Genomic DNA, 52,902 nt, shown 5'->3' with positions numbered 1-52,902 from the left:
CAGTTCGAGCGAGAGATGATGCTAGAGCGGCAGCGGGAAGGCATCGCCAAGGCCAAGGCTGAGGGGGTCTACAAAGGCCGGAAGCCCACCGCGAGAGCGAAGGCCGATGAGGTCCGCAAGATGCATGCCGAGGGCAAGACCCCTACGGAGATTGCAAAGGCCTTGGGGATAGGCAGGGGGAGCGTCTATAGGGCCATTGAGGCGGTGAGCCCGTAGGCCATCTCGTCTAGGTAGAGCCGTGGGGCCTCCTGGCTAGCGGGCTAGCGTAGCGTGATGGCTGCGGGTTGAGAGGAAACAGGGGCGTAGGGGCTTCTCGCACTACAGCGACAAGTCTATATGCTCAGTGGGAAGCACGGGGGTATTGCGAAATGGATGAGGAAGAACTCACACCGCGTCTGAAATGTGATGTTGAGCTGGAACTTGTGGGCCCGACAACATCTGTGTTGAACAAATGGGCCGCAAACGCACTGCGAGATTTGGCCGACCGAATCGAGAAAGACGAGTTCCAAGACGGTTTTCACGAGGTGGCGGATAAAGTGGGGAAGCGTGTTGGAACGATCTATGTTGATTATTCAGCGGGGACCTGAAGCCAGCGCATAGGCCACTGCCGTCTAGGTAGAAGCATGAGGACCCGTGGCGTGATGGCTGCGGGTCTTTCCATTTGGCGGATTAGCAACGGCCTTCGGGCTCAGCGTCTTCCAGCTCGATTTCCTTTCGGATGCCCACTAGGAGACGGAGGGTCTCGATGTCTTCCGCCGCTTCGAGCAATAGCGCCACCACCTCATCAATGGCCGTATCGTCAACCTCCGTCGCCACCATGCGGAGACGAGGAACGATATCGACAGCAGGGGGCGGGGGCTTAGCCATGGGGGCATTTTATCACGCCTCGGGCAGGCTCAAAAGGCGGGACCTCGGGGGCTGATTCGGGGAGCTGCCTGGGGCCGCAGAATGCCCTTAGAGTGCCCGCTAAGAGTCACTGACGGGCTTTCTCTTCGGCAGGACTCGGGAGTGCCTCGGGAGGAGGAGGGCGCCTAGGGAGTCTCTGCGGCTTCCTGCGCGGCAGTGGCTCCGTGACTTCCGCAGGTGTCGCCCTGGGCCTGCCCTTTCGCCACCACATTGACACGACCAGGGCCGCAAGAAGAGTCACGGCTACAACACCGAGCCAGCCGGAGGCGGAGGCCTCAAAGCCCACTAGGCCGATCTTCACGTTGATTGTGGGGTCCATCTCTGCCCGCAGCTCTCACCAAAAGAAAACATGCGATGCAGACAGGGAGTATGAGGGGGTGAAAGAGGACACTTGGAACTGGAGTAACCGGGAATAGCCGGGATCAGACGGGATGGGGTGGGAAAACGGCGGCGCCACAAGGGTTTAGAGCGGGATTGCGAAGTCTAAAAGCGATCGGCGGTTAGACACTTGAAATTGGAATGCAGGGCGGCAACAGACAGCCGGAACTGGAGTGCCCAACGATAGAACTCCTGGCTTTGAAGATCCTTCGAAAAGGCTTCAAAGCCTTGATAAATCGGGCACAAACCAAAAAGCAAGCGAGCCGCAGCGCCTTTGGGCAAGCATCGGGCAAACCGCAAGGGGAGCCAAAACCAGCGTCGTCGCCGGCAGATCCGCCGGAAAAATGCAAAAGCGGAAACAAAACAACGGGTTGGGCGGCAATTCCGTCTGGCGCGCCGTGCGGTGGACCTTAGCTTTTTGCAAGCGTAACTCCGGCAGTATGCGCCGGCATCTGAAGCCTGGAGCCCTTGTACCGCCTCTCGCCTTCTGGCAGCCTATAGCCGGGCTTGGGAGGAAAGTATGAAGTCGTTATTCATCGCGGTGTTGTTGATGTCCGCCGCCGGCGCAGCAACCGCGCAGACCGTTATGGATGGTTCCGAGCAGAGAATTGGTGAAAAGGGGCTTGCCGAGGTCAATGCGCTGATGGGACGAGCGCTTAAGGATCCTTACTCTGCCCAGCTGAAGCTGCTGTCGCTGCATCGATCAAAGGACGATGTCGACAGTTATTGTGGCGCTGTGAACGCCAAGAACGAAATGGGCGGCTATGTCGGCTTTCGGCTGTTTGTCGCGATCGACAAACAACGCCTGTTGATATCCCCCCGGCCGAACGAACCTGATTTTGCAGACATAGCGTCGGAGATCGGGAAACACTGCATCAACTAAGCGGCACTCACTGCCTGGCAGCGCTCTCCACTTCGCTGCCGGCTTGGCCGTGCCCCTTCCTGCCACGCTACCCAAGACTTGTGTCAAGGTGGGCCAGGATGCTGTCCAGAAGCCCTCGAATATCGTCTCTGTGCCCCGACGACGGCGCCACCTGATTGACCACGATAACTGAGTTCTGAATAACGGTTCCCCGGCCCTGGGCGACCGCGCTGCGTCGCCGCGTCCTATCTTTGTTCCTCTTAGCAATTTCGGCGGGTTTGTCTTTGCCGCCACTTCCACCGTTTAGAAGTTTCCTTCTAACCTTTTCGAACCTGTCTTGGTTCAAATCGTCGTCGTCTCTCAAAATCGATCCCCTAACAAGGCACACTCAACCCGCAAGTCGCAGGATCCTATTGATCTGCTGGGGCAAGGGCGTGTTGCCCTGATCGTTTTCGAGCAGCAATGTATAAATTTCCGTGACTATTTTGGCTTTGTGTTTGGACTCGACGTCTTTGTTTGCGTCACGAAGCCAGCCGTCCACGATTTCAATCGCAGTTGCCAATGCCTGCGGATCGAGACGAGTATTCACATAAGGTATTACTGCACCGCTCGGGCGCATCTCGCCAATGCCGAGGACGAGCCACGTAACGTCGACGCCAAGCGCAATCGCAATTCTGCAAGCGGCATCGGCGGCCGGCATGAGGCCTTTCTTCCGATAGTTCGACAGCGTCGACGCGGGAATGCCCGTCTGCTCGTGCAGCCAGAGGGCCGTGCGCGTGCCAAGAGCCAGCGAAAACCGCTCTGCAAACTTGACATTCGATGAGTCGAATTCTAGCATTCGATAAATCGAATTATTCGGTTAGTTGGATTCGACATGGACCGTCACGATATCCTTGCTGCAGTGAGGCGCACGGGTCAGACGCTCCGCACGGTTGCGACCGCTGCGGGGCTCTCCCCAGGGGCGTGCTCAAAGGCGCTTTCAACGCCATTTCCTGCGGCCGAACGCGCCATCGCTGAGTGCATCGGCAAACCTCTCCACCTCCTTTTTCCCGAGCGGTACCGCCGTGGGCCGGCTGGCACGTCAATTCGACTTGTCGAACGCAGCGAACCTAGCACGGCCCAGCTGCGCAGGAACAGTCCAAACCGCAAAGCCGCTTAGACCGCGCCTAGTCCCTCGCCCTGAACCACCTAGAAAGCCCCGGAATGCCTGAAACTGTCGTCCAGAAGATCCCGCTCAAACTGATCGACGCGAGCGACCGCCTGCGCCCTATCGACGAAAGCTGGGCGCTCGCCATCTCGGAATCGATGGCTGAACGTGGCCTGCTCGAACCCGTCATCCTCCGGACGGATGGAGCCTCCTACATCTTGATCGCCGGAGGGCATCGCTATCGTGCCGCCGAGCTGCTCGGCTGGGACACTATTGACGCGATCGTGGTGGAGATGAGCCCAAACGAGGCGCGTCTGGCCGAGATCGACGAGAACCTGATGCGCCGAGAGCTGGATCCCCTCGACAAGGCCATGTTCCTGGCCGAGCGCAAGGAGATCTACCTGAAGCTGCACCCGGAAACCGGCCACGGCAAGAAAAAAGACAAGTTAAATCAGCACTCTAGTAAAGTGGCAGAATCTGCCACTTTCCTTCCCTTCACCGAGGAGGTTGCAGAAAAGGTCGGGATGTCCCCGCGCAATGTGCGTCTCTACTGCCAGATCGCCGCCGGCCTCTCCCCCGACATCGTTGCCCTCATTCGCAACACGCCCTTGGCGACCAACCTGGGCATGCTGAAGACCTTTTCAGCGTATCCACAGGCGCAGCAAATTGCTGCGGCTTCACGGTTCGCCACAGGCGAGGTCAGGACGCTGGCCGGCGCCAATGGCCGCACCGAGCGCACCGACTGGGAGAAGACCCTCCAGCAATGGACGGACACCTGGTCGAACCGCATGCCGCCCGACATCAGGCGCCGCTTCCTGGCCTTTGTCGGCGTGTCTCCGGACGAAGTTGAGCTGATCGTCAATCCGCGTGGCGCCAAGGCAAAGGCTGCCTGACCATGGCGCGCGGGGCGAAGAAATACAGCGACGATCGGCAGGGAGATCTGTTCTCCCAGGCCGAGCAGCTGTTTCCAGTGCGGCGCCCCGCAGGCGTGCGCGGCCTCGACATTTCTCTGCGCATCAAGAGCGCCCTGGGCGTCGCCATGAAGGAATCCGAGAAGAGCGCCGCTGTCATCGCTGCCGAGATCTCCGAAATGACCGGCCGCGACCTCACGACAGACGCCCTCTACGCCTACACCGCCGCGTCCAAACCCGAGCATGAGATCGGCCTCACTCGTTTTGTCGCCTTCGTGGAGGCGACCGGGGCGAACTGGCTGATCGACGTCCTGGCCGAGCCCTTCGGCCTCACCGTCATGGAGGGGCGGGAAGCGCATTTCGCGCAGCTCGGCCTCATGAAGCAGCAGCACCAAAAAATGTCTGAGAAGATCAAGGATATGGAGCGTTTGCTCCGCGTCGATCCCGTGCAGCCTTCGACGAGGAGGCGCCGTTGACCGAGTTCTTCCGCCCTTCGGACTTCGTTGCCGCCTCGGCCGGTGAACTCCCCACCGACGTCCCGTCCTTCTCCCGGTATGCCTTAAAGAATGGCTGGCGAGCCGATCGTCGCCGCGCCCGGATCGCTGTCGATCAACATGGGGGCGGTTGGGTCTATCACTATTCGCTCGCCCCGATCGAGGTGCAGAACCGGCTGCTGGCGCTGAGCCAGCCAGAAGCCGCGCCGACGCCCGCCAAACCCGTCGACGCCCCTTCAAAGCCTCTTTGGCAGCTCTTCGAAGGCCTGCCGGACAAAGCCAAGGCCGAGGCCACTCGCCGCCTTGCCGCCGTCGACCGCATCGAGACCCTGTCCCGTGCCAGCATCCTCGGCGCAGCTGTCGCCATCGTCTCGCAGGAGACCGATGTCTCGCCCTCGACACTGTACAATTGGCTTGCTGCCGCCAGGGGCGTGCCACGCGCTGATCGGCTTGCTGCCCTCGCGCCTCGGCGCCAGGGCCGCACATCGACTGCCGAGTGCGATCCGCGTGCCTGGGATTTCATCGTGGCGGATTATCTCCGGGCGGAAAAGACAGCCTTCGAACCCTGCTACCGCCGCATGCAGGAAGTCGCCAAGCGCGAAGGCTGGTCGCCGATCCCTCATCCCAAAACCCTGAAACGTCGCCTGGAGAAGGAGATCCCGGTTTCGGCCCGGATCGCCGTTCGCCAAGGCCCCGAGGCATTGAAGCGCATGTATCCCGCCCAGAAACGCGACCGCACCCATTTCGGACCGCTCCAGTCGGTGAACATCGACGGGCACAAGCTCGATGTCTTCGTCAAGCTGCCGAATGCGGACACTCCCGTGCGCGTCATCCTGGTCGCGATTCAGGATCTCGGCACCGGCCTCTATGTCGGCTGGAACTTGGACCTGGCCGAAACCTTCGAGTCGGTCCGGCTGGCCGTCGCCGACATGGTCGAGAACTACGGGATCCCCGAGTCCATTTACCTCGACAACGGCAAGGCCTTTGCCTCCAAGCTGATCTCTGGCCAGCAAAAGACCCGCTTCCGCTTCCGCATCAAGGAAGATGAGCCGCTCGGCGTGCTCACGCAGCTCGGCATCGAGACACATTGGACAACGCCCTATAGCGGCCAGTCCAAGCCGATCGAGCGGTCTTTCCGCGACCTCTGCGAAGAGATTGCCAAGCACCCCCTCTGCGCCGGCGCCTACACGGGCAACAGCCCGACCAACAAGCCGCACAACTACGGCAAGGCCGCGATCCCGCTGGCCGACCTGGAAGCGCTGGTCGAGCACGAGATCGACCGACACAACGCCCGTGAAGGGCGCCGAGGCTTCGGCATGAACGGGCGTTCCTTCCTCCAGGTGTGGAACGACAAGATCGCGGCCGGCGCCATGGTCAGGCGCGGCACGGAAGAGCAGCGCCGCATGCTGCTGCTGGCGTCGAAGGACGTCATGGTTCGTCGGGATCAGCCGGCCATCCACTTCTATGAAAACCGGTACTGGGCCGAGGAACTGATCCAGTACGCCGGCAAGAAGGTGATGGTGAAGTTCGATCCGCGCCAGCTCTGGGCGCCGCTCGCCGTCTACAGCCTGGATGGGCGTTTCGTCTGCTCGGCCGATTGCATCGAAATGACCGGCTTCGACGACACGGATGCGGCCCGCTCCCACACGAAGCTCCGCACCGGCTGGATGAAGGCCCAGAAGCGTGCCGCCGAGCTGCAGCAGCGTCTTTCCCTGCGCGAGCTGCAGGCCCTGGTCACTCCGTCCAAGCCCTCCTCGATCGAGCCCGACCAGCCCAAGGTGGTCCGCCTGGTCGCGGCCGCCGGCGGCATGCGCGGGCCGATTCCAGAGATGACCGATTTCGATGCCGCCTTCTCGGCCGGCGTGGCCGCGCTCGATCGCGACGCGGACGTCCTGCCATTCCGGCGGGACGGAAACGAATGAAGGCGTTCCGGTTGCCCCCGGAACGCCCTCGTAAGCGGGCCGCAAGGCCCATAGCAAGCAAGGAGACTGTCTCATGTCAGAGACAAACGGGCAAGAGCCCGGCAACGAAGTCGAAAAGATCAGGCAGCGCGTCGTCGAGGAGATGAACCGGCAGGGCCTCAACCGCGCCGATGTCGCCAGGGCCGCTGACGTTGCCTCTTCCACCACTTCGTTGTGGCTGGATGGCAAATACGCCGGCAAGAACGAGAACGTTGCCGAGAAGTTCAAGCGCTGGCTGCAGGTTTGTGACGACACCCGCGCGGCAGCCGTCGCACAGGCCGAGTCCGTTCCGAAGTTCGTGGAAACGCCGACTTCGACCCTGATCATCCAGACTCTGGCCTATGCCCAATCCACCCCGGAAATGGTGGTCGTCACGGCGGCTGCCGGCCTCGGCAAGACGACCTCCATCAAATACTTCGTGTCGACCCGCCGCAATGTCTATCGCGCCACCATGCGCCCACGGACCAGCGGAATGTGGTCCATGCTGCAGGATCTGGCCATCACGGTCGGCGCGCCGGACCTTTCCGGCAAGGCGCTCGATCGGGCGATCGGAGAGAAACTGCGCCGTAATGGCCGCCACACTCTCTTGATCATCGACGAGGCGCAGGAACTGTCCGACCAGGCCGTCAATCAACTGCGCCATTTCCTTGACGAATATGAGTGCGGCATCGCCCTGGTCGGCAATGACGAGGTCTATAAGCGGTTTGGCGCCACCGAGCCCAAAGAGGGATATGGCCAGCTTCATCGACGCATCGGCCTCAAGCGGCGGATTCTCCAGCCGCAGCCGGGCGACATCGACGCCATGCTTGACGCCTGGAAAATCGAGGACCCCAAACAGCGCGAGCTGTTGACCTATATCGGCCGCAAGCCGGGCACTCTTGGCCAGATCGACAAGACGATGCGCTTGGCCACGATCCTTGCTGCCGGGCAGAGCCGTCCCGTCGATATCGCCGACATCCGGGCCGCCTGGATCAACCGCAGCGGCGAGGTGCGCTCATGAGCACCCTCCAACACCTGGCCGACCTCGAAACCTTGTTTGCGCATCCGGCCCCCGAAGGCGTCCACCTCAATGCGGAACTTTGCACGGAGCTGGCCGAGGATATCGCCAGGATCCGATTCAGCTATGTGAGTGCCCTCAACCTCCTGGCTGCCGAAGTCGCCAAGAACCGCGTTTTCCTCCTCGAACAGGCGGACGCGTCATCGCCTGGCCGCGTCGTCGCCTTTCCCGAGCGGCGGGAATATTTCCGGGTGCAAGGGGAAACCATCCCGCTGCCACCGCGCACGGAGATCCTCGCACCCGGTCCGGCTGGAGGCGCGGCATGAGCATCCAGCCCACCATGTCGCAGATCATCGCCACCGTTGCCACTGGGGTCGGCGTCACGAGCACTGACCTCAAATATGGCCGGTATCTGGGGGGCTTCACGCTCGCCGGCGAGATCGCCGCCTATCTGGCGTTCACGCTGACCGATTTGCCTGCGTCCGAAGTCGCCGCCGCCCTTGGCGCCTGCGAGGAAGCCGACGTCCTCAAGGCCCACGACGATGTGCAGAAGCGTTGCCCTGCAGATCGGTCGTTCTTCGAGCTTCTCAAAAACCTCAGCATCACAGCACTGGCGGAAGCAAAGGCGCTCCACGCTCTAGGCATCCCGCCACTGCGCGAGTTCGACCCCGTCGCCCTTGCCGTCGAGGTCAGCGCCGGCCGCATGCGTCCGACAGATCTTTCCACCCGCGAAATCCTCGCCATCGCCTCCGGCCTCGCCAGCCTGAGCCGTGATGCCATGCACCACAAAGGAGCTTCAAATGAGCGTTGAGACCATTTCAAACCCGGCGGCGGCCTTGCCGGAAGGCGCGACCATGATTGGCGACAAGCCGTTTATGCGCGATGCCCGAGGGGCATGGGTTCCGCTCGACCTGGTGAAGCCCGTCGACATGCTGATGGATGACACCGTGCGCAAGATGTTCGGCCATGCCGAGCCGTTGAACGCGCAGATCGCCCGTTTCAAGGCCCACTGCTTCGATGATTTTGGAGCCTTCCAGGCCCTCATCGCGGAGAAATACGGCGCGAAGGTTGGCGGTGAAAAGGGCAACACCACGCTCACCACGATCGATGGGACACTCAAGGTCACAATCCAGGTCGCCGATCGGATCGAGTTTGGTCCGGAGCTGCAGGCAGCAAAAACCCTTATCGACGAATGCCTGACCGAATGGAGCGAGGGATCACGGGACGAACTGCGCGCCATCGTCAACCGTGCTTTCCAGGTCGACAAGGAGGGTCAGATCAATCGGGCAGAGCTGTTCATGCTCATGCGCACCGACATCCGCGACGAACGCTGGCTTCGCGCCATGGAGGCGATCCGCGACAGCATCCGCATCATCGGTTCGAAGACGTATATCCGCTTTCACCGGCGCGATAGCGCCAAGGGGAAGTGGCAGCCCGTCACCATCGATATCGCGGCCGTGGATTGAGGGGCGGACATGGCCAAGATCGAACGATTCGACGGGGCCGCCGCCTGGCGCGGCCTCAGCACCGAGGAGAGGGACGATATCGGCGCCCTTACGCTCGAACTGTTCTGCGCGTGGTTCGCCTCTGAGCGTGTCGAGGAACAGCCACTCTTTGAGTGCGTCACCCCGACCGAGCGCGCGGCCCTCGTGGCAACCAACATCTTGTTGCCGCGTCTGCAGGTGGCGGTCGTCGACGCCCTGCCGCGTCATCTCCTACAGGCCGATGACGGAACGCCACGAATTCCTTCGCAGATGGGTCCGGTCTGCGACGATTGCGGTTGCAGCGATCGAGACGGCTGTTTTCCGCCTTGCGCCTGGGTTCGTCCGGACCTTTGCACGGCCTGCGCGGCAAAGAAGGAGGTGGCTTAGATGGTCGCCTATTCCTTCCACAAGCGTTTCGCCCCGGCGATCGAGCGCGGTACCAAGGACGGCACAATCCGGGCCGACCGCAAGCGCCATGCTCGCCCCGGTGAGGCCATGCAGCTCTTTACCAGCATGCGGACTCGGTACTGCCGCCTGCTCGGAGCGCCACGCTGTGTCTCCGTCAATCCTATCAGGCTCGACTTTCCGAATGGTCGGATCGAGATCGGCGATGCCGCATTGCCCGGCTGGTACCAGAATCCCTCCTACCAGCTCGACAGTTTCGCCCAGCGCGATGGCTTCGACGATTGGGCCGATATGCGCGCCTTTTGGGCCGAGCACCACCCGGCCACGCCGATTTTCAGCGGCTTCCAGATCCGTTGGGATGCCGATCATTTCCTTCGGAGGGCGGCGGTATGAAAAAATTCAGGGTCGAAGTCAGCCAGACCGTCGAGGTGGAGCTGGATGAGTCGAAGTTCACGGACGCCTTTATGGAAGAGTTCCGGCGGAGCTTTTTCCCGTTCTTCGAGATCGGGGAGCATGCTGAGCACATAGCGCAAATGGTTGCGCGTGGCGTGATCGACGTTTCGCCCTCCTACTTCATTGAGGGCTACGGACCGGCCAGGGATATGGGGATTAAGGCCGAAATCACGGGCACCGAGATCGATGGGTGGCCGGCATGAGCGCGATTGCCCAGCTTTCACTCGACCTCCCGCCGACGGCGCTCCAATGGACCACGCCGAAAGGCAGGGGGAAATGCAGCCGCGATCCGGCCGCCGGCCCCGGCACGTGCTGGCTCTGGTGGGAAGGGTGCCCGAAGGCAGAGAAGCGCGATTGCTTTCTCTTGGCTAAGCAGCGCGCCGCAGCAAAAGCGAAGATCGGGTCGGAGCAACAGTCATGAGCGCTATCGCCCGCATCCACATGCTGAAATCCCGCGCCGGCCTGGACGATGCCGCCTATCGGGATCTCCTCCAGGCCGCGACCGGCCAGCGCTCTTCCAAGGGCCTCAGCCCTGACCAGGAGCTGCGCGTCATCGCGCAGCTCGAAGGCCTTTCGAAGGGAGCGCCAGCCCGGTCGGGGAGCGCGCAGCGCGCGACCGGCGATTATGCTCCCAAGCTCCAGGCGCTCTGGATGGCCTTGCACGATCTCGGCATGGTCGAGAACCGCACCGACAAGGCGATGATGGCCTTTGTCGAGCGTCAGACGGGCCTCAGCCACACCCGGTTCCTCACAGACCCGGTCGACTCCAGGAAGGCGATCGAGGCGCTGAAGAAGATGGCGCAGCGCGCCGGCGCCGAGTGGAAGCCGGAACGCGTCGCCAAGGATATGGGCCTGACCCAGCTCCAGGCCGACCGGTGGGCAATCCTGATCGCCCAGGCGAAGATCCTCCGCGATCGCGGCGCGGACGCCACCGTCCAGCGCATCGCCTTCGCCGACATCAACAAACCCCTGTCGCCGGAGCAGTTGCTGGAGCGCCAGATCCTGCTCGGCCGTCATATCCGAGAACTGATCGGGGGGGAGGCATGAGGAAGATTTCACTCCATGCCCAGCGTCAGGCGCTCGGCCGCGCCATCGACATCCAGAACCGCATTGCGAATGGACAGGCGGTGCGGGCGGGCATGACCAGGTCGCATGAAGGTCTGCAGCTCGAGCATCTCAAGCACATCGACAGCACGCTCGCCTGGCTCGAGGAAAATCGCGAGGCTCTCATTGCCTTACAGGCTGCCCAGAACAAGGGAGGCCCGGTGCGATGAGCTTCTGTTTTGCCCCGCTGCTTCGGGAGCACTATGGAGTGATCCATATCGACCCGCCCTGGCCCTACGACATGCGCAGCGAGGCCGGCTACGCCAAGTCGCCGGAGAGCTACTACGACACGATGCCCGTGGATCGCATCGCGGCCCTGCCGGTCGGCGAGTTGGCGGGGCCGAATTGCCTGCTGGTGATGTGGTCGACCTGGCCGCACCTAGCCTACGCCATGGAGATCATGCGCGTTTGGGGCTTCACCTACAAAACAGGCGGCGCCTGGCACAAAAAAACCCGAAACGGAAAGAGCGGCTTTGGCACCGGCTTCATCGTTCGATCGGCGACGGAACCCTATCTGATCGGCACCATCGGGAAACCGCGGATTGTCTCCAAGTCCGTGCGCAACGTCATCGAGACCGTCGAGGACGTCGACGATGTCGAGGATTTTCCGTCCGCCATCGAAGCCACCCTCCGCGAATATTCCCGCAAGCCAGGGGAAATGCGGGAGATGCTGGAACGCCTCTGCCCCTGGGCTCGCATGGTCGACGTTTTCGCCCGCGAGCCATGGGCCGGTCACACCGTCTGGGGCAAGGAAGCCCACCTTTTCGGAGGGGCGTGATGGCCGGGAAAATCACGAAAATCGTGCGGGATGCTGTCGCCCAGGGCCTGACAAACGGGGAAATCATCGCCGCCCATCCCGAGCTGAACCCATCCTCGATCCGAGCCCTGGCGGCTCGGGTGCGGAACAGGCCAGAGAGCTTCCGCGTCATCCATGTTCGGTCCGGGCCGGGTGTGAAGCTTCCTGTCCATCTCGCCCAGGCCCTGGACGTCGAAGCGTCGGGGCGGCCGGATTGCCGTGGTGGCAATGACCTTCTGCGAAAACTGGTCGACGTGATCGTTCGTGATGACCTCTTCGACGCCGTGTTGGGGGAGCAATAAGCCGTGGCGGAAAACACCAAGATCGAGTGGGCGGACCACACCTTCAATCCCTGGCTGGGATGCACGGCCCTCAGCCCGGCTTGCGACCATTGCTATGCCGAGGGGTGGGCGAGGCGCGCCGGCAAGCCCGAGCTTTGGGAAGGCGAGCGGCGCCGGACTTCGGCGAGCAACTGGCAACAGCCGCTGAAATGGAACCGGCAGGCCGAAGCCGAGGGCCGACGCTTCCGGGTGTTTTGCGCGTCCCTTGCCGATGTCTTCGACAACCAGGTGCCCAGCCGGTGGCGGGACGATCTCTGGCACTGGATCGAGATGACACCGCACCTTGATTGGCTTCTCCTGACCAAGCGCCCTCAGAACATCGCCAAGATGCTGCCCACGGCGGATATCGGCTGCCGGCCCTGGGGCGATGGCTGGTCGAATGTTTGGCTTGGCACCACGGCCGAGGACGGCGAGCGCTACCGGCGCAACTGGCCGGCACTGGCCAAGGTGCCGGCGCGGACCCGTTTCGTCAGCTATGAACCGGCGCTCGGCCCACTCGGGCAGCTCTGCATCGACGGCCAGGTACCCGATTGGATCATCTGCGGCGGAGAAAGCGGCCCCAATGCGAGGCCGATGCATCCGGATTGGGCGCGCAGGGTCCGCGACGACTGCGAGATCATGGGCATTCCCTTCCTGTTCAAACAGTGGGGCGAATTTTTGCCGCAGGACATGCGGGACGCCACCGGCTTCGAATGGGTGCTGGGGCACAGTGATCCGCGCGTCCATGACTGGCCGGACGGTACCGGCAGTCTACGCCTGGGCAAAAAGCGCGCTGGCCGGTCGCTCGATGGCATCCAGCACGATGGATTTCCGGTGGCGGCATGAAACACGCTTCCTCGCTCGCTCCCGCTCCGCTTTTCATCTGGCCTGAAGCCAGCGAAGCCGCGCGCCTGGAGCTAGCGAGGAAGGCACTTGTTGGCCGCATCCAGGCGCTGCCCGTCTGCAGCCATCGCCGCATCATCCTGCAGCATCAGCTGACCATGCTCACCGCCCAGCTCCTGGAGCTGGAAACACGTTTGAAGAGCCAGCTATGACAAAGAGGATTCCAGCCCCGCATTTTGTCGAGACCTATATCGATGCGATCGGCGTCGAGCCGACCATTCAGTTTCTTTTGAAGTTCGGCGGAGGCACCATCCATCTGCATAGCGATCCCGGCCCAGAGGGAGCGCTCGCCCAGGCCATTGGGCTGGAGAACGCGCGCGCCCTGGGCCAGCATCTGCGGCGCGGCCATATCAAGGTTCCAGTTGCAAAGCAGTGGATTGCGCGTCAATTGTTCGCCTACGGGTGGAAGAAATCCAAGATCGCCCGCCGGTTGCACGTGACTGACGAAACTGTCAGGCTGTATCTCAAGGGCTTCGAGCAAGGCTCGGCCGAGCCAATTACTTCCCGCCAGCTCGATCTTTTCCGCTAAACCCCAGGCCTGGGGAACTCCCGCGACGCGCGCGCGGTGGCATTGCTGGCCCCATGGCACAGCTTGTTTCCGCGATCGCCGCCAATGCGGCCCTGAAAACCTCGACCCGTGGCAAGGGTGCGATTGCCTCGTTTGAAGGCGTCGTGCTGAAGGCCTATCCGGATCCCGGCACGGGCGGAAAACCGTGGACCATCGGCATCGGCCATACCGCGCTCGCGGGGCCGCCCACCGTTGTGCCCGGCATGGTCATCACGCGAGAGCGGGCTTTCGCCATCCTGGCCGATGACCTGGTCATCTTCGAAAACGCCGTCAAAGCCGCTGTAAAGGTGCCTGTTTCGCAGGGCGAGTTCGACGCCCTGGTCAGCTTGTGCCTCAATATTGGCGGCAAGAATTTCGCAGGATCGAGCGTCGTTCGGCGCTTGAATGCCGGGGACCGGGCCGGAGCTGCCGACGCCTTCCTCATGTGGGTCAAGGCAAATGGCCATGTCCTGGGCGGCCTCGTTACCAGGCGCAAGGCCGAACGCGAAACCTTCCTGGCCAACGCCTACGTCACCGGCTCCGCCACGGCCCACGCGAACGACAACGCGGCGGTCGCGATCGGTGTACTGCTCAAGCGTGGCTGTGCCTTCCCGGATGCCGTCCGCTCGCTGCAGACCGATTTGGCCGCCCTCGGCTACCGGATCGGCGTGGACGGCGACTTCGGCAGCGAAACGGAAAAGGCCGTGCTCGCCTTCCAGGGCAGCCATGCTCTGACCGCCGACGGCAAAGTCGGCCCTGCGACCAGGTCGGCGATCGCCGCTGCCCTCAAGGCCATCGGCAAAGGCCCCGTCATCGCCCTTCACCCGCTCCCTGGCGACGCCATCACGGCGATCGCCGCTTGAACCGAGGATCCACCATGCGTGCGAAAATGATCGGCCTCGTAGGCCACTACCTGCTGGGTCGCTATTTGATGCCGGTCTACACGGCGTTGATGATCGTTGCCCTGGCCGTCGCCGGCGTCTTTCTGACGGCCAGCGATCCCGGCCAGGCCATCTTCGCCTTCTTCGATCAGCCCCTCGCGATCGTGTTGGCGAGCGCGGTCGTGCTCTTTCTCCAGTACAAGCCCATCCAGGAGAAACTCCGCGATCTCTGGCTATCCGGGCTTGTCACGGTGCCTATCGCTTTGCTCGCCCTGTGCAGCCCCGCCTTAGCCCAGACCGCTACGGCGCCGGCGGCCTCGGGGTTTACCGAGATCCTGACCTCGGCGTTCACCGCCGCCGCGATGTCCCTCATCGGCTGGATCGCCTTCGTCTTCCAGAAGCGAACCGGCCTCCAGGTCGAAGCCTCCATCCGCTCGATCGAGATGGGGCACCGCGACGCGATCGAGAAAGCTGCAGGTACTGCCGCAACCCTGGTCATGAACGCGGTCGCCAAGGGCGTCGCCAAATCGGAGGCGCTCGCCAAGGCCGCCAGTTACGTTGAGGCCGTGGTGCCCGATGCCTTGAACTATTTCGGCCTGGCCGGCGATGCCCTCGAAGTCAAGATCGACGCCAAGCTTGCCGAACTGTTCGGCATCCAGCCGCTGAATCCCGCCAACCAGGTGCCGGCCGCCCCGGCGCCGGCCAACACCCAGTAAGGCGCGTCATGTCCTGGTCCGCCCTGTTCAGCTCCTTCCTCGCCGCGCTCGGCAACATGTTCCTCGCGGCCTGGAAGGATGACAGGGCGGACCAGGACATCAAACAGGGGGCGGTCGACAAGGCCGCCGCCGACACAAGCCAGGACATTGCGGAGACGGCCGATGCTCAGGCGGCGAACAATGCTCTCGATCGCGGTGGTGCTCGCGATGTCGCTGCAAGGTTGCGCAAGCGACTTGGCGACCAGACCAGTGGTCAGGGCGACGGCAGCGCAGGCCGCTGAAGCCAAGGCTCAGCGCCGGGCCGCCATGGCGCCGATCTGCCCGACGCCCACCAGCGACGGCAATGCAAGGCGGATCGCCGGCTATCTCGAATCCGCGCCGCCGGCCGCTGGCCTCGACGTGCTCGCAACCGAATGGGAGCGCCTGGACGATGGCGCCCGCATCTGCCGTGGAAAGGCGAATTGATGGATCTGGCTTCGACCCAGAGCGCAATCAGCATCGTCCTGGGCATCCTCACGATCATATCGCTGATCTACACTTGGGTGACTTCGCGTTCGCGGGCCTCAGCGGCCGAGATCGGTAAGATCCATGACCGCGTGGACCTGCTGGAAGTCCGCCTCACCAAGATCGAAACCGAGATGCTGCACCTCCCGAGTGCCTCCGGTTTCCACCGCATGGAACTGGCCATGACCCGCCTGCAAGGCGACATGGAAGTTCTAACAGAGCGCTTGAAGCCGATCGGTGCGGTGGGTGATCGGCTTCAGGAATTCCTCCTTGACCAGGCAAACAAACGATGAGCTTCGAGAAAAAACTCCAGGAAGAGGCGCGCCTTATTATCCTGCGTTCCCTGGCCGAGCAGATCGATGGGCATTTGAACTCATCCCTGCTCCACGATGAGCTCAAGACCTATGGCATCCCGCGCCGGCCGCGTGAGTGGGTGCACGATCAGCTGTCGTTCCTTGCCGCCATGGGCGCTGTGATCGTGAGGGAGGCGGGGTCGGTCCAGATCGCAACTTTGACCAAGAAGGGGCAAAGGCACGTAGATCGGGAAGAGATCATAGCCGGGGTCAAGGCACCTTCACGCGTGGAGCCTTGATATGGCCGGCCGGGGACGCCTGGGCTCGATTGACCTCCTGCCAGAAGAGGCAGAGGAAGACGTCATCTGGGTTTGCCAGCAGCTCGCCGAGCGCAAGCGCACCCAGGGCGAGATCCTGGAGGAATTCAACGGCAGGCTCGCTGACAAGGGCCTGCCCCTCATTTCCAAGTCGGCCTTCAATCGCAGGGCGATCTTCCTGGCGCGGACGCAAAGCCGCGTCCAGGAGGCGCGTGCCATGTTCAAGGGGCTCGCCACCCAGTTCGATGCAGAGGACGTCGACGAGAACAACATCATCCTGGGCGAGTTTTTGAAGACGCTGATCATCGAGCTGCTGCAAGACACCGGCGGAGATCGCACCCCAAAGCAGGCCATGGAACTGGCCCGCGCCTTCGCCTCGACCGTGTCGGCCCAGAAGGTTTCCAGCGAGCGGCGCCAGAAACTCAAACAGGAGTTCGATGCCAAGGCCAGCAAGGCGATCGCCATGGTGGCCAAGAAGCAGGGCCTGTCCCGTGAAACCGTCGACCGGCTGCGCCATGAGTTCCTCGGCATCGAGACATCGCCCAAGGGTGCGAAGGAATGAGCGCGCTTCCGGACGGAGAACTGTTCAAAGTCGGCCGGGCGGTGACGGCGGCGGAATGGGCCGAGCTGCGCCGAACCTCTCTCTTTGGCCTGCCGGACGCCTTGGCTGGGCTCGACCCCGATAGCATTCTTCTGGCTTATCAGAAGCGCGCCATCCGGGCGCGACTGCTCCACACTGTCACCTTCATCGAGAAATCCCGCCGCACTGGCCTGACCTGGGCCTTTGCATCCGACGCTGTACTTGTCTCGGCTTCCGAACATGCCGCCGGCGGAATGGATAGCTGGTACATCGGCTACAATCTCGAAATGGCCCGCGAGTTCATCGACGTCTGTGGGATGTGGGCCAAGCTGTTCGGCAAGGCCGCCAGCGAAATCGACGACGAGTATATCTTCGAGGACTTCGATCCGGAAACCGGCGAAACGCGGGAAATCAAGGCCTTCCGCATCACATTCGCATCGGGCTTTGCCATCGTTGCCCTACCGTCATCGCCTCGCTCCCTGCGCGGAAAGCAGGGCTATGTGCTTATCGACGAAGCGGCTTTCCACGACAATCTGGAAGCGCTTCTGAAGGCAGCTATGGCGTTGACGATTTGGGGCGGGATGATCGTCGTGATCTCCACCCATGACGGTGAACAGAACGCCTTCAACCAGAAGATCAAGGAGATCCGCAGCGGCCAGAAACGCTATGGCCTCGTCCGGATCGACTTTGATGAAGCCTTGCGAGAGGGCCTCTATCAGCGGATCTGCCTGCGCAAGGGGGCCGAATGGTCGCCCGAGGCCGAGGCGGAATGGCGCCAGGGCGTGATCGACGACTACGGCGACGGCGCCGACGAAGAGCTTTTCTGCATCCCGGCTGAGGGCTCCGGCGCCTGGATCCTTCCGGCGGTGATCGAGAAGTGCATGTCGAAAGACATTCCCGTGTTCCGCTGGGAGATGCCGGCCTCGTTCGCAGCTGCCTCCGAATTCGATCGAACCCTTGCAGCCAGGATGTGGTGCGAGACCAATCTGGTCGAGGCGATCGAGACGCTGGACAAGGAGCTACTAAGCTATGTCGGCGAAGACTTTGGCCGCGTCGCGGACCTGACGGTGTTGTGGCCACTTCAAATCACCAAGACTTTGTTCCGGCGCACGCCCTTCATCGTCGAGATGCGCAACATCCCGTTCCAGCAACAGGAGCAAGTCGTCTTCTGGGTCTGCGATCGCCTGCCACGCTTTCAGGGCGGTGTGTTCGACGCCGGCGGCAATGGCGCCGCCCTGGCCGAGGCCGTGGCACAGAAATACGGCATGGAGCGGATCCTCCAGCTCAAGTTCTCGGCCGACTGGTACCGGGACAACATGCCGAAGTTCAAGGCAACGCTGGAAGCTGAGGGCATGTCGTTGCCCAGGCATGCCGATATCGCCGGCGACTTCCAGCTGATCAAGATGATTGACGGCATCGCCCGTCCCAGCTCGATCCGCAGCACCGAAAAGGGCGAAGCGGCAGCGGATGGCAAGAAGAAGAAGCGCCACGCCGACGCCGCGATCGCGGCGGCCCTCGCTCATTTCGCCAGCTTCCAGCCCATCAAGCTTTACGAGTACCGATCGGCCGCGCCCACACAAATGGGGCACAACGGCGGCCCCCCGCTCGATGACAACAAACGCAATCCGTATCGGCAACCGCTCGGCGTCCGGATTCGCGGCTCCATGTTCTAGGAGGCACCATGGCTCCCGTTTCGAAGATCCTCGGCCCGGATGGTCAGCCGCTCCGGCGCGAGGTCCTGACGGCCGATATCGCTGGCCCTTCACTTGCAGGCGTGCGCTCGGTGCAGACCGGCCATCCCGCAGATGGCCTTGATCCTTACCGCCTTGCAAATATTCTGCGCGAGGCCGAAGCCGGCGATCCGATGCGTTACTTGGAGCTGGCCGAACAGATCGAGGAGCGCGATCTCCACTATGTCGGCGTGCTCGGCACCCGCCGTCGCTCGGTCTCCCAGCTCGCCATCAATGTCGACGCCGCCTCGGATTCCGCGAAGGATCTCGAAATCGCCGACATGGTGAAGACCTGGCTGTTGCGTGACGAGCTGCAGGACGAGCTGTTCGATATCCTTGACGCGATCGGCAAGGGCGTCAGCTTTACGGAGATCATCTGGGACACGTCCGAAGGGCAGTGGCAGCCGGCGCGGCTGGAATGGCGCGACCCGAGGTGGTTTCAGTTCGATCGCGTCGACGGGCGCACGCCGCTCCTGCGGACCGAGCAAGGCTGGACACCGCTGCCGGCGGCCAAGTTCATCCAGGCGTCGATCAAGGCCAAATCCGGCCTGCCGATCCGCTCCGGCATCGCGCGCATTGCGGCCTGGTGCTGGATGTTCAAAGCGTTCACCGTCCGCGACTGGACGATCTTCACCCAGACCTATGGCCAACCGATCCGCATAGGTAAATACGACGCCAGCGCCACCGACGATCAAAAGGATGTCCTTTGGCGGGCAGTGGCGAATATCGCCGGCGATTGCGCCGCCATCGTTCCCGAGTCGATGGGGATCGAGCTGATCTCGGCACCGGCCGGCCAGAGCAGCGCACTCTACAAGGAGCGGGCGGACTGGATGGACCAGCAGATCTCCAAGGGCGTGCTGGGCCAGACGGCAACCACGGATGCGATCGCCGGCGGTCACGCGGTCGGTCAGGAGCACCGCCAGGTGCAGGAGGATATCGAGGCGGCCGACGCCAAGGCTCTCTCGGCTATCATCAATCGCGACCTGATCCGCATCTGGGTCGATCTCGAATATGGGCCGCAGAAGGCTTATCCGCGTGCCCGCATCGGCGACGAAGAGGCCGAGGACCTCAATGCCATGGCAACGCGGCTCTCGCAGCTCGTGCCGATCGGCCTCAAGGTCCAGATGAGCGAGGTCCGCGACAGGCTGGGTTTCAGCGAGCCGGAGAAGGACGCCGAGCTGCTCGGCGCTCCAGCATTGCCGGCGCCGGCGGCATCGGGGGCTCAATCGATCGCTACCCAGGCAGCGCAGACGCCGATCAGTGCGACACATGGGCAGGACGCGGTCGATAGCTCGATCGAGGAAACCCTTGCCGACATGGGTTGGGAGCCGTTGGTGGCGCCGATGATCGAAGGGCTGGCCGAGCAGCTCGCCGATGCGACGTCGCTGGAGGATGCCCAGTTGATCCTGGCCCGGCACCTTGCCGGCATGAATGTCGACGCCATGGCCGAAAAGCTGGCGCGGAGCATCTTTGCGGCACGGCTCGCTGGCGAGGGCAACCAGTCCCTGATCCCGCCGGCGGCGAGCTGACATGGCGGAGGCCGATCTCACCCCATTGCCGCCACGCGAGGCGATCGCCGCTTTCAAGGCACGCGGCGGCCAACTCGCGCCGACCTTCTCCTGGGAGGATGCTTGGCAGGAAGATCACGCACGCTCTTTCACCGTCGCGAAATCGGCCGGCTTCGACATTTTGAACGATATTTATTCGTCGCTCGAAGAGGCATTGAAGGAGGGAAAAACCTTCCGCGACTTCGCCAAGGATCTGACGCCGGTGCTCCAGGCCAAGGGATGGTGGGGCAAGAAGGCGGTCGCCGATCCACTCACAGGCGCGATCGATGAAGTCCAGCTTGGTTCCACCAGGCGCCTTCAGACGATCTTCGACGCGAACATGCGCGTCTCCTATGCCGCCGGCCATTGGGCACAGTTCGAGCGCAATAAGGCCCTGCGCCCCTATCTTCGCTATGTCGCCATCATGGACGGCAGGACCCGGCCGGCTCATGCGGCCAGGCACAATGTCTGCCTTCCGATCGATCATCCGTTCTGGAACTATTGGGCACCGCCCTGCGGCTGGCGCTGCCGCTGCACGCTGCAAAGTCTCTCCGAACGCGATGTGCAACGCCTTCGCGGCCAGCTCAAGCTGGAGCCGCCAACCCTGGATATGCGACCGTATGTGAACAAGAGAACCGGCGAGATCCTATATGTGCCGGAAGGGATTGATCCTGGTTGGGGCTATAATCCTGGCAAAGTCGGCTGGCAGGCCTCGCCTGTTGCTGACGCGCTGGCGGGGGCGCCGGCACAACTGACCGCGCAACGGGTCGCCGACAAGGTCTGGCCGGTTCGTGCCCTCGCTACCGAGTTCAGCCAGTGGTTCGACCAGGCCGCCGCCGGCGCGCCCCTGTCGCGCTCGATGTGGACGGTCGGCGCCATCGACCAGGCCACGCTCGACGGGCTCACCGCGCGCGGCGTTGCCCCGAGGACAGGCGCCATCACGATCCAGATGCAGGTTGTCCAGCACATGATGCGCGCGGCCAAGGCGGCGGCGGGGAAGACTGTCCCCACAGATTTCCTGCGCGAGCTGCCCCTGACGCTCAGCCAGGCAAAGGCGGTGCTCCTCGACAAGCAGGATCCGGCGCTCGTCTATGTGTTCGACGTGCCGGGCGATCCCCGCCTCGGCAAGCTGGTGGTGCGCGTGAATTTCCAGAGCGGCTCGCGCGACGGCGCCGGCATCAAGCGCCAGGTGGTTTCCAACGAAGTGCGGACGGCCGGCATGGTGCAACAGGCGGATCTCGCCAATCCGGGCGCTTACGAAGTTCTATCGGGAAGCTTGTGATTGTGGCCGCCGGGGGGTACGCCATCTTCCCCGTAGCAGACGATCGCTTCGGACGATCCTCCAAACCGGACCGGCGATTTCCCGGTTGTCGCGGCGGCCACGAAGGGCATTATGCGCCTCACCGCCAATGACCGCAAGCGGGCGCGCAGGAGGCCTCTGGACGGCCGGGGGCGCGTCAGTGTAGCGTCGGAGCGGTCGAGGGGCTTTTAGAGGCTTTGAGGAGCCTTTAAAATCGATCCTGCCGGGCAGGCCTCCCCTCCGATCCGCGCCTCGCGCGAACTCCAGCACATTTCCCGCTTTCTACCCAGGCCTGGGGAACTCCCAAGGGTTTTGCGCTCAGCCATGGTGCGGTCATGTCCAAGACCGCCGCCTCCTCCACAATCGCCCTATGCGCCGCCTCCCCATCATTGGCGGCCGGCAGCATCGCCATGTGCGGCGCCCTGCCTCTGCCGGCAGGCGACGGCGATGTGCCGGAGTGGATCCACCTGCTGCCGGCCGGCGAGATCGAGACGAACGATGGCCGTGGGCCTTATCGCGTCCCGAACCCCGCTCGCCTGATCGCGCTCAGCATGAGCGACGACGCCCGACTGCCAGTAGATGAAAACCATTCCATCGATCTTGCCGCGCCCAATGGCGAGGCATCGCCGGCCCGTGGCTGGATCGTCGAGATGCAGCCTCGCAGCGACGGCATCTGGGGCAAGGTCGAGTGGAACGGCTCGGGCAAAGCGCTCCTCTCCGACAAGGCGTACCGGAACATCTCGCCGGTCATCGTCCATGACGCCAAGGGCAACATTCTCGGCGTGCTGCGAGCTTCGCTCGTCAATCGCCCCAACCTGCGCGGGCTGACCGCGCTTCACCAGGAAAGAAGCATGGATTTCCTCGCTCAGCTCCGGAAGCTCTTGGGCTTGCCGGAAACCGCTGACGAGGCGGCTGTGGTCGCCTCCGTCACGGAACTTCACGCCGCCAAGGACACGGTGTCGCCCGCGGCCTTGCAGGCTGCGCTGGCGCCGATCGCCAAGGCCGCCGGCGCTGCGGATGGCGCCGACAGCGCCGCCATCGTCACGGCGATCCAGGCGATGGGGGACACCACCAACATGGTGCCGAAGGCCACCGTGACGGCGCTTCAGGCCGAACTCACGGCGGTGAGCAAGGATCTGAAGGAGCTTCGGGAGACCGGCGCGCGTGACCGCGCAACCGCCTTCGTCGACGGCGCCATCAAGGCCCAGAAGGTCGGCGTGAAGCCGCTGCGCGACCATTACATCGCCCGCCACATGGTGGATCCGGCAGCCGTCGAGAAGGAAATCGGTGCGTTTCCGGCTCTCCACGCCAGCGGCGCGACCATCGTCCCGCCGGGCGACGTTCGGCCAGGCGAGCTTGCACCGGACGAGGCTGCAGTGGTCGCGATGATGGGCATCGATCCCGAGGCCTTCAAAAAGACGAAGGCCGCCCAGGCAGCTAAGCAGGAGGCGCTCTGATGCCGCTCACCTCAGAACTGAATACGCCCGAGCGGGCAGCGAAAGCCCGCTCGATCGGAGTCTTCGCCGGCGTCAAGATATTCAAGGGCGCCATGGTCATCAACGCCGGCGGCTTCGCCGCTCCTGTGGGCACCGGCGGAGCCCAGGCGATCAACTATCGCTGTCTGGGGCGCGCCGCCGAGACCGTTGATGCGACGGCCTCCACCGTCAATGGCGAACTGAAGATCACCGTCGAGGCCGGCGTGTTCCGTTATGCCAACAAGGCGGACGATGCTCTGACCCAAGCCGACATCAATGGGCTGGCGTACGCCAAGGATGACGCAACCGTTGGCAAGAGTCAGGGGGCCGACGGCTCGATGGCTGGCCTGGTCTTCGACGTCGACGAAAGCGGGGCTTGGATCCGCTTCGACTAACTCACGCCTGGCGCCCGCCGGCGCCGGTCCCCCCGATCCTCAATTCAGGGCCTTCCCCGTGATCATCAACTCCGCCAATCTCCGTACCCTGTACACCGGGTTCAGCACCGCCTTTCAGGGCGGCTTCACCGGTGTGACGCCGCAGTACACCCAGATCAGCCAGACCGTGCCTTCGACCACCAAATCGCAGGAATATGGCTGGCTGGGTGAGATGCCGAAGATCCGCGAATGGATCGGCGATCGTGTCGTCAACAACATCCAGACGCACGGCTACACCATCAGGAACCGTAAATTCGAGTCGACGATCGGCGTCGAGGTCGACGACATCGAAGATGACAACCTGGGCATGTACGGCACGATGTTCACCGAGTTCGGTCGCAGCGCCGCGACCTTCCCGGATGAACTGGTCTGGCCCTTCCTGCTCGATGGCTGGAATGGCAAGGGCTACGACAACGTGCCCTTCTTCTCCGACCAGCATCCGGTTATCGACAAGAAGGGCAAGACCGTACTGCAGTCCAATGACCAGGGCGGCAACAAGACGGCCTGGTTCCTGATCGACGCGACCAGGGCGATCAAGCCGATCATTTGGCAGACCCGCAAACCTTTCGACATGGTGCGCATGGACGCCGCCAATGACGAGGTCGTGTTCAACACCGACAAGTATCGGTACGGCACCAAGGGCCGCTGCAATGTCGGCTATGGCTTCTGGCAGCTGGCCTATGGCTCGAAACAGGACTTGACGCCGGAGAACTACGCGGCCGCCCGCGCCGCCATGCGCAGCCGCACCGGTGACAACGGCCGCCCGCTCGGCGTCAAACCCACTCTGCTCGTGGTTCCGCCGACGCTGGAAGGCGCAGCCCGCAAGATCGTCGCCAGCCAGCTCGTCAATGGCGGCGAAACCAACGAATGGGCCGGCACGGCTACGGTGCTCGATACCGAATGGCTTGCCGCCGCGTGATGCCCGCGCGCTGATTTCAGCGCCCTCGGCTGCTCGTCGGACACGAGCAGCGACAGCGCCGGCCGCTCCTCCCAGGACCCGGCGCATACTCGGGGCGGCTTCGATGCCGCCCCACCTTTCTTTCCCTCGGGTGCGTCATGAGCTACGCGACACAACAGGATCTTGTCGATCGGTTCGGCGCCACCGAGATCATCCAGCGCACCGATCGCCTTCACCGTCCGCCAACCACCATCGATCCCGTTGTTGTGGAACGCGCGCTCGATGACGCTGCGGCTTTGATCGACGGCTACCTCAAGGCGCTCTATGCCCTGCCGCTCTCGGCGGTGCCGCCGGTACTGGTAAAGGTCAGCGCCGATATCGCCCGTTACAATCTGTGGGGCGAGGCCGTGAATAAGGACGGCCCCGTTGCCCTTGCCTATCGCGACGCCTTGGCCTGGCTGCGGGATGTGGCTGCCGGCAGGGTACAGCTCGATGCCGACGGGATATCGCCCGCCGCTTCTCCCACCGGCGCCCGGATGAGCGCCTCCAAGCCGGACTTCACCCGCCAGAACCTCAAGGGGTTCATCTGATGGCCGGCACCAGCATCACGATCGACGTCGATAGCAAGCCTGTTCGCGACGGGCTCAAGGCGGCCGCCGATACCGGCCGCGATCTCTCACCGCTGATGGACGCGATCGGTCAGGCTATGCTGACCTCGACGCAAATGCGCTTCGAGGCCCAGGCCGGACCGGGACGCGCGAAGTGGGCTCCGTTTGCGGCTTCCACCTTGAAGCGCATGCCCAAGCGCCGCACGCCGGCGCAGCTCCTGCGCGATAGCGGCCGGCTCTATTCCTCGCTCACTTTCGAGGCCGGAACCGACCAGGTCGTTGTCGGCACCAATGTGGTTTATGCCGGCATCCACCAGCTGGGCGGCGATGTCGTGAAGCCGGAGCGCGAAGGTAGCGCCACCTTCATCTATGCCAAGGAGGGCGCCGGCAGGACGAAGGACGGGAAGCGCGTCGGCTCGAAGCTGCGCTTTGCCAAGGCCAGCACCCGCGCCAAGTCCAAGCACACCCGCGATTTCACGGTGCCCGAGCACACCATCCACATTCCGGCCAGGCCCTATCTCGGCGTCGACAAGGATGACGAGCTGGAGATCCTCGGCACCATCACGGACTTCCTCAAAGGGAAGGCGGGCTTTGAGGGCACGCCATGATCGTTGACGAATTCATCGAGCAGCTCCTGGCTCTTGATCCGCCGGTCTTCTCGCTCGTCGAGGGCATCGCCGAACTGGCGTCTCTCCAGGACGCGCCGGCCGCAACACCCGCCGGCTATGTCTTCATCAAGGAGGAGGCCGGCGGCGAGAACAGGCGCCTCACTGGGCTGCTGCAGCGCGTCGAGGCCGATATCGGCGTTGTCATCGTCATGCAGAACGTTTCCGACAACGCCGGCGGCGCCGCCATGGCCGACATCGAGGCGATCAAGCTGAAGGCGATCAGCGCGATCGCCGGCACCCAGCCGGCCAGCGCGGCCGACACGGTCGAGTATGCCGGCGGCCAGCTCGTGCGCGCCCGCAATGGCTACGTCTGGTGGGAGCTGACCTTTTCTGCCCCTTACTACCTGGAGAGCAAGCCATGAACCGCACCGGCGGCCGCTACTACGAGGACCCGAAAACCGGCGTCGTCACCCGCGCCGAGCCCCAGACAGATGCGCCGGCGCCGGCCGAGCCCGCGCCGCCCGTGTCCGAACCTTCCACCGATCCCGAAACCGTCGCCTCCAAGGCCGGCAAGAAAGGCTGATCCATGGCAACGAACACTCGCTTTTACCGCAAGCTCGCCGTCCTCGCTAAGCTGGAGACGGTTTATGGCACCGATCCAACCCCGACCGGCGCGCTCAACGCCCTGATGCTCTCCAATGTCACGCAGACGCCACTCGATGGCGAGAAGGTCTCGCGTGATGTGATCCTCCCGTTCTTCGGAGACCAGGGTTTCGTGCTGGCGGGCGTCAGCACCAAGCTCGAATTCGAAGTGGAGATCGCCGGCGCCGGCGCTGCCGGAGACATCCCGGCTTATGGCGTGCTCTTGCGTGCCTGCTCGATGACGGAAACCGTCGTCGCCACCACGTCCGTCAAGTACCAGCCGGTGACCGATCAGCCGGAAAGCGTCTGCCTCTATGCCAACATGGATGGCGTCAACCACATCATGGTGGGGGCGCGCGGCACCTTCACCGTGGATCTGGCGATCAAGAAGATCCCGAAGTTCAAATTCACGATGACGGGGCTGTTGGGTCCGGTGGCGGATCTGGCGCGCCCGGTGATCGACGTCAGCAAGTGGCAGAGCCCCGTCGTTCCTTCCAAGCTGAACACGCCGATCTTCTCGCTGCATGGCACCACCGCAGCAGACGTGCCGGCGGAGAGCCTGGCGCTCGATTTCGGCGGCCAGGTGGAAGGCCGCTTCCTGATCGGCGCAGAGAGCGTCGAAGTCACGGACCGCAAGATCTCGGGCACGGCAGTCCTCGAAGCCCGGTCGCTGGCGACCAAGAATTGGTTCGACATCGCCAAGAACAACGTGAAGGGGCCGCTTCACGTTCAGCACGGCACCGTTGCCGGCAACATCGTCGAGTTCGAGGCACCGAAGGTTCAGATCGGCTCTCCAGCGCAAGGCAACAGCCAGGGCGTGCTGACCTATTCGCTGCCACTGACCCTGACGCCGGACGTCGCCGACGACGAACTGGTGATCACGGTTCGCTGATCTCCTCGAGGAGCGGCGCCGGCCGCCCTCGAAGCTTTCTCTCGAGACAACTTTGAAGGGGCGTCGAAGGCGCCTCAAGGATGGAGGATTCCATGTTCGTGGTGACGAAGGAGCACACTTTCTGGTGGCCGGTGAAAGTTCGCCAACCGGATCCGGACAAGGCAGGAGCGATCCGGGAGGAGACCTTCAAGATGCGGTTCAAGGCCCTGCCCAAGGATAGGGGCGATGAGGTCAACACCATCCTGGCCGAACTGCCCGCCGTGGATCAGGCGATCGGTTTCATCACCGAGGTTGCCCTCGACTGGGGCGATGTCGTCGACAGCGACAAGAACGCCGTTGCCTTCTCCAAGGAGGCCCTGACCGACGCGCTGCTCTATCCCTGGGTGCGTCAGGGCATTCTGGACGCCTACACCGCCGCGATCTCTGGGCAGGCGGCACGCCTGGGAAACTGAAGGAGGCGGCCGAGGCGCTCGCCTATCGGTGGACCGGCCGAGCCGATCCGCGCCAGGCCGGCAAACTGGACGCCGAAACGATCGAGCAATTCAAGGCCTTGGGCGACGTCGTCGGCCTGCCTGACCAAGCGGTGGCTGATGGCTCGTTCGAGATCTGGGATGTGAACTGGCAGGTGTTCCAGCTCTTCCAGCGCCTCGGCACACAGTTCCGCGTCGTCGTTGTCCCCCACGGCCTCTTTCACCTGGGGCTCGACTACCAGGCCGCCGACATCGTGTTGCGGCACCTGGCGCCAAAGGAAGCGGATCCGGCGACCCTGTTTGCGGACCTGCAGGAGATGGAAGCGGCGGCAGTGCCGATCTTGAACGAGGCGATGACATGACTTTGCAGCTCGGCGTCAAGGTCGCGGTAGACGCGAAGGAACTGGTCAACCTCGGCGCCGCCGGCGACGCCGCCATGGACAGGATCGACGCTTCCGCCAAGAAGGCCGAGCAGAGCGTCAACAATGTCGCCAACGCGGCGCAGAATGCGGCAGCCTCGCCGGCGCCGGCGCCGGCAACGCCCCCGGCTTCTCCGCAACCTCCCGTCCGCCCAACGCCGGCGAACAACAATCGTCCGGTGCCCACCAGCCAGGGGGAGGCCGCCGGCGTCAGCCGACTTCAGATGATGATGTTCGGCAGTGCTGCCCAGAACACCCTCAGCTCCCTGTCGGCCGGCGCATCCCCGATGCAGGTGCTGGTACAGCAAGGGTCCGAAGTTGCGCAGGCCTTCACCATGGGAACGGCCAGCCCTCTCCAGGTGCTGAAATCTCTAGGGTCGACGGTGGCCGGCCTGGTGAGCCCGACCGTGTTGGCAGTAGCAGGATTGGGCGGCTTGACTGCGGCGCTCGTTCTCGCCGGCACCACCTTCGCCGGCCAGCAAAAGCAGATCAATGACCTGATCTCTCGCGGCGTCGGACGCGGTTCGGGCGCCAGGCTCAGCCAGATCAACGCCGTCGCAGACGAGGCAACCATCCCTGGTTTCTCGCGCAGCTCCGCGCGGGATATTGCGGCCGGGCTTGCTGGAACTGGCAGGATCTCCGGCGGCATGATCAGCAGCATAACCGGTCTCGCGCCAGGGCTGGCATCGCTGATGGGGGGCGATCTCGAAGCGGCAGGTCAGCGCCTGGCGCAAGCCTTCGCCGATCCCACCAAGGGCGCCGAGGATCTTGAAAAGGCTCTCGGCCCGCTCGATGACAAGACGAAGCAGGCCGTCCGATCGCTGCAGGCCATGGGCGACGTCGCAGGCGCACAGCGGGCCTTGCTCGAAGGAATTCGGGACGGCGTCCAGCAGGCCGCCGAGCAGACCGGCATCTGGGCGCGCATCGTCACGAATCTCAGCAATGCCTGGGACGATCTTGGCAACAAGGTCAACCGCACCGTCACCGGCGGCACTCTGGAAGAGCAGCTCGGCGATGCTCAGATGAAATACATCGAGCTGGAAAAGCAGCTTTCGGATTCGCGCCAGGGTACCGATCCGAACAGTCCACTCGCCGGCATCCTGGGGCAGCTCGACAGCGGCCTGCAAAAGCAGGTCCAGGACGCCTTGGTGGAGGTCAATCGTCTCCAGACGTTGGTCGACCAGGCCCGAGCCACAGCCGCCGCGAACAGGAAAACGGCCGAGGACAAGGCAGCTGCCTCCCAGGCGGGCGAGTATGTCCGGTCCGTTCAGCCTGATATCCAGAAGCTCCAGACGTTGCGGGACATGCTCGCGAGCATGAGCAATGCGGCAGCCTCGCCCGATATCATGGGACGCATGGGCGTGTCGGGCGAGCAGACGCGCCAAGCCATCGATGCGGTCACTGGCGCCCTGCAGAGCTACATGTCGGCCGACGAAAAGGCCCGCGCCAGCGAGCAGCTCACCATAGCCGCCATCAACGCGCGTACTGTTGCCGAGAAGGCCAACATCGCATCCCAGCGCGAACGCCTGGCGCTGGCCGGCCAGAGCGTCTCGGTTGCCGAACAGCAGCGCCGGGCCGAGGCGGCAGCTGCCGCCGTCATGGCGCAGGCCAATCGCGATTCCGTCGACAAGCTGAAGGCAGCCAACGACAATGCGGCCCTGACCGGCCTATCCGACTACCAGCGCCAGCTCGCTTCGATCGACCAGAAGTATCGGGACCTCCTGACGGAAAACCAGGGCGCCAGCCCCGACACGCTCGCCAATATCCAGAATGCGCGGTCAGCGGAGATCTCCACCGCCCAGCAAACAGCGATCGGCGGCCCGCTGCGCGACGCGAACCGGAGCCTGCAAGAGCAGGTAGCCGCCCTGAAACTCCAGCAAGAAGCCTTCGGAAAGAGTGCCGGCGAAGCGGCCAAGCTGGCGGCGGCCCAGGAGATGATCAACCGCTACAACGCCGCCGGCGTCCCGATCACCGACGGCCTGCGCGCGGCGATCGACGCCTATGCGGCCTCGGCGGGCAAGGTGGCGCAAGCCTCCCATGATCTCACTCAGAAGCAGAACCAGGTCATTGCCTCCCTCGACCAGGTGCGCGACACGAGCCGCAATGTCTTGGGCGGCCTGTTCTCCGATCTCATGCACGGAACGTCGGCGGCCGATGCCCTGGCGAATGCCGCTGGCAAGATCGGTGATCAGCTCATCAGCAACGCCACGAACAACATCGTGGACAGCCTTCTCGGCAAGAACGGCCAGATAGGTGGCGGCCTGTTCGGCGACTTCCTGGGAGGCCTGTTTGGCAAACAGGTGGGCTTGTCGACAGCGGACATCACGGCCGGCATCGTCAACGTCAATGGCGGCTTCGGCGGCGACATCACCCGCCTTCTGGGCGGCGCGCTTCCCACTGCCGCCGCAAACTCCAATGTCGCAGGTGCGGGGCTCGCGCCGCTCAAGGGCCTCGGTCCGACCGCGTCCATTACATCTTCGCCCTTGCCATCGGTTGGCAGCGCAGTGGCGGCTCTCGCTGGGCTCACGCCGGGCGGCGGGACGTTCTCGACGGTCGGCAATTACCGCAGCGGCGTGAACGCCCAGCTCACCGACATTCTGCGCACGGCCGCCGAACGCTCCGGGTTGCAGGTGCAGGCTATCTCCGGCCTGCGGCCCGGCGATCCGCGGTTTCATGGCCAGGGCCTGGCCACGGACGTCAGCATCATCGACCCGGCGACTGGGAGGGCGCTGCCGAACTATCAGAATGGCGCGGCCTTCCGGCAATACGAGTCGTTCGCTCAAGTCGCCCGCCAAGTGCAGATGGAGCGCTATCCCGAGCTGTCGGATCAGTTCCGCTGGGGCGGGTATTTCTCGGGTGGCAAAGGCAAGTACGGCGCTGCCGATCTCATGCATTTTGACCTGGGCGGGCGCCGTGTTGGGATGGGCGGTGGATCTTGGGCCAACGGCTTGACGCCCGCCCAGCGCGCCTTGTTCCCGGATGCGACGTCGATCGGCATGGGTAGCGGCCAGGGCCAACTGCCCGGTCTCCAGCAGCTGCAGAGCAGTCTCAGCCAGCTGGGCACTGCCGCACAAAGTGCCACGCCCAGCCTGAGCAATGTGATTTCCGGCATGAGCGGCTTGCCTTCGCCGCTCGCCATGGTCGCGACGAATGCCAACCAGGCCGGGTCAGCAATCGGCCAGGGCGGCGGCGGCCTGGTGGGCGCCCTGCAATCGCTCCTCAGCAGCCTGTTCAGTGGCATGGGTATCGGCGCACACGCCGATGGCACGTCCGAGCCGATCGGCACCGGCAGGATCTCGGGGCCTGGTACCAGCCGTTCCGACTCCATCCTGGCGCGCGTCAGCAATGGCGAATTCATCGTCAACGCTGCGGCAACCCGTCGAAACCTGCCGCTCCTGCAGGCGATCAATACGAACCGGTTGCCTGCTTTCGCGGATGGCGGGGCCGTTGCTTCGGGCAGCCCGGCCAGCGCCGGCGCGTGGCGGCACTTGAACGACAACGCCGTGAGCGGCCAGCAGCCGGGCATCACGATGAATCTCTACAACCAGGCCGGCGTTGAGATCGAACAGAAGTCCAGCACCGACGCCAAGGGCCGGCGCCAGCTCGATGTCTATATCGGCAAGAAGACGGCCGACCAGGTCAAGAAGCCCGGAAGCGACACGAGCCGTGCCATGCAGGCCCAGTTCGGTCTCACACGCCAGGTGACCCGCCGATGATCCCGTCATGGCCTGCAACGCTCCCCCAGCTCTTCAATCGCCAGGGCTTTGCCTACGCCGAGGGCGACGGCCGGCTGATGTCCGACACGGATACCGGCCCGGGCAAGGTCCGCCGGCGTACCACCGCCGCCGTCGACATCATGAAGGGGCAGATGACGGTCACCCTCGACCAGCTCCAGACCATGCGCGACTTCATCCGCAACGACCTGGTCGGTGGATCTCTGCCTTTCCAGATCGCCGATCCGCTGGGCGGCGCGGCACCATTGCTGGTGCGCTTTTCCAAAGACGGCATGCCGCAATATCAAAACATCGCCGGGGCTTTGTGGACGGCGGCCTTCCAGGTCGATGTGCTGCCATGAGGACGCTCTCCGCTCGCTTCCGCGCCGCCCTCTATCGGGAGAACATGGAAGAGGTACCGGCGATGCTGATCACTATCACGCATCCGGACCTCACCACGCCGCTCCACTTTTCTTCTGACCCGACCGAACGCATTTCCACGGAGCCCTTGCTCTACGGGACGGTTTCGCGCGGCACGCAATACAACTTCGTGCCGTTCCAGGTGACTTTGCCAGCCGACCAGGACGATGCGCCGCCGACGATCGACATCACCTTGTCAGTGGTCGGCCGCGAGGCGGTACCGCTCCTGCGCTCGGCGATAGAGCCCCCCTCGGTCACCCTTGAGATCATCCTGGCGCAGTATCCCGACGATGTCGAAGCCGTGTTTCCGGACTTCGACCTGGTCAGCGCCAGCTATGGCGGCGACAGCGCCACGATATCGCTGGCGATCGACAGCATGGCCTCCGAACCGTTCCCGGCCGGCAGCTTCACGCCCTCCTATTTCCCTGGAATGTTCTGATGGCGAACCTGTTTGACCGCTATGTGGGATTGCCTTTCCGCGATCGGGGCCGGGATGAGCGCGGCTATGATTGCTGGGGGCTGGCGCAGCTCATCTATCGCGAGCAGCTGGGGATCGAGCTTCCCTCCTATGTCGAAGAGTACACTTCAACGGCCGATCGAACGGCCCTCAATGCCCTGATAAAGGGCGAGCGGGCGCCCTGGTCGCCCGTCACCCAGGAAAAGGCGCGCACGTTCGACCTTGTGCTGCTGCGCGAGCGGCCCTGGCATATCGGGATCGTGGTCGGCTCGGGCCTGATGATCCATATGCCGCTCTACCAGACGTCGACGGTGGAGCCCTATCGGACCGGCCGCAACTTCATTCGCTTGGAAGGGCTCTACCGTCATGAGGACCGGCAATGACACTGCCTGTCATCCTGCCGGCGCAGCCGCTCGAAGGCGAGATCCTCAGCGCCGAGGACAGCGTCACCGTCATCGTCGCGCCAAACCCGCTCCGCCAGGAAAGGCACATCCTGCAGTTGCCTGCCGGCACCAGCGTGACGGAGATCCTGCGCCTGGTCGAAACCTCGATCGAGAAGGCGAGCCGGATCCGGGCGAGCTGGCATGTCTCGATCGAGGGCGAACCGGTACCGGCCCAATGGCACAGCCGGGTGCGGATCAAACCCGGCAAGATCGTGGTGCTGCGGGCGCGCGCCGCCGGCGGCGGCAACCTCCTCAAATCGCTGCTGATGCTGGTCGTGGCGGTGATCACCGCCTTTATCGCTCCCTACCTTGCCCCGATCTTCGGCACGCTTGGCGCCAGCTTGATCACCGCCGCCATAACGATCGGCGCCAGCCTGCTGATCAACGCCCTGTTCCCTGTCTCCCTCAAGGACGAAAAGGGCGGCCAAGTCTATTCGATCTCCGGCAACCAGAACCTCGCCGCCAAATACGAGCCCGTTCCCGTCATCCTCGGCCGGATGCGCGTCTTTCCGCGCTATGGGGCCTCGGCCTATACCGAGTTCGAAGGCAACGACCAGGTGCTGCGCCTGCTCTATGTCTGGGGCTATGGCCCGCTCGATATCACCGACCTGAAGATCGCCGACACGCCATTGGCGGGATACAAGGGCGTTGAGATCGAGCACGGCTATGGCTATCCGGGAGACGGCCAGCCGACGATCTATCCCGGCGAAGTCATCCAGCAAGACTTCTCGATCGACGTGAAGAAGATCGACGGCTGGATTGTTCGCACCACCTCGGAGGATATCACCGAGTGGGCGATCGACATCGTCGCGCCGGCGGGCCTCAACCGATCGGACAACAGCAAGGGCAAGGTCCAGGCCGCCTCCTTCGCCGTCCAGATCCAGTATTCCGAGGCCTATGCCGAGAACTGGATCTCGTTGCCGAACCTGGTCGTCTCCGGTCGTACGAGCGACCCGGTGCGCAAGACCGTTCGCCAGACCGTTCCGCTCGGACAATATGACATCCGGATTCAGCGGCTCACGCCAGACGACAATGGCGCCGTGAAAGTCCACACGTCGTCGAGTTGGACGGCGCTTCGCTCCTACCGACCAGGCGCGCCGCTACAGTTTCCGTTCCCCGTCGCCTGGACGGCCCTGAAAATCCGGGCAACCGCTCAGCTCAATGGCGTGGTCGACAACTTCAACGGCGTCGTCACCAGCCGCGTGAAGGCATGGGATGGGGCGAGCTGGGCGCCAGACACGCCGAGCCAAAACCCGGCTGACCTCTTGCCCTACGTCCTGCAGTGCAATGCCAATGCCCGGCCTCTGGCAAATTCGCGTATCGATTGGCCGACCTTCCAGGCCTGGCACGCCTACAATGTGGCCCAGGGCTGGAAGTTCAACGCGCCCTTCGATCAGTCCGGCAAGAGCGTCTATGAGACCGCCAAATCGATCGCCTCGGCCGGCCGTGCTGCCGTGGTATTTCGGGATGGTCTCTGGAGCGTGGTGTGGGACGATCCGGACGCGCCGATCACGCAGCATTACACGCCGCGAAATTCGTCGGGATTCCAGGGCAAGCGCGACTATCGCCGGCTTCCGCATGGTCTGCGCGTACAGTTCAAGAACGAGGGCCGGCGCTGGCAGGATGACGAGATCCTGGTGTTCCGCGACGGCTACGACAAGACGAACGCCACGCTGTTCGAGCAGTTTCCGCTGGTCGGCATCACCGATCACATACTCGGCTGGCGCATGGGGCGCTATCACCTGGCCCAGCTGGAGCTGCGGCCGGAAACCTACACCCTCAATGTCGACATCGAGAGCTTCATCAACACCAGAGGCGACCGTGTCCGCGTCTCCTATGACGCGCCGATGTTCGGCATCAGTGCAGGGCGCGTGAAGGCGGTCGAGGCAAATCTTGTCACCCTGGACGAGGAGATGCTCCTGGAAGCCGGCAAGAACTATGCCGTCCGTTTCCGCACCTCCGATGGCGGCTCGCTCTACCGCACCGTGGCGCCCGCGATCGGGCCGACCTATACGCTTGCCCTTTCCGGCACCGGCGGCATGCCGGCGGTCGGCGATCTCGCCATGTTCGGCGAGGCCGGCACCGAAACCGTGGTGCTGCGCGTCTTCGAGATCCGCGCCGGCGACGACATGACGGCCGAGATCGACTTTGTGGATGACGCGCCCGCCATCCTGCAGGCCGACCAGGGCGAGATCCCGCCTTTCGACAGCCAGATTACGGATCCGCCCGACCCCGCGACCCTGCAGCCGCTCAACCTGTCCTTGATCGAGGGCTATGCCGACGCCAGCCAAAATTATGCCCCGACCGCCACGCTCATGTGGCAGACAAACCCTGGCAATGCCGCCGTCAGTTTCGAGATCATCGGCACGCCGCCTGGGGATCTGGCAAACACGCTTACCGCCAGCGTCGACGGGTCGACCAGGTCGATCACCTGGCAGAACCTTGATTCCGGAACTTGGATTTTTGAGGTGCGGGCGATCTTTCGGGATGGCAGCACGTCGCAGTGGTCGAGCCTGACGCAGAACGTCATGGGGGCCTCGCAGCCGCCGCCGGATGTCGCCGACTTCGCCGTCAATGTCCTCGATACCAGTGCCACCTTCTCCTGGGCACCGTCGCAGTCTCCCGTCGCCTACGCCGAGATCCGCTATTCTCCGGCCCTTGTCGATGCGAACTGGGCAGCGGCCACCGTTCTCGTCCAGCGCACGAATGGTCTGTCGGCAACCGTGCCCTATGCATCGGGCTCCTACCTCATCAAATGGGTGACCTATAACGGCATCTACAGCGCCAATGCGGCTCTGATCGTCGCGGAAGGGGCTGCCATCACCGCACTGAACGTGGTGGAAGAAATCTTCGACATGTCGCCCTTCACCGGGACGATGACGGACGTGGTCGAGGACAATGGCGTGCTGCGCCTGGCCGTGGCCACGCCCGGCATCGAGGGACGGTATGAGCTGCCGCAAACCCTGGATCTGGGCGCCGTCTACACGAGCCGCGTCTCCGGCGAGGTTGTGGCGGCCGGCATCAACCTCGACAGCGACTTCTTCGCTTCAACCGACTTCTTCGGCCCGCCCGACTTCTTCGGCGTCACCACCGACGACTGGCGGGTGCTCTTCTACTATCGAGCGACCAACGATGATCCCAGCGCCGGGACCTGGGGGCCTTGGACGCCCTTCGTCATCGGCGATTACACGTTCCGTGCGGCCCAGTTCGCGCTCGGCCTCAGCACGGAAGTCGAGGGCATCACCGCAGCCGTGTCCCTTGCCCACATCAGCGTCGACATGCCCGATCGCGATGAAGTCGGGCGTGACGTGCCCGTGCTGACATCCGGCCTGAGGGTCAACTTCACGCCGCCGTACCGGGTGCTCAAGGGCATTGCCGTGACGGGCCAGGGCATGGCCACCGGCGACTATCTCGAAATCTCCAATAAGGCCGAGAGCGGCTTTGACGTGGTCATCAAGAACGCGGCGGGCAATCCCGTGGCGCGGACCATCGACTACATCGCCAAAGGATATGGAAAGGCGTCATGAGCCAGCCCGAAAGCATCACAATTCCAGAGGCCGGACCGAAACAGCCGACCGCGATGGCGCAGGCCATCAATTCCAGCATCAAGGCGCTGCTCAACTCGCATTTCGGTGCGACTGCGCCGGCCTATGCGGAGTCCGGCACATTCTTCGTGAAGAACGATGCCACCCCCTGGGGCTGGTGGTTCTATGACGGCAGCCAGTGGATCAAAATTGGCGATATCGACCCGACCAAGCATAGTTTCCAGGTCGCGTTGCGAGGTGTGGAGCCCTCGATCAACATCGCGTCCTCTGCGACAACCGATCTGGGCAGCACCGCCGTCACGTCAGCGAGCGTTGCCATCCAGGGCACCACCCAGATTTCGTCATTCGGCTTTGGCGCAAATCTGGTCAGGTTCATCCAGTTCGCCGGCAGCCTGACGCTCAAGAACAGTGCCAATCTCCTGCTTCCGGGTAGTGCGGACATCGTCACGCAGGCGGGCGACACGGCGCTTGCCCTCAGCGATCGGGCCGGCAAGTGGCGGGTCTACCACTACCAGCGGGCGGACGGCCGGGCCCTGGTCTCCGGCCCCAAGATCATGAAGATATCGGCGGACAAGGCGCTGGCCATCGCCGACAGCGGCACGATCGTGCGCTTTGACGGCGCGTCGCCGGCGACGTTGACGATGCCCGACAACTCCACCGCGAAGCAGCCCCTGGAATTCTCGATCGTCAAAGCCACGGATGCGGATCTGCGCGTGAAAGTGGCGGCCAACAACTTCCTGTACACGGCTGACGGCACGATCAGTTCGACCGGCGAGTTCGTGATGCGGGGCAAATCGAGTGTCGTCGTCATGGCCGCCGATTCGGATTTCTACATCCTCGGCGACATGGAGACCAACAGCGGCAATGCTCCGCGCACCCTCGCCATCAACGCCAACACGACGCTGAAGCCGAGCGATCGGGGCACTTTCCTCCAGTTCACCGGCTCCGCCTCGATCGCGGCCCAGCTGCCTTCACCTGCGGGCCTGCGCGGGATCTTCTACGTGTGGAACAACACCAGCGTGTCGCAGACGCTGGGCATCAATGGAGCCGGTACGTTCTATTGGCCCAATGGCAGCGGAACGACCTATCAGTTGCGCCCTGGCGAGCGGTTCTTGGTCCTTTCCGACACATACAACTACATCGTCGTGACTACTGGCGGTGCTCAAAACGTCGCGCGCACGGTCTACACGGCATCGGCCACCTGGACGAACCCGACAGCCAATGGTGCCAGCCCCGATGCCGAAGCGACCATCGTTGGTTGGGGCGGCGGCGGTGGCGGCGGTGGCGTTGGCGCGACCTGGGGTGGTGGCGGCGGTGGTGGTGGCTGCTCGGATCCTCTTATCATCCGCCTGGGCGATCTTCCGGCCTCTGTGCCCATTGTCATCGGGGCTGGCGGAGATCCAGGAAACCCCGGCGGCGACACGACCTTCGGCGACTACCTGACAGCCAAAGGGGGCAGCACCGGCAATTCAGGAGCGCTCAATTCCGGCGCGGCTGGCGGTGCAGGTGGGGGATCCGGGCGCTACGCCACGGATGGCGGTGCCGGCGCGACCACAAGCCTTTCAGGCAGAAACTCCGAACGGGGCGGCGGCGGTGGCGGTGGCGGCGGCAACAACTTCAATAACAACGGCGGCAATTCAGTCTGGGGCGGCGGCGGCGGCGCCGGCGTGAACACCAGCACGGGGGGCGTTGCAGGAACTTCCACATTCGGCGGCGCCGGGGGAACGGCTGGCGCGTCGCCGACAGCGGGTGCGGCACGTGGAGGGGGCGGCGCTGGCCATTATGGCTCGGGCGTGCCGACGGCGGGCGGCCGCGGCGAGTTGTGGATCACAATCAAGGGGGCATGACCATGCATTTGCTCGTGCGGGACGGCTACGTCGTCAATGTAATTGAGCCGCCGGAAAGCTCGGATTGGGCGCCGCCGGCGGGCTGCATTCTCGTGGAAGCCAATGGCGCGATCGGCGACCACTGGAATGGGTCGGCCTGCACGCCGCCCAGCCAGGTGCCCATCTCAGCTCCGGAGCTGCTCGCCTATGCCGCCGATCGCCGCTTTGCCATCGAGACGGGCGGCATCACGCTGCCCAATGGCGCGCCGATCGCCACCGACCGCGACAGTCAGGGCCTCATCACCGGTGCCTGGAACTATGTGCTGAACAGCGGGATCGCCACGGTTTCCTTCAAGACGGCGATTGGTTTCGTGTCCATGGACGCCGATACGCTCAAGCAACTGGCGCTCGCAGTGGGCGACCATGTGCAGAAGTGTTTCGCGGCCGAGGGGACAATCGCCCTCGCCATTGCAGCCGGCACCATCACAACTCAAGCGGACGTCGATGCCGCTTTCGCCTCGATCATGGAGAGCGCGTGATGCTTATCCCTGTCCTGGTCCTGCAGTACCTCATCGTTCCGCTCTGCGCGGCGCTCAACCACATGCGCGGCGGCGGCGCCTGGCTGGGCCTGTCGGCCGAGATCGGCAAGCTGCCCGGCCGGCCCATCTTCTATGCCGCTCCGCTTCTCGGGGGCCTCGCCGGCCCGCTGATCGGCTGGATTCATGCCCTGGTGCTCGCCGGCTGCTACCTGCTCTGGGGCATCCCCGAGTGGGGCCGCTGGTACAGCCTCAATCGCGAGTCCCGTTCGATCAGCGGGAAACCCGGCTGGTGGGCGGCGATCTTGGAACGCTACGCCGACCGCATCCCATTGGGGCAGATCATTGACGCCGAAACAGGTGCCGCGCGGAACGACTATGCCTGCTTCACGATCCGGAACACCGCGCTGTTGCTGCCACTGATCGCGATCTCCCCCTGGTTGATCTTGCTCGGTCCGCTGCAGACCGCCGTCTACGAGCTGGGCCACCGCCTTCGCCATCCAGGCGGCATTGCGCCGTCAGAACTGATGTTCGGGGCCGTCATCGGCGCCGCCGTCCTTTTTCTCAGCCTCTAGATCAGGAGCACATCCATGACCGACGCGACCAGCGTGGCGGCCGACCAGCTCAAGTCCATCATCGAGCGGATCGAGCGCCTGGAAGAAGACAGGAAAGCCATCGCCGATGACATCAAGGAGGTCTACGGCGAGGCAAAGGCCAACGGGTTCGACGCAGCGATCCTGCGCAAGATCGTGTCGCTGCGCAAAAAACCAGCGGCGGAGCGGGCCGAGGAAGACTCGATCCTGGAGCTGTATCTCCAGGCGCTGGGCATGGAAGCCTGAGGAGGATCCCGTGACAGAGACAACACCTGCATTCAGCAGCTGGGCCAAGCTCGAATTGATGGGCCATCGCACGCGCGTGGGTTTCGTCCAGGAGGTCGAGATGTTCGGCGGCAAACTGCTGCGCATCGATATCCCGGCCAATGGCGGCGACGTCACAGAGTTCTATGGCTGCTCTTCCGTCTACGCGCTCTCACCGGTCTCCGAAGAAATCGCGCGAGACTACATGAAGCGCTGCAGCGATCCCCGGCCCGTGAGGCCGATGGAATATCGTCTCGAAGCGCCGAGGGATGAGTTCGGCGGCGACGAAGAGTGACGGAGTCCGGCTCGCGCCGGCTGCGGGTCTAGATTGGCGTCATGACCGCAGGACGATCGAATGGCTTCACCGTCACCCCGCCGCTTTGCTCACGACGAGCGCGGCCGAGGTAGGCGATTTTCAGGCCTTCTTCTATGCATTCATCCGATCATGGTTATAGGACCGTGAACCCCACTCAGCCTGTCGCCGGCTATGTCGGCGGCAAGCGCCAGTTGGCCCGTCGCATCATCGCAGCGATCGAGACGGTGCCGCATGGCCTCTATGCCGAACCCTTCGTTGGGATGGGCGGCGTCTTTCTACGCCGCACCTCCGCGCCCAAGGCCGAGGCGATCAACGATATGAGCAAGGATGTCGCCGGGCTCTTCCGGATCTTGCAGCGCCACTATCAGGCCTTCATGGACACCTTGAAATGGCAGATCACGAGCCGGGCTGACTTCGAGCGCCTGGTGGCCACGGATCCCGAAACGCTCACCGATCTCGAACGTGCGGCGCGCTTCCTCTATCTGCAGCGGCTTTCCTTCGGCGGGAAGGTGGTCGGCCGCACTTTCGGCATCGATACGAACGGGCCTGCCAGGTTCGACATCACCAAGCTGGGCTCGATGCTGGAAGCTGTTCACGATCGACTCGCCGGCGTCGTGGTCGATTGCCTGCCCTGGGAGAAGTTCATTGCCCGGTGGGACCGCCCACACACATTATTTTATGTGGATCCGCCCTATTGGGGGACGGAGCATTACTATGGTCGAGGGATGTTCGAACCCGCCGATCACGAGCGGCTCGCGGCGATGTTGAAGAGCCTTCAAGGCCGCTTCATACTGTCTTTGAACGACTGCCAAGAGGTGCGTGATCTCTACGCCTGGGCCTCGATCCAGGAGGAGGATCTCTCGTACACGATGGCTGGCGCCGGGAAGGCGCGCCAGGTGAGCGAGCTGATTATTTGCGGGGGTGGTATGGCGTGATAAATCTCGTGTGCCTGCCCGTGGTCGGAGGAAGAAACATGCCGGTTTTTGATGAGCCGATCACTGTTAGGCAGTTGATTGAGGTGCTGCAGAAGCAGGATCCCGACGCCTTGGTTGTTGTAGGTCGGACCAGCTTCGGGCCTGACGGAGTCGGTGGAGTATTCACCGGCTTCGTGGATCCCAATCCCACCATGGTCAATCTACCATGGCTGGTGGATGAGGCTGCGGGTTTCAAGAAGGCGGTGCAATTGACCCCCTTCAAAGCAAAACGCTGAAGGGCAAGGATGCAAATGCGGTTGTCGAATGTGCGGAGTATCTTCTGGGGCGTAGCGTTTTCGGCCGCGCTGGTTAGCTATGCCCAGGCAGGAAAGAGCGCCACCGATCGGTGGGTCTCCTGCATGTTGGGAGAGGTGCTCGTCCAGAAGCACCACGGTGCCCGCCAGGAGGCCGCCAGCGCAGCAGCCTACAAGAGGTGCAAGGGCATCAAGCTGCCCGACGACAATGAGAGCGAGGGAGCGAGCGACTACGTGAATTCCCAGATTGATCGGATCTATGCTGAATAGGTGTGAGTTCGATGAGCGTCTTTGACGATATTGTTCGACATGACGTTGCCCCTCATTCAGCAGATGAAGCAGCTTTCGCGTATCTAAACCGATCTAACCGCGCTGAAGCAGTGCGCGTGCGAGCCCTGGTGGATAGCTGGTTTGAGCAATATCCGGCGGAGCATCGGTCTGGTCTCATCGAGCGCTTCAGGGCCTCAAGGGATCAGCACCACAAGAGTGCATTTTTTGAGTTACTTCTTCACCAGCTCGCACTGGCGACAGGCCACCGAGTCATCGCCGTCGAACCACTGCTTCCACATAGCAGGTGTCGGCCGGACTTCCTTCTTGAGGCGCCCGATGGCGGACGCTTCTACCTAGAGGCCGTTTTGGCTACCGGACAGTCTGGGCCCGAGATGGCCGCTCAAGCGAGGCTTGATACAGCCCTTGCACGCATCGATAGAGTGGAGTCACCCGACCATTTCTTGGACGTGACGACACGTGGCCTGCCTACCGACCCCATCTCGGGCAACGAACTGATGAAGGACCTGAAAAGGTGGATAGCCGGCCTTCCCAAAGGCGAAGGTGCATTTGATGTTGCGCCATTCTGTTGGGAGGAGCACGGCGCCCGGATTGAATTGAAAGCCTGGCCCCGCCATAGACCAGGCGCGCCCGGCGGTGCCATTGGGGTGAGGCACTTTCCGTTTCGTGCCGCGAGGGGGCAGTCAGACATCCGTGAAGCGGTTGCTTGGAAGGCGAGAAAATATGGTGTTCTCGATCACCCCTTGGTCGTGGCTGTGAACTCGTTCGAACGCTTCCTGACGGAGAGCACCGTTCTTGACGCTCTATTTGGGAGCCCCGAACTTGCCATACGAGACGAGAACGGCCGGCATCGGGCTGAGGAGGTACGGGCGTCAGATGGCGTTTGGTGGGGCAAAAACGGTGCCAGAAAGAGGGTCTTGAGCGCGGTACTCTCAGTGGCTCACGTGGATCCCTGGAATTTTGCGCGCCGGGTAGGCTGCTTGGTGAGAAACCCGTGGGCGGCTCTAGAATTGGCACCAGTACATTTTGGCTTGGATGAGATCTCTCTCAAAGACGGAGCTTTTCAAAAGACCAAAGGAGCGACGCTCGGCCATCGTCTAGGATTGCCGGATAGGTGGCCCGAGGCCTAGGACTCATGTCCAGCAGTGGTTACGTCGCGGTTTGAAAATGCTCCAGTTTCATGTGTCCGCGACTCCAGTTCCATGTGTCCGGCTTCAGGGGGGAAAATCGCTGCCGTTGCAAGTGGATTCAGCCCCAGGTTCACCTATATTATGTTCCTTCTCTGTTCTTTTGTGTAGCGTTGCTGGCGGCGCTCACTTCCACCTAATGTCCACATAGCGCGGATCATAGGTCCGGTTGTTGCCCCATATGGTCCCGGCATAGGACGGGTCCGCGAGGATAATCGAGGTGAGCTTGGCGGTGCTTCCAAGCTTTGACGCCGGGGAGGGTAGCTTCTTGAGAGCCTGTATCTCGGTGGCCGTCACTTTGGTAACGAAGGTGACAATGACGGACGGGTTCTCCTCGAAGGCATAGGAGTTAAACAGCGCGATCCCGCCGTCTCCTGTCGGAGTGCCGGCCTTCAGGTTTTCAAACGCAAATCCATTGCTACGGAGATGCTGCCTTATCTCATCCAGCGTTGTCCTGCCGTAGTAGAATGAGGGGAAGTCGCTGAAGCTGCCGGCGTTCGAGCCGTTCCAGTCACACTCGATGTAGACGATTTTCCCCGTGCTCGCTCGGGACGTCACCGACAGGCTATTTTCATCCGGTAGGGTCCACTTGTTTATTGCAAATGGCCCGAGGTTAGTCATGTCGGACGGCTCGGTGTTCAATAGCGTTGTAGTCGATAGGTCGTCTCCCACCTTGAGGCCGGAGAGGGACTGTGCCTCTGCCCGGCAGAAAGCGGTGGCTGAAAGTAAAATGCTGGCGAGGACTGCGGATTTCCAGAAGTGAACCATAGGTGGTGCTCAAAGAACTCGGGTTGGCTCCGCATTGAGTAGTTTTCACCGAGGAAAATGCAACTGCCAGCTGATGAGAAGACCGGGGGCACCGCCATTGGGAGTAGCAGTTTTATGACCCACTAATATAACGATTTTATCGGGTATGCCCCCCTCGTTTCTCACGTTCTCCGGCTAACTCCCCATTATTAGAGTAGGGTTAGGAGAGCTTGCATCCGATATTTCCCCAATTTTAGATGTCTTTCGATAATTAGGGGGTTGATAAGAGGCCTTTCAAGATTCATTTGTAGGGAGCCGTGCAGTGGAACGCATGCCGTGCCGCCGCCATAGGAGCCCAGATGGTTACACTTTGGATCGCAGGTAGTGGGGAAGCTTTCGACAAGCGGTTCTCTCCGGCCCCTGTCATCGCTTGGCAGTCGGCGTGGGCGGGGGTGCAGGGCCAGCCGGCAACCACGACGTACAATCGAAGCGGCGGATGCACGCTGGAACGGGCTTATCTCCTTCACCTCATCGCCTCCCTTGCGGACATGCCGGAGGGGAGCCGGGTTGCCCTCATCGCGGACTATAACAACATCGTGGACGCCTTCCGCCTAGGCCGGCTGGCCGGCTGGGCAAGTAAAGGGTTCCGTAAAAGACCTGCTGCGAACCGCGAGGAATGGCGGCAACTATGGGAGGTGCTTAAGGCACGAAGGCTCACGCTAGAGGCGGTCCGCCCCAAGAAGGGCAGCCCCGACGCTGGCAGGCTACTTGAACTGAGTGGCCTTGCCGCCCGTAAGCGCCGTGGCATCTCGGAGCCGAGCATGGATGACCTCGCGCTTAATGAAAATCCGTGGGCTAAACCTGAGGACCCGGACGCACTGAGGCACCGTGCTGCGGATAAGGACCCCTGGTGATGAGTAAGCAGAAGAGCGCCGCCAAGTGGCAACGTGACCGCGCCAAGGTGAAGGCCAAGGCGGCCCGAGTGGACCCCTACGCCTTTCCTCACTGCGCTATCCCCGGCTGCGGGAAGCCGACCCAGGCCCTACAGGGCAAAGGGTTTTCTGCCTCGCACTGTCGCTATCACATCCAGTGGAACGCCCGCCACGGAAGCTTCTGGAAGGGCACCTATAGGGCCTCCGAGTTGCTCCCCTACAAGAAGGCAGCCGAGCGCTATCTTCGGGACCACCGGGCGGACAAGGGGGTCCAAGAGGCTCTTGTCTCGGTGGCCACCATGTATCGGCGGGCCGGTAGCGTGGAACGCATAGTGGATGTCCTGGTGATGAAGCCTGCCGACAAGGCCAAGGCGGCCATAGCGAGGCTTAGGGCTGCTGAGGTGGCACCAGAACGCCTCCTTGCGATCTATCTCACCATCGCCGCCGCCATCGCGGAAGACCCTGTGGGCCCCGGTGGAGAGCCTCGGGTCTACCTAAGGACCCAGGTGGGCAAGGCAGCCCATCGGCTGGCCTCAGGTTACCACACGGACTACGGGTACCATCGCTACCCGAGGTCCTCGGGGCTTGCTCTGCGGCACATTGGCGGGATGGTCGAGAAGGCCTGTGAGTGGCTTCCCGATAATTGTGTGCAGGCGGTGCTGGACTTGAAGATCGCCGCAGTGGGTCCCAGGCCTCCGGGTCCTCCACACAAGTTCCCTAGGTCCCGCTTTGCTGCCGGGGAGGCCCGCCGTGGATGGTGAGAGCAACAAACACGTGAGTGGTCTGAAGGGTGGGGATGGGGACGCGCATGTCGAGCGGGCGCCATTCATGTTCGACCCGTGGCTTACCTGCGTTCCGCTCCCTGGGAAAAAGAACACACTCGTGCGAGTCTTAGCGGAGAATGTTGCCCTTAATTTCCATAGGCTTGAGAAGCGGCAGCGGCGCCGGAAGGAGCGCGACCAGGAGAACTTGGAGCGCATCCTTCTCGCTCTTTTCTCGAATCTGGCCTTCGCAGCGGCGTGTTGGGGTGAGAATGCCCCCGTGGCTGTCAGTCTTAGGTCTGCAAAGCAGAAACTCAGCAGGTACGACGCTCGGGGGTTTGGCTATCTGCCGGCAGTGCTAGAGCAGCTTTCCCAACACGGGACGGGCGGAGTCGAGCGCCTGCTCACGCTTCAGAAGTCCAATAGACGCGGCGTGGCCAGTACGGTTTCGGCGGGAGATATTTTTGGAGGCGGGGAGAGCGGCCTCAGGCTTCAACCCGAAAACTTCGCGAGGCAGCCGGGGGCAGAAACAATCCGCCTCAGTCGCACCACACGCGACTATGTTGCCGACACCCGGGACATTGAGCCCATCGAATATGACGACACCCCCGAGACCCTCCGGTATCGCGAGGAGATGGGCAGGATTAACGCCTACCTTGCTGCCGCGAGTATCGACCTTCAAGCCCCGCGAGAACAAAGAATGGGGGTCTTCGTCCAGCGCGAACTGCGGCGCCATTTCAAGCTGCCCGAGGGAGCGGAGGCGCCACGTTTCGATCTTGGGGGGCGACTGTTCGGCGGGTGGTGGCAAAACCTGTCCAGCGCCCAACGGGCGGCTATCCGCATCGATGGGGAACAGATAACAGACCTCGATTTCAACAGCATGTTTCTACGCCTCGCCTACATAGAGGTGGGCCTCACGCCGCCCACCGCTGGTGACCTCTATGGCGAAGTCCTTGGGGGAGCGGGAACCAGCATGGCGCGGACTGGGGTCAAAAAGGTCGCCAATGCGATGCTTTTTCGCTCCTCCCGGCTAACGAGAATGCCGGCTGATGCCGTCGATTATTTCGGGCCGGGGGCTACAGGAGCGTGGATCAGAGGCAGAATATTAGACGCTCATCGCCCAATTGCGGATGTTTTCGAACAAGGGCTCGGCTTGAAGTTCATGTTCATAGAAAGCCAAATCCTGGTTTCCGCCCTGCTGCGTCTTAGTGATGCCGGGGTAACGGCGCTGCCGATGCATGACGGCCTGATGGTGGCGGAATCCAAAATGGACGTAGCGGTGAAAGCTATGTGGGATGCGTCTCAATCCATCACGGGCCACCGCCTGACAGTGTCGCGCAAGGAGCCGAAAACCTTATGACCCACATAAAGGCGTGGGGTGGCCCTCTGGTGCCCCTTCGTCGCCCACATGGAGCACATCTTAGATGAGTTAGAGACCCGCACTCCTCAATCCCACATCGCCAGCTCGCTATGAGCCCCCATTGCGTCAAGCATTGAGGAAGGCATTTCGTAGTCTTTGAGTCGCACGTCTCGTGCTTCTCTCAGCAACTTCGCGCCTTCTTATCATGTCTCTTGAGGTCATCACTGTGTCTACCGGAGGATGATCATGCCCTAGATCACTAGAACCACTCATCACTACACCACCAAGTGACCACCTAGGTATGCCCCATGATGAGGAGGCATGTCAAGTACACTCTAAGGCATCCCTACGGATACTTAGAGGTGCCTCCCTACGTGGTCCCACCTTCACACCCCAGGTACCCCGAGAGGTTCCACCCCATGCCGGACCCCAAGACCCCAACCCCAAGCACCCCAGCAGCATCACCCCAGGTCACTCCCAGCTCTCCCGCGATGACTGAGGAGGAAGCCCTACAACTTGCCCTCGTGCAGCAAGCCATGGAGGAGCAGCAGCAGGAGGAGGCCCAGCAGGGCACTCCCCAGGGTGGTCCACCCGTACCCCAGGCACCACAGCAAGACCCCATGCGAGGTCTGTACGGCGGCTCCTCGGGTCCCACCCTGTCTCCCTCCGAGATGTATGGGGGAGGAGGCGAAGCGGGGTCCTACTCCTCAGGTGCCGCCGCAGGTCCCGTAGCGCCTTACCCGGAGTGGATGGGCAATCCGACCCCCTTTGGTCCCGATGGGCAGGGACCCGGGCAGGCAGGCGTAGCGGGCACCATAGGCAATGCGGCTGCACGGTTCGGCCAAGGGATTGCCCATGGTGTCAGCAAGCTCCCCGATGTGGGTAGCGCACTGGGCGGAGGTGCCACCGAGTCCGGCTTCCAACTCTATGACTTCTTCGCGGGTCCCACCCCGGAAGACCAGAGGTCCGACTTCCGCAAGGGCCATGACGCCGAGCTATCGAGAGCCACTGAGAGCCTTGGTATTGGTGGTCCCTTCATTGCCAGCATCGGGCAGTTCACCGGGGGCATGGTGGGTCTCGGGAAGTTCACCGAGGGGCTCAAGGTCCTTCCTTGGGTGGGGAGGGGACTTGAAGCGCTAGAGGGTCTAGCCCAAGGCTCCAAGGCGGTGAAGGTTGGGGTGGAGGCTGCCAAAGCTACCGTTGTCAACACCACCATGTTCGATCCGCATCAAGAGCGCCTATCGAACGTCATTGAGCAGTTCCCCCAACTCCGTAACCCCATCACCGGATACCTCGCGGCCCAGCCCGGGGACACGGATGCACAGGGCCGCCTGAAGAATGCCCTTGAGAACCTCGGCATAGAGGCGGCTACTGGTGCTCTCCTCATGGGCGGCATGCGGCTCTACAAGGCGTTGTCCTCGGGTGACCGGGAGGGCATCACCAGGGCATCGGATGAGGTCCTGAAGACCCAAAGCACCATAGAGGCCGAGGCGTCCGCCCCACAGTTGGGACCGGATGAGCATTACCTTGTCAGGAATGGCGAGGTGGTCGGCGGGGAGAACGCGGCGGGGTCCCAAGGTTCGAGCCCTAGTGCGCCCACCACCGAGGCACAAGCAGCAAGCCCGGAGACCGTCCAGTCCAATACTCTGGCAGCTCCCGAGGCGAGCCCCCCTGCCGGCACCTTCGAACTAGGCGTGGCGGACCGTGAGGCAGCCGGATTGCCTCCCGCCAAGGAGCCCGGAGACGTGGTCTATTCCATCATGCGGGATGGTCAGCCGGCTGGTTACGTCCATGCCACCATCAAAGGGAACACCGCGAGGATCGAGGACATTTGGAGCACTACCGGGGAGACCCGAGGCTCCCTAGGTCCCGGTGTTGCCTCGCAGCTTCTCAAGCAGTTCCAGCGTGCCCACCCCGAGGTAGTCAACCTCACCGGGCGCAGAACCACGGGTGCCCGCAACGGGGGCCGGGAGCACGGCTATGCGGATGAGGGCGGAGTGGAGGTCTCCGTGGACATTCCCAAGGCCCGCACGATGGCCGCCCGCAGTTACCTCGATGCCGCCTCGGGAGACCGAGTGAGCAGCAGCGAGGGTGGGGGCCGTAGCACCCAGGCCGCCACCGCAGGGCAACCGCACGCCGCTCCCGGAGGGTTCGACCCGGCGCTTACCGGCAGCATCATGAAGGCTATCCGCGAGGACTGGGACGCTACGGACGGCGCTGGGAAGGACTGGCTGGGAGCCGTGCAGAGCGGTGAGAAGATGGCCTCTCCGCCGAACAGCTTGCCGTACCACAAGATGGCTACCCCGGAGGAGGTGGTGAACTTCATCAATCACGCGGTGGAAGCGGTGAACAAGGAGGGCATCCTAGACAACCTCAAGGGCGGCGCAGTGCTCACCGATGCGAAGGCCCGGGAGCGCATCAGCCAGTATGCCGCCATCTTCAATACGGACCCCAATGCGATGATGAGCGAACTCGCCAAGGCCGGCGAAGCTGCTCACGACATGTTCGCCCATATGGAGATGGGCTACCTCATCGCCAACAAGATGTTCAAGGACGCCTATGTAAACTCCCTGGCCATCCAGCAGGGCCGCCTAGGGCAGTGGGGTGGCAATGCGGTGGCGGCTGCGGAGGAGGTCCAGGCGCAGCTTGCGCGGGCTCTTCAGGCCTTGGGCCATGCGAATTCCATCCGGGCATCTGGTGGCCGTGTGGTCCGCAGGAATCGCGCTGAGTTCGCCCCGGATCAAGCCACGATAGACAGCCTCAAGACCGTCAACCCGGACATGTTGGTCCAACTTATGGTGGACAGCGCGGGCGACGTTCGGAATCTCCGCAAGGTCACCCAACCAAGCTTCCTCAGGCGCATTCAGGACTTCGCCAGCTACTACTACGCGAGCAACCTGCTGTGGGGCTGGAAGACCCAGGTCAACAACCTTGTGTCCAACACGGTGACCGCCTTGGTGCGGCCTGCCGAAAGGGTCATCGGGTCCTACAGCATGGGCGAAGCCGGAGCGTCCATCCGGCAGCAGGCCGTGAAACAATACCTCTACATGGCAAGCTCTCTGCCGGACGCTTGGAATGCCGCAGTAGAGGCCTTCCGGCTAGGGGACAGCCGCCTCGCTATGCACAATCTGGACCTCTACGGGACACCCACCCAGGGTAACCGGGCGCTCTACCGGTGGAAGCCCTGGGACAGCATGGCGAACGTCTCGTACAACACCATGGCCTCCTTCGGGAACATGGGGAAGATGGCCGTGGGCGGGTCCCTCCGCTTCCTCGCGGCTGCCGATGAGGCGGCCAAGGTGATTACCTATAGGTCCATTGTGGGAGCCAAGGCACACCTGGAAGCGGCGGACCTCGGGCTCTCCGGTAAGGAGCTTGCCGAGCACGTCAACGGCCGCCTCACGGCTGCCTTTGATGACGCGGGCCGGGCCACCGACATGGACGCGAAGAGGGAGGCACAGATTGCCACGCTCTCGCAGGACCTCGATACGGGTGTCCTTGCGGCGGGCGCTAGGTCCTTCCAGTCCTTCGCCGCGCAGTTCCCCCCGGCGCGGCTCTTCGTCCCCTTCGTGAAGACCCCCGTGAATCTGGTGCGGTATGGAATCAACCTCACACCGGGGCTCAATGCCCTCAGCAAGGATTTCCGGGAGGCATTCCAAGGGCGGAAGGGCGACACTCCGGAAATGCGTAAGGTCTTCATGGCCCAAGCCCGGGGGCAGGCTTCGCTGGGTCTCACCTTTAGCTTGCTCACGGGGGTCATGGCCTACAACGGCATGATCACCGGCCCGGGACCCGGAGATTCCGAGACCCGCAGGAACCTCATGGCCACCGGCTGGAAACCCTTTGCCTATCGCCGGGAGAATGCTGATGGGAGCGTGACCTACACGCCCTTGAAGGACATGCTGGGTCCGTTCGCCATCCCCTTCACCATCGCGGCGGCTGTCGGGGAAGCCTCGCAGCATGAGGGCGTTGACCAGGGGGTCATAGAGCGCACGGCGGCGGCCCTGTCTCTGGCGCTCACCAAGGGGCTAGCCGACCAGACCTATCTGAAGAACCTCCACCAGGCCATGGACATGCTGATGAGCGGCGAGGGGCGGCAGGTGGAGAGGCAGGCGGGCAACATCGCGTCCAACTTCGTGCCGGCCTCGTCGCTCCTCAGGAACGCCAACGCGGCCTTTATGGACGATGAGATGCGGGACGCTGTCTCCATCATGGACCAGATGATTGCCACCATTCCGGGCTTGTCATCGGCGTTGCCTCCGAGGCGGGACATATGGGGAGACCCTATTCACGCCAAGTTGGGTCTGTCCTCCACCGCAGACGGCATCGTGGATCTCGAAATGGAACGGCTCGCGATGGACACGGCGGACGGTAAGTCTATCGCCGGCATCACGCCCACGGGCACCGGGTATGACCTCCGGGATGTCACTATGGAGGACGGCAGGAATGCCTATGACCGCCTTCAGGAACTCTCCGGTCATCTCCCCGGTGCTCCCTCGCTGAAGTCCCAGGTTGCCAAGGTGATGCAATCCGAGGCCTACCTCAAGGCCCCCGATGGCTCATCCTCGGTGAAGGGCTCCAAGCTCTATATGCTGGGGTCCGTCATCAACCCCTACCATGAGAAGGCCAAGAAGGTCCTCATGAAGGACCGCAATGTACGCAAGGCGATGTACACGGCGAACGAGCAGGTCCGTGCGGCCTACGCTCTGAAGCAGCGGGACCCTAATGGGGCCCTTCAGCAGCGGGACGCTCTTGGCAGAATCCTTGAGAAGTTCGGACTTGGCGGCGGTGACGGCTCCTAGCGCCGTGCCCGACCGACTACCACAACAGTAGCTTTGAGAATCTCTGAGGGAGCTGCCCCCGAAACGGCACCCTCAGTGAGCCTCTGTGGATTATCGCTAACCGGTTGAAAAGCCACAGAGCGACTGCCCGTCGAAAGACGATTTCCCGCCACTACTCAAACCAAGGACCAACCAACATGACCCGCTTTGCAGCGGCTCTGCTCGCTATCCTATTGGCAGGGCCGGCCCTCGCACAGGTACAGACCAAGGGCACCCCAACGCTCCAAATTGACAAAGCCGGTTCCACACGGTGTCTCTACCTGTGGGACCTCAACAATGCTTCTCCCACTGACAAAAGCCTCCCCTTCGGCTGTATCGACAGCAAGGGCGCATGGAACCTCCCGGACCGTCTCCGCAACAAGCAGGATATCGATGAGGTAACCCTGCGTGGCTTCGGGTATGTCGGGGATGGCACCAGCCACCCACTCTCCGGGGTGACCAGCCTGAACGGCAGGAGTACCGCAGGGTGGACCCTGAGCCAGTGGCAGGCCCTACTGCCGGCTGCCGGTGCGTTGTCCGATGAGATCGATGGGGCGGTGATCAACTCGGTGATTCAATCGACCACCGGGGCGATTACTCTTAGGCTTGGCCCCGGGACGGCTCGTTTCTCCCAGCCGATTGCGTCGAGTTGTGGGAGAAGCATTAGCTTCGTTGGGGCCGGATCGGACCTCACAGTGTTTCAGTTCGGAACCACCAACGGGTGGAACCATTGCGCCACGGGGACCGTGAAGCCCGACAAGCTGGAACTGCACGGTATCACCTTCAAGTCTACGGACACCGCGTCAACAAGTACCATCGGGGTGAACGCAAGGTTCCAGCCCCAGGTCAACGGCTTCTACGACAACTTCGCTGTCAATGGCTTCAATACCGGCATGGTGCTGGATGGCTCCGCAGGGACCACCATCAACAAGGGGATGCTTGAGGCCGGTCCCTCTCGCAAAGGTCTGGCAACCACGGGTGTGGGCATTTGGTTCAAGGGAGTCTCGACCTTCGTCAACCATGTACAGAATACCCGCGTCCAGCACTTCAAGCTAGGCTACCGCTTCCAGTCCACCATCACGGGTCCCGGCCTGGGCCTTGAGGACCAAAGCCTCATCAACTCGGCTGCCGGTGAGGTGGACACCTGCGTCCAGATAGATAGCGACTGGGACGGCTATTCGCCCATCCAATATGCCATCGACAACATGTCGTGCGATGCGTTCGGCCAGGGTCTCGTAGCCAAGCAGGCAGGGCAGCTCACAATCAAGGGCGGCAACTGGCTGGTGCACCCCGCGACAGGCTCATGGACACCAGCAGGACGCGACTTCTTCAACTTCTGCCGGGTCACATCGGCCCGCTTAGAGAACGCTTGGATTTCGAACAACGGCGAAGCCCTCAGCCTCCGTTCCTACATCAACCTTGCGGACGCATCGTGCGGCAACGGCGCCCCCTCGGACGTGAAGATCACCAACAACAAGCTTGAA

General features: G+C 63.0%; 64 protein-coding genes (1 of these 64 cut by a window edge). 60 read left to right on the top strand and 4 right to left on the bottom strand.

Annotated features, from left to right (window positions below):
- Window positions 1-216: helix-turn-helix domain-containing protein (locus tag BA190_RS27745; protein WP_156771734.1), on the top strand; the 216-nt coding region annotated here is incomplete at its 5' end.
- A 152-nt stretch (window positions 217-368) separates the two neighbouring features.
- On the top strand, window positions 369-587 hold the full coding sequence (locus BA190_RS27740; protein ID WP_068295672.1) for a hypothetical protein: 219 nt from the start codon (window positions 369-371) through the stop codon (window positions 585-587).
- Window positions 588-669: 82 nt separating this feature from the next.
- Here the strand turns inward: BA190_RS27740 and BA190_RS36700 are convergent, their stop codons facing one another.
- Both BA190_RS36700 and BA190_RS36190 read right to left on the bottom strand, forming a co-directional pair.
- Window positions 670-867 carry a hypothetical protein gene (locus tag BA190_RS36700; RefSeq protein ID WP_156771733.1) on the bottom strand — a complete coding sequence of 66 codons (198 nt, stop codon included), beginning with the start codon at window positions 865-867 and terminating at the stop codon, window positions 670-672.
- Window positions 868-1,504: 637 nt separating this feature from the next.
- On the bottom strand, window positions 1,505-1,708 hold the full coding sequence (locus tag BA190_RS36190; RefSeq protein ID WP_156771732.1) for a hypothetical protein: 204 nt from the start codon (window positions 1,706-1,708) through the stop codon (window positions 1,505-1,507).
- A 96-nt stretch (window positions 1,709-1,804) separates the two neighbouring features.
- Here BA190_RS36190 and BA190_RS27735 point away from each other — a divergent pair, with 96 nt between their 5' ends.
- Window positions 1,805-2,167, top strand: coding sequence for a hypothetical protein (locus tag BA190_RS27735; RefSeq protein WP_068295670.1), 363 nt, complete (start codon window positions 1,805-1,807; stop codon window positions 2,165-2,167).
- A 367-nt stretch (window positions 2,168-2,534) separates the two neighbouring features.
- On the opposite strand, the gene BA190_RS27730 is transcribed toward BA190_RS27735, so the two are convergent.
- Window positions 2,535-2,984 carry a helix-turn-helix domain-containing protein gene (locus BA190_RS27730; RefSeq protein ID WP_068295668.1) on the bottom strand — a complete coding sequence of 150 codons (450 nt, stop codon included), beginning with the start codon at window positions 2,982-2,984 and terminating at the stop codon, window positions 2,535-2,537.
- Window positions 2,985-3,020: 36 nt separating this feature from the next.
- On the opposite strand from BA190_RS27730, the gene BA190_RS37260 reads away from it, so the two are divergent.
- The 53 genes from BA190_RS37260 to BA190_RS27475 all read left to right on the top strand — a co-directional run bounded on the left by BA190_RS37260 (window position 3,021) and on the right by BA190_RS27475 (window position 42,741).
- Entirely contained in the window at window positions 3,021-3,305 is a 285-nt protein-coding gene (locus BA190_RS37260; RefSeq protein WP_082980074.1) for a helix-turn-helix domain-containing protein, read from the top strand.
- A 44-nt stretch (window positions 3,306-3,349) separates the two neighbouring features.
- Window positions 3,350-4,186, top strand: coding sequence for a ParB/RepB/Spo0J family partition protein (locus tag BA190_RS27725; protein ID WP_068295666.1), 837 nt, complete (start codon window positions 3,350-3,352; stop codon window positions 4,184-4,186).
- 2 nt (window positions 4,187-4,188) lie between these two features.
- A complete protein-coding gene (locus BA190_RS27720) occupies window positions 4,189-4,680 on the top strand; it encodes a hypothetical protein (protein ID WP_068295665.1) in 492 nt (163 codons plus the stop codon).
- Window positions 4,677-6,620 (top strand): transposase domain-containing protein, encoded by a 1,944-nt coding sequence (locus BA190_RS27715; RefSeq protein ID WP_068295663.1) that lies wholly within the window; start codon window positions 4,677-4,679, stop codon window positions 6,618-6,620. The genes BA190_RS27720 and BA190_RS27715 overlap by 4 nt, the downstream gene beginning before the upstream one ends.
- A gap of 73 nt (window positions 6,621-6,693) precedes the next feature.
- Window positions 6,694-7,659, top strand: a complete 966-nt coding sequence (locus BA190_RS27710) for an AAA family ATPase (protein WP_068295661.1) — start codon at window positions 6,694-6,696, stop codon at window positions 7,657-7,659.
- On the top strand, window positions 7,656-7,982 hold the full coding sequence (locus BA190_RS27705) for a hypothetical protein (protein ID WP_068295659.1): 327 nt from the start codon (window positions 7,656-7,658) through the stop codon (window positions 7,980-7,982). The genes BA190_RS27710 and BA190_RS27705 overlap by 4 nt, the downstream gene beginning before the upstream one ends.
- Window positions 7,979-8,467: a hypothetical protein gene (locus BA190_RS27700; RefSeq protein WP_068295657.1), complete on the top strand. Its 489-nt coding sequence runs from the start codon at window positions 7,979-7,981 to the stop codon at window positions 8,465-8,467. Before BA190_RS27705 ends, BA190_RS27700 begins: the two co-directional genes overlap by 4 nt.
- A complete protein-coding gene (locus tag BA190_RS27695; protein ID WP_068295655.1) occupies window positions 8,457-9,122 on the top strand; it encodes a DUF3164 family protein in 666 nt (221 codons plus the stop codon). The genes BA190_RS27700 and BA190_RS27695 overlap by 11 nt, the downstream gene beginning before the upstream one ends.
- Window positions 9,123-9,131: 9 nt before the next feature.
- Window positions 9,132-9,527 carry a hypothetical protein gene (locus BA190_RS27690; protein ID WP_068295653.1) on the top strand — a complete coding sequence of 132 codons (396 nt, stop codon included), beginning with the start codon at window positions 9,132-9,134 and terminating at the stop codon, window positions 9,525-9,527.
- Window positions 9,528-9,938, top strand: coding sequence for a hypothetical protein (locus BA190_RS27685; protein WP_068295651.1), 411 nt, complete (start codon window positions 9,528-9,530; stop codon window positions 9,936-9,938).
- Window positions 9,935-10,201, top strand: coding sequence for a hypothetical protein (locus BA190_RS27680; RefSeq protein WP_068295649.1), 267 nt, complete (start codon window positions 9,935-9,937; stop codon window positions 10,199-10,201). The genes BA190_RS27685 and BA190_RS27680 overlap by 4 nt, the downstream gene beginning before the upstream one ends.
- Window positions 10,198-10,419: a hypothetical protein gene (locus BA190_RS27675; protein ID WP_068295647.1), complete on the top strand. Its 222-nt coding sequence runs from the start codon at window positions 10,198-10,200 to the stop codon at window positions 10,417-10,419. The genes BA190_RS27680 and BA190_RS27675 overlap by 4 nt, the downstream gene beginning before the upstream one ends.
- Window positions 10,416-11,045, top strand: coding sequence for a regulatory protein GemA (locus BA190_RS27670; protein WP_068295645.1), 630 nt, complete (start codon window positions 10,416-10,418; stop codon window positions 11,043-11,045). The genes BA190_RS27675 and BA190_RS27670 overlap by 4 nt, the downstream gene beginning before the upstream one ends.
- A complete protein-coding gene (locus tag BA190_RS27665) occupies window positions 11,042-11,272 on the top strand; it encodes a hypothetical protein (RefSeq protein ID WP_068295643.1) in 231 nt (76 codons plus the stop codon). The genes BA190_RS27670 and BA190_RS27665 overlap by 4 nt, the downstream gene beginning before the upstream one ends.
- On the top strand, window positions 11,269-11,880 hold the full coding sequence (locus BA190_RS27660; protein ID WP_068295641.1) for an MT-A70 family methyltransferase: 612 nt from the start codon (window positions 11,269-11,271) through the stop codon (window positions 11,878-11,880). The genes BA190_RS27665 and BA190_RS27660 overlap by 4 nt, the downstream gene beginning before the upstream one ends.
- Entirely contained in the window at window positions 11,880-12,200 is a 321-nt protein-coding gene (locus tag BA190_RS27655; RefSeq protein ID WP_068295640.1) for a hypothetical protein, read from the top strand. Before BA190_RS27660 ends, BA190_RS27655 begins: the two co-directional genes overlap by 1 nt.
- 3 nt (window positions 12,201-12,203) lie before the next feature.
- Entirely contained in the window at window positions 12,204-13,064 is an 861-nt protein-coding gene (locus BA190_RS27650; protein ID WP_068295638.1) for a phage Gp37/Gp68 family protein, read from the top strand.
- Window positions 13,061-13,273 carry a hypothetical protein gene (locus BA190_RS27645; protein WP_068295635.1) on the top strand — a complete coding sequence of 71 codons (213 nt, stop codon included), beginning with the start codon at window positions 13,061-13,063 and terminating at the stop codon, window positions 13,271-13,273. The genes BA190_RS27650 and BA190_RS27645 overlap by 4 nt, the downstream gene beginning before the upstream one ends.
- Window positions 13,270-13,650 (top strand): hypothetical protein, encoded by a 381-nt coding sequence (locus BA190_RS27640; protein ID WP_068295633.1) that lies wholly within the window; start codon window positions 13,270-13,272, stop codon window positions 13,648-13,650. The genes BA190_RS27645 and BA190_RS27640 overlap by 4 nt, the downstream gene beginning before the upstream one ends.
- Window positions 13,651-13,703: 53 nt before the next feature.
- Window positions 13,704-14,531 (top strand): glycoside hydrolase family protein, encoded by an 828-nt coding sequence (locus tag BA190_RS27635; RefSeq protein ID WP_068295631.1) that lies wholly within the window; start codon window positions 13,704-13,706, stop codon window positions 14,529-14,531.
- Window positions 14,532-14,545: 14 nt separating this feature from the next.
- A complete protein-coding gene (locus BA190_RS27630) occupies window positions 14,546-15,265 on the top strand; it encodes a hypothetical protein (protein ID WP_068295630.1) in 720 nt (239 codons plus the stop codon).
- A gap of 8 nt (window positions 15,266-15,273) precedes the next feature.
- Window positions 15,274-15,546 carry a hypothetical protein gene (locus BA190_RS27625; protein WP_068295629.1) on the top strand — a complete coding sequence of 91 codons (273 nt, stop codon included), beginning with the start codon at window positions 15,274-15,276 and terminating at the stop codon, window positions 15,544-15,546.
- Window positions 15,515-15,730 carry a hypothetical protein gene (locus BA190_RS27620; protein WP_068295628.1) on the top strand — a complete coding sequence of 72 codons (216 nt, stop codon included), beginning with the start codon at window positions 15,515-15,517 and terminating at the stop codon, window positions 15,728-15,730. Before BA190_RS27625 ends, BA190_RS27620 begins: the two co-directional genes overlap by 32 nt.
- Window positions 15,730-16,062 carry a DUF2730 family protein gene (locus BA190_RS27615; RefSeq protein WP_068295627.1) on the top strand — a complete coding sequence of 111 codons (333 nt, stop codon included), beginning with the start codon at window positions 15,730-15,732 and terminating at the stop codon, window positions 16,060-16,062. Before BA190_RS27620 ends, BA190_RS27615 begins: the two co-directional genes overlap by 1 nt.
- Complete coding sequence (locus BA190_RS27610; RefSeq protein WP_068295624.1) at window positions 16,059-16,361, top strand: hypothetical protein; 303 nt, start codon at window positions 16,059-16,061, stop codon at window positions 16,359-16,361. Before BA190_RS27615 ends, BA190_RS27610 begins: the two co-directional genes overlap by 4 nt.
- A 1-nt stretch (window position 16,362) precedes the next feature.
- Window positions 16,363-16,941, top strand: a complete 579-nt coding sequence (locus tag BA190_RS27605; RefSeq protein ID WP_068295622.1) for a DUF3486 family protein — start codon at window positions 16,363-16,365, stop codon at window positions 16,939-16,941.
- Window positions 16,938-18,632, top strand: a complete 1,695-nt coding sequence (locus tag BA190_RS27600; protein WP_068295620.1) for a hypothetical protein — start codon at window positions 16,938-16,940, stop codon at window positions 18,630-18,632. Before BA190_RS27605 ends, BA190_RS27600 begins: the two co-directional genes overlap by 4 nt.
- Window positions 18,633-18,640: 8 nt before the next feature.
- Window positions 18,641-20,218 (top strand): DUF935 domain-containing protein, encoded by a 1,578-nt coding sequence (locus BA190_RS27595; RefSeq protein ID WP_068295618.1) that lies wholly within the window; start codon window positions 18,641-18,643, stop codon window positions 20,216-20,218.
- A gap of 1 nt (window position 20,219) precedes the next feature.
- The gene (locus tag BA190_RS27590) at window positions 20,220-21,518 is read left to right on the top strand and encodes a phage minor head protein (RefSeq protein ID WP_068295616.1); all 1,299 of its coding nucleotides are present in this window, start codon (window positions 20,220-20,222) and stop codon (window positions 21,516-21,518) included.
- Window positions 21,519-21,871: 353 nt separating this feature from the next.
- Window positions 21,872-22,993 (top strand): phage protease, encoded by a 1,122-nt coding sequence (locus BA190_RS27585; RefSeq protein WP_082980072.1) that lies wholly within the window; start codon window positions 21,872-21,874, stop codon window positions 22,991-22,993.
- On the top strand, window positions 22,993-23,406 hold the full coding sequence (locus BA190_RS27580) for a hypothetical protein (protein WP_082980071.1): 414 nt from the start codon (window positions 22,993-22,995) through the stop codon (window positions 23,404-23,406). Before BA190_RS27585 ends, BA190_RS27580 begins: the two co-directional genes overlap by 1 nt.
- 58 nt (window positions 23,407-23,464) lie before the next feature.
- Window positions 23,465-24,364: a Mu-like prophage major head subunit gpT family protein gene (locus BA190_RS27575; protein ID WP_068295612.1), complete on the top strand. Its 900-nt coding sequence runs from the start codon at window positions 23,465-23,467 to the stop codon at window positions 24,362-24,364.
- A gap of 137 nt (window positions 24,365-24,501) precedes the next feature.
- Window positions 24,502-24,933 (top strand): gp436 family protein, encoded by a 432-nt coding sequence (locus tag BA190_RS27570; RefSeq protein WP_068295610.1) that lies wholly within the window; start codon window positions 24,502-24,504, stop codon window positions 24,931-24,933.
- Window positions 24,933-25,559 carry a phage virion morphogenesis protein gene (locus BA190_RS27565; RefSeq protein ID WP_068295608.1) on the top strand — a complete coding sequence of 209 codons (627 nt, stop codon included), beginning with the start codon at window positions 24,933-24,935 and terminating at the stop codon, window positions 25,557-25,559. Before BA190_RS27570 ends, BA190_RS27565 begins: the two co-directional genes overlap by 1 nt.
- Window positions 25,556-25,981, top strand: a complete 426-nt coding sequence (locus BA190_RS27560) for a hypothetical protein (RefSeq protein ID WP_068295606.1) — start codon at window positions 25,556-25,558, stop codon at window positions 25,979-25,981. Before BA190_RS27565 ends, BA190_RS27560 begins: the two co-directional genes overlap by 4 nt.
- Window positions 25,978-26,142 (top strand): hypothetical protein, encoded by a 165-nt coding sequence (locus BA190_RS36185; RefSeq protein ID WP_156771730.1) that lies wholly within the window; start codon window positions 25,978-25,980, stop codon window positions 26,140-26,142. The genes BA190_RS27560 and BA190_RS36185 overlap by 4 nt, the downstream gene beginning before the upstream one ends.
- A 3-nt stretch (window positions 26,143-26,145) precedes the next feature.
- On the top strand, window positions 26,146-27,093 hold the full coding sequence (locus BA190_RS27555) for a phage tail tube protein (RefSeq protein WP_068295604.1): 948 nt from the start codon (window positions 26,146-26,148) through the stop codon (window positions 27,091-27,093).
- Between the two features lie 92 nt (window positions 27,094-27,185).
- Window positions 27,186-27,545, top strand: coding sequence for a hypothetical protein (locus BA190_RS36530; RefSeq protein WP_162275232.1), 360 nt, complete (start codon window positions 27,186-27,188; stop codon window positions 27,543-27,545).
- Between the two features lie 98 nt (window positions 27,546-27,643).
- Window positions 27,644-27,925 (top strand): DUF1799 domain-containing protein, encoded by a 282-nt coding sequence (locus tag BA190_RS36525; RefSeq protein WP_068295600.1) that lies wholly within the window; start codon window positions 27,644-27,646, stop codon window positions 27,923-27,925.
- Window positions 27,922-31,698, top strand: coding sequence for a phage tail length tape measure family protein (locus tag BA190_RS27540; RefSeq protein WP_068295598.1), 3,777 nt, complete (start codon window positions 27,922-27,924; stop codon window positions 31,696-31,698). Before BA190_RS36525 ends, BA190_RS27540 begins: the two co-directional genes overlap by 4 nt.
- A complete protein-coding gene (locus tag BA190_RS27535) occupies window positions 31,695-32,057 on the top strand; it encodes a hypothetical protein (protein WP_068295596.1) in 363 nt (120 codons plus the stop codon). Before BA190_RS27540 ends, BA190_RS27535 begins: the two co-directional genes overlap by 4 nt.
- Entirely contained in the window at window positions 32,054-32,554 is a 501-nt protein-coding gene (locus tag BA190_RS27530) for a DUF1833 family protein (RefSeq protein WP_068295594.1), read from the top strand. Before BA190_RS27535 ends, BA190_RS27530 begins: the two co-directional genes overlap by 4 nt.
- A complete protein-coding gene (locus BA190_RS27525; protein WP_068295592.1) occupies window positions 32,554-32,955 on the top strand; it encodes a C40 family peptidase in 402 nt (133 codons plus the stop codon). Before BA190_RS27530 ends, BA190_RS27525 begins: the two co-directional genes overlap by 1 nt.
- On the top strand, window positions 32,952-36,542 hold the full coding sequence (locus BA190_RS27520; protein WP_068295590.1) for a host specificity factor TipJ family phage tail protein: 3,591 nt from the start codon (window positions 32,952-32,954) through the stop codon (window positions 36,540-36,542). Before BA190_RS27525 ends, BA190_RS27520 begins: the two co-directional genes overlap by 4 nt.
- Entirely contained in the window at window positions 36,539-38,407 is a 1,869-nt protein-coding gene (locus BA190_RS37130) for a hypothetical protein (RefSeq protein WP_068295588.1), read from the top strand. Before BA190_RS27520 ends, BA190_RS37130 begins: the two co-directional genes overlap by 4 nt.
- Before the next feature lie 2 nt (window positions 38,408-38,409).
- Window positions 38,410-38,925, top strand: a complete 516-nt coding sequence (locus tag BA190_RS27510) for a DUF4376 domain-containing protein (RefSeq protein WP_162275230.1) — start codon at window positions 38,410-38,412, stop codon at window positions 38,923-38,925.
- A complete protein-coding gene (locus tag BA190_RS27505; protein WP_068295584.1) occupies window positions 38,925-39,497 on the top strand; it encodes a hypothetical protein in 573 nt (190 codons plus the stop codon). Before BA190_RS27510 ends, BA190_RS27505 begins: the two co-directional genes overlap by 1 nt.
- Before the next feature lie 15 nt (window positions 39,498-39,512).
- Window positions 39,513-39,761: a DUF2312 domain-containing protein gene (locus BA190_RS27500; protein WP_068295581.1), complete on the top strand. Its 249-nt coding sequence runs from the start codon at window positions 39,513-39,515 to the stop codon at window positions 39,759-39,761.
- Between the two features lie 10 nt (window positions 39,762-39,771).
- On the top strand, window positions 39,772-40,074 hold the full coding sequence (locus BA190_RS27495) for a hypothetical protein (protein ID WP_068295579.1): 303 nt from the start codon (window positions 39,772-39,774) through the stop codon (window positions 40,072-40,074).
- A gap of 164 nt (window positions 40,075-40,238) precedes the next feature.
- Window positions 40,239-41,030: a DNA adenine methylase gene (locus BA190_RS27490; RefSeq protein ID WP_371260417.1), complete on the top strand. Its 792-nt coding sequence runs from the start codon at window positions 40,239-40,241 to the stop codon at window positions 41,028-41,030.
- Between the two features lie 38 nt (window positions 41,031-41,068).
- Window positions 41,069-41,305, top strand: coding sequence for a hypothetical protein (locus BA190_RS27485; RefSeq protein ID WP_068295575.1), 237 nt, complete (start codon window positions 41,069-41,071; stop codon window positions 41,303-41,305).
- 15 nt (window positions 41,306-41,320) lie between these two features.
- A complete protein-coding gene (locus tag BA190_RS27480; RefSeq protein WP_156771729.1) occupies window positions 41,321-41,593 on the top strand; it encodes a hypothetical protein in 273 nt (90 codons plus the stop codon).
- Between the two features lie 11 nt (window positions 41,594-41,604).
- Window positions 41,605-42,741: a hypothetical protein gene (locus BA190_RS27475; protein ID WP_156771728.1), complete on the top strand. Its 1,137-nt coding sequence runs from the start codon at window positions 41,605-41,607 to the stop codon at window positions 42,739-42,741.
- A 183-nt stretch (window positions 42,742-42,924) separates the two neighbouring features.
- Here BA190_RS27475 and BA190_RS27470 read toward each other — a convergent pair whose 3' ends face one another.
- A complete protein-coding gene (locus BA190_RS27470) occupies window positions 42,925-43,566 on the bottom strand; it encodes a hypothetical protein (RefSeq protein ID WP_068295569.1) in 642 nt (213 codons plus the stop codon).
- An 892-nt stretch (window positions 43,567-44,458) separates the two neighbouring features.
- Here BA190_RS27470 and BA190_RS27460 point away from each other — a divergent pair.
- The 4 genes from BA190_RS27460 to BA190_RS27445 all read left to right on the top strand — a co-directional run.
- Complete coding sequence (locus BA190_RS27460) at window positions 44,459-45,238, top strand: hypothetical protein (RefSeq protein ID WP_068295565.1); 780 nt, start codon at window positions 44,459-44,461, stop codon at window positions 45,236-45,238.
- Complete coding sequence (locus BA190_RS27455) at window positions 45,228-46,598, top strand: hypothetical protein (protein ID WP_068295564.1); 1,371 nt, start codon at window positions 45,228-45,230, stop codon at window positions 46,596-46,598. The genes BA190_RS27460 and BA190_RS27455 overlap by 11 nt, the downstream gene beginning before the upstream one ends.
- 749 nt (window positions 46,599-47,347) lie before the next feature.
- The gene (locus BA190_RS27450) at window positions 47,348-51,400 is read left to right on the top strand and encodes a hypothetical protein (protein ID WP_156771727.1); all 4,053 of its coding nucleotides are present in this window, start codon (window positions 47,348-47,350) and stop codon (window positions 51,398-51,400) included.
- Window positions 51,401-51,576: 176 nt separating this feature from the next.
- On the top strand, window positions 51,577-52,902 hold the 5' portion of the coding sequence (locus BA190_RS27445) for a hypothetical protein (RefSeq protein ID WP_068295560.1). The gene runs 552 nt beyond the window's last position; the window shows 1,326 of its 1,878 coding nt (coding positions 1-1,326); its start codon is at window positions 51,577-51,579; its stop codon lies off the right edge, out of view.

Origin of the sequence: Labrys sp. WJW (assembly GCF_001676615.1) — a bacterium.
GTDB lineage: Bacteria > Pseudomonadota > Alphaproteobacteria > Rhizobiales > Labraceae > Labrys > Labrys sedimenti.
The sequence above is the reverse complement of the archived record's forward strand: the minus strand, read 5'-3'. Positions and strand labels throughout refer to the sequence as shown.

Bases quoted from the DNA above. Each gene is read 5' to 3' on its own strand.
- BA190_RS27740 (WP_068295672.1), top strand. From the start codon at position 369: ATGGATGAGGAAGAACTCACACCGCGTCTGAAATGTGATGTTGAGCTG.
- BA190_RS36700 (WP_156771733.1), bottom strand. From the start codon at position 867: ATGGCTAAGCCCCCGCCCCCTGCTGTCGATATCGTTCCTCGTCTCCGC.
- BA190_RS27735 (WP_068295670.1), top strand. From the start codon at position 1,805: ATGAAGTCGTTATTCATCGCGGTGTTGTTGATGTCCGCCGCCGGCGCA.
- BA190_RS27730 (WP_068295668.1), bottom strand. From the start codon at position 2,984: ATGCTAGAATTCGACTCATCGAATGTCAAGTTTGCAGAGCGGTTTTCG.
- BA190_RS37260 (WP_082980074.1), top strand. From the start codon at position 3,021: ATGGACCGTCACGATATCCTTGCTGCAGTGAGGCGCACGGGTCAGACG.
- BA190_RS27725 (WP_068295666.1), top strand. From the start codon at position 3,350: ATGCCTGAAACTGTCGTCCAGAAGATCCCGCTCAAACTGATCGACGCG.
- BA190_RS27720 (WP_068295665.1), top strand. From the start codon at position 4,189: ATGGCGCGCGGGGCGAAGAAATACAGCGACGATCGGCAGGGAGATCTG.
- BA190_RS27710 (WP_068295661.1), top strand. From the start codon at position 6,694: ATGTCAGAGACAAACGGGCAAGAGCCCGGCAACGAAGTCGAAAAGATC.
- BA190_RS27705 (WP_068295659.1), top strand. From the start codon at position 7,656: ATGAGCACCCTCCAACACCTGGCCGACCTCGAAACCTTGTTTGCGCAT.
- BA190_RS27700 (WP_068295657.1), top strand. From the start codon at position 7,979: ATGAGCATCCAGCCCACCATGTCGCAGATCATCGCCACCGTTGCCACT.
- BA190_RS27695 (WP_068295655.1), top strand. From the start codon at position 8,457: ATGAGCGTTGAGACCATTTCAAACCCGGCGGCGGCCTTGCCGGAAGGC.
- BA190_RS27690 (WP_068295653.1), top strand. From the start codon at position 9,132: ATGGCCAAGATCGAACGATTCGACGGGGCCGCCGCCTGGCGCGGCCTC.
- BA190_RS27685 (WP_068295651.1), top strand. From the start codon at position 9,528: ATGGTCGCCTATTCCTTCCACAAGCGTTTCGCCCCGGCGATCGAGCGC.
- BA190_RS27680 (WP_068295649.1), top strand. From the start codon at position 9,935: ATGAAAAAATTCAGGGTCGAAGTCAGCCAGACCGTCGAGGTGGAGCTG.
- BA190_RS27675 (WP_068295647.1), top strand. From the start codon at position 10,198: ATGAGCGCGATTGCCCAGCTTTCACTCGACCTCCCGCCGACGGCGCTC.
- BA190_RS27670 (WP_068295645.1), top strand. From the start codon at position 10,416: ATGAGCGCTATCGCCCGCATCCACATGCTGAAATCCCGCGCCGGCCTG.
- BA190_RS27665 (WP_068295643.1), top strand. From the start codon at position 11,042: ATGAGGAAGATTTCACTCCATGCCCAGCGTCAGGCGCTCGGCCGCGCC.
- BA190_RS27660 (WP_068295641.1), top strand. From the start codon at position 11,269: ATGAGCTTCTGTTTTGCCCCGCTGCTTCGGGAGCACTATGGAGTGATC.
- BA190_RS27655 (WP_068295640.1), top strand. From the start codon at position 11,880: ATGGCCGGGAAAATCACGAAAATCGTGCGGGATGCTGTCGCCCAGGGC.
- BA190_RS27645 (WP_068295635.1), top strand. From the start codon at position 13,061: ATGAAACACGCTTCCTCGCTCGCTCCCGCTCCGCTTTTCATCTGGCCT.
- BA190_RS27640 (WP_068295633.1), top strand. From the start codon at position 13,270: ATGACAAAGAGGATTCCAGCCCCGCATTTTGTCGAGACCTATATCGAT.
- BA190_RS27635 (WP_068295631.1), top strand. From the start codon at position 13,704: ATGGCACAGCTTGTTTCCGCGATCGCCGCCAATGCGGCCCTGAAAACC.
- BA190_RS27630 (WP_068295630.1), top strand. From the start codon at position 14,546: ATGCGTGCGAAAATGATCGGCCTCGTAGGCCACTACCTGCTGGGTCGC.
- BA190_RS27625 (WP_068295629.1), top strand. From the start codon at position 15,274: ATGTCCTGGTCCGCCCTGTTCAGCTCCTTCCTCGCCGCGCTCGGCAAC.
- BA190_RS27615 (WP_068295627.1), top strand. From the start codon at position 15,730: ATGGATCTGGCTTCGACCCAGAGCGCAATCAGCATCGTCCTGGGCATC.
- BA190_RS27610 (WP_068295624.1), top strand. From the start codon at position 16,059: ATGAGCTTCGAGAAAAAACTCCAGGAAGAGGCGCGCCTTATTATCCTG.
- BA190_RS27605 (WP_068295622.1), top strand. From the start codon at position 16,363: ATGGCCGGCCGGGGACGCCTGGGCTCGATTGACCTCCTGCCAGAAGAG.
- BA190_RS27600 (WP_068295620.1), top strand. From the start codon at position 16,938: ATGAGCGCGCTTCCGGACGGAGAACTGTTCAAAGTCGGCCGGGCGGTG.
- BA190_RS27595 (WP_068295618.1), top strand. From the start codon at position 18,641: ATGGCTCCCGTTTCGAAGATCCTCGGCCCGGATGGTCAGCCGCTCCGG.
- BA190_RS27590 (WP_068295616.1), top strand. From the start codon at position 20,220: ATGGCGGAGGCCGATCTCACCCCATTGCCGCCACGCGAGGCGATCGCC.
- BA190_RS27585 (WP_082980072.1), top strand. From the start codon at position 21,872: ATGTCCAAGACCGCCGCCTCCTCCACAATCGCCCTATGCGCCGCCTCC.
- BA190_RS27580 (WP_082980071.1), top strand. From the start codon at position 22,993: ATGCCGCTCACCTCAGAACTGAATACGCCCGAGCGGGCAGCGAAAGCC.
- BA190_RS27570 (WP_068295610.1), top strand. From the start codon at position 24,502: ATGAGCTACGCGACACAACAGGATCTTGTCGATCGGTTCGGCGCCACC.
- BA190_RS27565 (WP_068295608.1), top strand. From the start codon at position 24,933: ATGGCCGGCACCAGCATCACGATCGACGTCGATAGCAAGCCTGTTCGC.
- BA190_RS27560 (WP_068295606.1), top strand. From the start codon at position 25,556: ATGATCGTTGACGAATTCATCGAGCAGCTCCTGGCTCTTGATCCGCCG.
- BA190_RS36185 (WP_156771730.1), top strand. From the start codon at position 25,978: ATGAACCGCACCGGCGGCCGCTACTACGAGGACCCGAAAACCGGCGTC.
- BA190_RS27555 (WP_068295604.1), top strand. From the start codon at position 26,146: ATGGCAACGAACACTCGCTTTTACCGCAAGCTCGCCGTCCTCGCTAAG.
- BA190_RS36530 (WP_162275232.1), top strand. From the start codon at position 27,186: ATGTTCGTGGTGACGAAGGAGCACACTTTCTGGTGGCCGGTGAAAGTT.
- BA190_RS27540 (WP_068295598.1), top strand. From the start codon at position 27,922: ATGACTTTGCAGCTCGGCGTCAAGGTCGCGGTAGACGCGAAGGAACTG.
- BA190_RS27535 (WP_068295596.1), top strand. From the start codon at position 31,695: ATGATCCCGTCATGGCCTGCAACGCTCCCCCAGCTCTTCAATCGCCAG.
- BA190_RS27530 (WP_068295594.1), top strand. From the start codon at position 32,054: ATGAGGACGCTCTCCGCTCGCTTCCGCGCCGCCCTCTATCGGGAGAAC.
- BA190_RS27525 (WP_068295592.1), top strand. From the start codon at position 32,554: ATGGCGAACCTGTTTGACCGCTATGTGGGATTGCCTTTCCGCGATCGG.
- BA190_RS27520 (WP_068295590.1), top strand. From the start codon at position 32,952: ATGACACTGCCTGTCATCCTGCCGGCGCAGCCGCTCGAAGGCGAGATC.
- BA190_RS37130 (WP_068295588.1), top strand. From the start codon at position 36,539: ATGAGCCAGCCCGAAAGCATCACAATTCCAGAGGCCGGACCGAAACAG.
- BA190_RS27510 (WP_162275230.1), top strand. From the start codon at position 38,410: ATGCATTTGCTCGTGCGGGACGGCTACGTCGTCAATGTAATTGAGCCG.
- BA190_RS27505 (WP_068295584.1), top strand. From the start codon at position 38,925: ATGCTTATCCCTGTCCTGGTCCTGCAGTACCTCATCGTTCCGCTCTGC.
- BA190_RS27500 (WP_068295581.1), top strand. From the start codon at position 39,513: ATGACCGACGCGACCAGCGTGGCGGCCGACCAGCTCAAGTCCATCATC.
- BA190_RS27485 (WP_068295575.1), top strand. From the start codon at position 41,069: ATGCCGGTTTTTGATGAGCCGATCACTGTTAGGCAGTTGATTGAGGTG.
- BA190_RS27480 (WP_156771729.1), top strand. From the start codon at position 41,321: ATGCGGTTGTCGAATGTGCGGAGTATCTTCTGGGGCGTAGCGTTTTCG.
- BA190_RS27475 (WP_156771728.1), top strand. From the start codon at position 41,605: ATGAGCGTCTTTGACGATATTGTTCGACATGACGTTGCCCCTCATTCA.
- BA190_RS27470 (WP_068295569.1), bottom strand. From the start codon at position 43,566: ATGGTTCACTTCTGGAAATCCGCAGTCCTCGCCAGCATTTTACTTTCA.
- BA190_RS27460 (WP_068295565.1), top strand. From the start codon at position 44,459: ATGAGTAAGCAGAAGAGCGCCGCCAAGTGGCAACGTGACCGCGCCAAG.
- BA190_RS27450 (WP_156771727.1), top strand. From the start codon at position 47,348: ATGGGCAATCCGACCCCCTTTGGTCCCGATGGGCAGGGACCCGGGCAG.